The following is a 56,448-nucleotide window of genomic DNA, read 5'->3' as shown; positions in this document are numbered from 1 at the left end:
CTTCACCGACGACGACCAGGCTTATGTCGAGCGGATGGAAGCGCTGAGCAAGGAATTCGAGACCGCGCATCCCGACATCAAGTTGAACTTCGTCTCCTCGGGTTATGATGCCGTCGCCAAGCAGCTGCCGGTACAGCTTGCCATCGGCGAAGGTCCTGATATCGCCAAGATCACCGACTGGCAGCTCGCCCCCTATTACCTCGACATGCGCCCGCTGATGAAAGACCCGGACGGCTTCGCCAAGCTGCACGGCGACAGCCTGAACACGCTTCGTTTCCCGGGCGTCAACGATCCGAACTCGATCAACGGCTACGTCGCGTCGCAGACCTTCAATCTGCCCTTCGTCAACAAGACGCTCTTCGAACAGGCGAATGAACCGCTTCCGAAGCCGACCGCCACGCTGAAGGAGATCGTCGAAGCTTCCGCGCGCGTTGCCAAGGCGACCGGCGCCCAGATCCCCTTCACGATGGACCGCTCGGGCCACCGCTTCTCCGGCGCGGCCTTCTCCTACGGCTCGAACTACGTCAAGGACGGCAAGTTCTCCTTCCCCGACGATGCCGCCAAGCGCTACATCACCGATCTCTACAACTGGACGAAGGACGGCTCCTTCCCGAAGGAAATGTGGGGTGCTGCCGGCGGAACCCAGTACAAGAACATGGGCGACGAATTCGTCAACGGCAATGTCGTGACCTATCTCGCCGGCAACTGGATGGTCAATCCGTTCCAGAAGAAGATCGCCGACGCCTTCGACTGGACGGCGATCAGCGCACCCTGCGGCGATACCGGCTGCTACGCGATGCCGGGCGGCACCGCGATCGTCGGCTTCAAGCGCACCAAGCATCCTGAAGCCGTCGCCGCCTTCATCGAGTTCCTCGGCTCGGAAAAGATCCAGCGTGAAATCGCCGAAAACTACGTCATCCTGACCGGGGCCGACATCAAGGATCCGCAGTACAAGCTCGAGAGCAAGAACGCCAAGGAGGCCATGTCGGTCTTCCTCGCAGCCCGCAATAGCGCGCCGAAGGCAGCCCGCGATCTCGAACGCCTCAAGGGCTCGTCCGCCATCTATCAGCTCATCGTCCAGCGGATGAGCCAGCTGATCGTCGGCGAGCTTTCCCTCGAAGACACCTTCAAGGCGATGAGCGCCGACGTCGAAAAGGTCAACGTGGCGCTTGCCGCCAACAAGTAACCGGCCGCGCCTGTCTCCCACAGATTGCGCGCTGCATCAGCCACGACCTCGCAACAGGCCGTGGCTGATCGTTTTTTTGGCCCTTGTCCGGGCGGCCGACCCGCCACTTCGATCGGCAGCGGAAACTCAGGCCTGATAAGCGGCCGGATGATCCGCGGATACGCCGAGCAGCTTCATGATCGAAACCTTCACCTGCTGCGCCGCCTTGGAGAGGCCATCCTCCCGTTCGACCAGTTGGATGCAGCTCTCGGGAAGCTCGGGAAGACCGGCCTCCTTCTGCAGGACGGAGAAACCATAGGGCACGATTCCTTCGGCCATGACCGTTATCGCGGTGCCGGAGCTGACCGCACTCTTGATCGCCTCGCCGCTTCCCGTGGTCAGCACCTCGCGATAGGCATGGCCTTCCCGTTTCAGCGCCGCTTCCGCGGCCGCACGAAATGCGCAGCCTTCGGAATAGAACGCCATCGGCCACGGCTTTTTTCTGTCGACGACGTAATCCCCTGAGGAAACCCAGACCAGCTTCGGACGGCTCAGCAGCGTCGAGCGCTCCTTCTGATTTGGCAATGTGACGATCGCCAGGTCCAGTTTCCGCGACTCCAGCAATTTCTGAAGCCTGATGCTCATCGCGCATGTCACGTTCAGTTCGATACCAGGGAACGAACTGTCGATAACCCGCATGAGACGCGACAGGAACGGCTCGCCGTAATCCTCGGCGATGCCGAGGCTAACGCTTCCCGCCACTTTCCCGCTCCTCATCTTGTCGAAGAGAGCATCATGGTGATCGAGGATGATCTGCGCATGCGGCAGGAGTTCCTTGCCCGCAACGCTCAGTTCGACGAGATGATAGCTCCGGTTGAAGAGCTTTCGCCCGAGAATCTCCTCCAGGCTCTTGATGCGCAGCGACACGGTGGCCTGCGAGCATGCAAGCCGCTCGGCAGCGCGGGAAAAGTTCCTCTCGGTCGCGACCGATACGAACGACCGCAGCAGTCTCATATCGAGATCGATCATTATTAAGATATCCAATCATACCTATAGGTACTTCTCATTTTACCAATAGCAAAGCTGCGGTCTAGTCTCTTCCGAGGACATGCATCCGGGAGGATTAGATGAAAGTCGGCTTTATCGGGCTGGGAACCATGGGCAGCAATGCCGCGAAGAACATCATTCGCGCGGGGTTCGAGACTTGCGTCTTCGATCTCAGGCGCGAAGCGGCCGCCGACCATGTTGCGATGGGCGCCGCCTGGGTCGGCAGCCCGGGCGAGATGGTCAGCCGCGTCGATTGCGTGGTCTCGATGGTCTTCGGCCCGCCGCATCTGGATGCCGTTCTCAACGGACCGGAAGGGCTGCTCCGCGGCAATTGCCGGGGGAGGATCTGGATCGACATGACGACGTCGTCGCCGCGCTTCATGCGCGAACTGGTAAAGCCCTTCGTCGATGCCGGCGGCCGGCCCGTCGATGCACCCGTCACGGGGTCGGTCGACGCAGCGATCCGCGGCGACATGCCGATGTTCGTCGGCGGCGCGGATGCCGACGTCGAGGCCGCTCGTCCTGTGATCGAAGCCATGGGCGAGCTGAGAAAGGTCGGGCGGTACGGCAACGGCTACGTCGCCAAGCTGGTGAACAACCAGCTGTGGAAGGTTCACGCCGCGGCGATCGGCGAGGCAATGGTCTGCGCCAAGAAGGCGGGCCTCGAACCGGATGTCTGGTGGAACGTGATGAAGGGCGGCGCGGCCGACAGCTTCGTGATGCAGCACGATGTCCCGTCGATCTTTGCCGGCCATTACGATCCTTCATTCCCGCTCAAGCTCTGCCTCAAGGACCTTGGGCTGATCAAGGAATTGCTTGACGACACTAGCACGCGATCCGACCTCCTCGATGCCTGCCATGCGCGTTTCCGCGAGGCGGCCGAACGCTACGGACCTGATGCCGGCGAGATGACGGTGTGCAAGGTCGTCGAGGACGACGCCGGTATCGAGCTTCGCGTCAACGGCGATTGGGTGGCGCCATGGCTGGTCACGCACCAGGCCGCCGAATAGCCGCCGTTTCACGCGGCCGATCCATGGTCATGGCAGCAGACAAGAAGGCAGCCATCACTGTCCGACCATGCAGGAAATTGTCGGGTGGCGACATCCGATGGCTGCTCCTCCCCACCGGGAACCATAAAAACCAACGGAGTAAGGAACATGAAAACTATCGCTCTTGGTGCGGCCATCGCACTTCCGCTCGTCGCATTTGCTCCCGCCGCCATGGCGGATTGCGGTGAGGTATCCATCGCCAGCATGAACTGGCAGAGCGCGGAAGTGCTTTCGAACGTCGACAAGATCATTCTCAACGACGGGTATGGCTGCAGCGCCGACATCATCGTGGTCGACGCGGCATCCGGCATCACCTCGCAGGTGGAGAAGGGCAAGCCCGACATCATTCCGGAGGCCTGGGTCGATCTGTTTCCCGAGCTGGTCAAGGGACCGCTGGCCGAGGGCCGCGTCGTCGCCCTCGTGCCCTCGCTGACCGATGGCGGCCAGGCCGGGTGGTTCATTCCACGCTATATGCTCGACAAGAACCCGAACATCAACAAAATTGCCGAGATACTTGCTCATCCCGAAGCCTTCCCGTCGCAGGAGGATCCGTCCAAGGGGGCGATCTTCAATGGACCGACCGGTTGGGGCGGCACGATCGCCACGAACCAGCTTTCGAAAGCCTTCGACGTCAAGGGCAAGGGTTTCGAGGTCATCGACACCGGCTCCGCGGCTGCCCTCGACAGCTCCATGGCCAAGGCCTATGAGCGCAAGGAGCCCTGGCTCGGCTTCTATTGGGAGCCGACCTCGCTTCTCGGCATGTACGATATGGTGCCGGTGGATGTCGGCGTGCAGCATGATGCGGCCGAATGGAAGCGCTGCACCTCCGTCGATACATGTGCGGACCCCAAGCCGAACACCTTCCCGAAGGACAACGTCCTGACGCTCGCTTCGAAGTCCTTCATCGAGCGCACCGATCCGGCCGCCGTCGATTACCTGAAGGCGCGCAGCTGGAACAACAAGACCGTGAACGCGCTGATGGCGTGGATGACGGAGAACCAGGCGACCGGCGAAGACGGCGCGCGCCATTTCCTCTCCGAGCACCCGGAAATCTGGACGAAGTGGGTTTCGCCCGAGGCCGCGGAAAAGATCAAAGCCTCCCTCTGACGGAGGCTTCGAAAAGGGGCGGCTTTGCCCGCCCCTCAATACCAAACCTTTGCTGCCTGGAGATCTTCCGTGCCGACATTTCGCGCTGAAGGATACGACTACATCATTGTCGGTGCAGGAACGGCCGGCTGCACGCTTGCCAGCCGGCTCAGCGAGGACGAGAGCGCCTCGGTTCTCCTTCTGGAGGCCGGCCCTTCGGACCGCAGCTGGATCTTGCGAATGCCCGCCGGCCTTCGTTCGGCTTTCAAGCCGACCAGCACCTATAATTACTGGTTCAAGACGACCCCGCAGCGCCATCTCGACAATCGCGAGATCGACCAGCCGCGCGGCCGCGTCCTTGGCGGCTCGTCATCGATCAATGGCATGACGTTCCTGCGCGGCAATCCGCGCGACTTCGACGACTGGCGCGACGAGGACGGCTGCGAAGGCTGGTCGTTCGCCGATTGCCTTCCCTACTTCAAGCGGTTCGAGCGCCTCGAGGGTGCGCAAGGCCCCTTCCGCTCTGCCGAGGGCACGGTGCAGGTCAAGCGCCAGGAGCATCTCGACGCTTTGAACCAGGCCTTTCTCGAGGCGGGCAAGCAGGCCGGCCATGAAGAGGTCGCGGACTTCAACGGCTATCGCCAGGAAGGCGTCGGCCGCTTCGAGATGAGCGTCGGACAGGGCATTCGTTCGAGCTCCTCAACCTCCTATCTCCACGCGCAGCCGGCCCGGCGAAACCTGCATATCCACACCGGCTGCCAGGTTCTGAAAGTCCTGTTCAAGGGCAATCGGGCGATCGGCGTCCAGGTCCGCCGCGGATCGGAAACGGTCGATGTTTTCGCCGCGCAGGAGGTCGTCATGAGTTCGGGAGCCTTTGGCAGCCCCCAGATCCTGATGCTGTCGGGAGTCGGACCTGCGGACGATCTGAAAAGACTGGGGATCGAGCCCCTGATCGACGTTCCGATGCTGGGAGAGAATCTTCAGGATCATTTCGAAACCCACATCCAGGTCGAATGCGATCTCAAGTACAGCCTTAACCAGTATCTCCGGCTCGACAAGATGGTGCTGGCCGGCATCCAGTGGTTCGCGTTCAAGGGTGGCGTTGCGGCCGTCAACCAGTGTCACGTCGGCGCTTTCATGCGGAGCGACTGCAGCGTGACGCATCCGAACCTGCAGATCCATTTTTTCCCGGTCTTCTTCGGACCGAACTGGATCCCCGACCCCCGCGTCGGCGGCTATCGCCTCGGCGTCGGTCCGATGCGGCCGGAAAGCCGCGGTTCGCTGCGCCTTCGATCACCGGACCCGGCACAGCCGCCTCTGATCGATCCGAACTATCTGGCGACCGAACGGGACAGGAAGGAAACCCTCCAGGGCCTGAAGCTCGGCAGGGAGATCCTGGCCCAGCCGGCATTCGCACCCTACCGGAAGCGCGAGGATGCTCCGGGCGAACAAAGCAGGAGCGATGCAGAGCTGGAGGCGTTTATCCGGCAGGATGTAACGAGTTCGTTCCATCCCTGCGGAACCGCCCGGATGGGCCGGACAAGCGATTCCCGCTCGGTCGTCGATCTCGAACTTCGTCTCATTGGAGCGGAGGGTCTGCGTATCGTCGACGCCTCGATCATTCCTTCGATCCCGAGCGCTAACATCAACGCCACGACCTTCATGATCGCGGAAAAGGCATCCGACCTCATCCGGGGCCGAACGCCGCTGCCGGCAAATGAGGTCGCCTACTACAAAGCCCCAACGGAAGGACATCGTGACCATGCAGTCGGATCGTAATTTTCAAACGGATCGGATCCAGCGAGATCGCGCAACGCCGGAAATTAAGAGGAAGGTCGAATCCTGGACGGTATGGGAGGCGGATGCGAGGGAGCCCTTCGAGATCCATTATGACCGCGCGGTGTCGTTCTGCGTCAAGGAGGGGCGGGCGGAAATTGCCTTCACCGATGGCACGAGGCTCGCCGTCCAGAAAGACGATTTCGTGACGATCAAGCCTGACATCAAAGGTGTCTGGACCGTGCTGGAGCCGATCACCAACCTCTATGTGTACCATGACACCGGATCGCCGGCGTAATTCACGCGCCCTCGCGTTGAAACCTCTCCCGCTCATTTCGTTCCCAAGAGCGGCACTCGCCTGCCCGCAAGGGCAGGCTCTTTTCTCCACGTCTTCCAACAAGGTCACGACCGACTCTGAACATCGAAAAGGAGTGACAAATTGGAGCTCAAAGCCCAGCCGACAGCCTCGCACTTCATCGACGGCGAATATGTCGAGGATACCGACGGCACCGTCATCGAGAGCCTCTATCCCGCCACCGGCGAGGTGATCGCCCGGCTGCACGCGGCAACGCCTGCGATCGTCGAGAAGGCGATCGCGGCGGCCAAACGCGCCCAGCCGGAATGGGCGGCGATGAGCCCGATGGCGCGCGGGCGCATCCTCAAACGCGCCGCCGAGATCATGCGCGAGAGGAACCGCGAACTGTCCGAACTGGAAACGCTCGATACCGGCAAGCCGATCCAGGAGACGATCGTCGCCGATCCGACCTCCGGCGCCGACGCCCTCGAATTCTTCGGCGGCGTCGCACCGGCCGGCCTCAACGGTTCGCATATCCCGCTCGGCCAGGATTTTGCCTATACCAAGCGCGTGCCGCTCGGCGTCTGCGTCGGCATCGGTGCCTGGAACTATCCGCAGCAGATCGCCTGCTGGAAGGGCGCGCCGGCGCTGATCGCAGGCAACGCCATGGTGTTCAAGCCCTCGGAAAACACGCCGCTCGGCGCCCTGAAGATCGCCGAGATCCTGCACGAGGCGGGGCTGCCGAAGGGGCTCTTCAACGTCATCCAGGGCGACCGCGACACCGGGCCACTGCTCGTCAACCATCCCGATGTCGCCAAGGTGTCGCTGACCGGCTCGGTGCCGACCGGGCGCCGGGTGGCGGCGGCCGCCGCCGGCAGCCTCAAGCATGTGACGATGGAGCTCGGCGGCAAGTCGCCGCTCATCGTCTTCGACGATGCCGATCTCGATTCGGCGGTCGGCGGCGCCATGCTCGGCAATTTCTATTCCACCGGCCAGGTCTGCTCGAACGGCACCCGCGTCTTCGTGCAGAAGGGCATCAAGGCCGAGTTCCTCAAGCGGCTGAAGGCGCGCACCGAGGCGATGCTGATCGGCGACCCGCTGGATGAGGCGACGCAGATCGGCCCGATGGTTTCCTGGGCGCAGCGCGAGAAAGTGATTTCTTATATCGAGAAGGGCAAGGCCGAGGGCGCCACCCTGATTGCCGGCGGCGGCATTCCGAACAACGTCTCCGGCGAAGGCTATTATGTGCAGCCGACGGTCTTTGCCGACGTCACCGACGACATGACCATCGCCCGGGAAGAGATTTTCGGCCCCGTGATGTCGGTGCTCGATTTCGACGATGAGGACGAGGTCATCACCCGCGCCAATGCCAGCGAATTCGGCCTCTCCGGCGGCGTCTTCACCGCCGACCTCACCCGCGCCCACCGCGTCGTCGACCGGCTGGAGGCGGGCACGCTGTGGATCAACAGCTACAACCTCGCCCCGGTGGAAATCCCCTTCGGCGGCTCGAAACAATCCGGCTTCGGCCGCGAGAATTCGCTGGCCGCGCTGGAGCATTATTCGGAGCTGAAGACGGTCTATGTCGGCATGGGGCCGGTGGCGGCGCCTTATTGACAGGCCAGTCCCGGGCCGGAAACCGCTGCCCCGAGACAGCGAAATCACGGCCGTCGCCGAAAGAAATCACAAGTCCCGGCTGCTTTCGGCGACAAGATCTCGCAGCCAGACCGCTCCAGGGTCTTCATGGCTGCGGCGGTGCCAGACCATCCGGTAACCGAAGGTTCGAAGGACAAGCGGCGGCTCGACGAGTGCCAGGTTTCTGCCGATCGCAAGAGTGGATGCCACGCGGCGCGGCAGCATGACGATCAGGTTGGAGGTTGCGCAGACGAAGGCGGCGGTGGCGAAGTAAGGCAGCCTGAGTGCGATGCGCCGTTCGAGACCATGCTCCGCGAGCACCTCATCCACATGGCTTCTCGGCAGCCCGGGAACGCTGACCAAGGCGTGCGGATAGGCAACGAACTCCCGCAGATTCAGGCCCTCCTTCGATCCACCCCTATCCGCAAGCAGCGGATGGTCAGTGCGCATCAGGCAGACAAGCTTCTCCGTAAACAGCGAGCGGGTCATCAGCCCATCCGGCAAGGGATGGTCGGTGTAGAGAACAAGATCGAGATGCCCGTTTGCGAGTTGCATGAAAGTATCGTTCGAGAAGGGCATGATCTCGACGATCGCGTCCGGCGCCTCTCGTGCGACCATGGGCATTAACCCGGGCAGCATCACGATCGCGGCGTGATCGGTCATCGCGATGCGAAACGCACGCTGCGTCTTGCCGGGCTCGAACGTGGACGGCGCAACGAAGCTTTCTAGCTGTTGGAGCAGACTGACGAGCGGGTCGATCAAAGCCTCCGCGCGCGCCGTCGGCGCCATTTCGGATTTGCCCTTCAGCAAAAGCGTGTCGCCCAGCAGCATGCGAAGCCTCGCCAGCGCACGGCTGACAGCCGGCTGGCTCATATTGAGCCGCTTGGCGGTCAACGTCACGCTGCGCGTTTCCAGCAGGACGCGCAGCACGATGAGGTGGTTCAGGTCGAGATGGCGAAGATCCATTTTTTGAATAACCGATTTCCGCATCATTCATTAGACGCAAAATATAGCACTGACTATGCTTCCACCATGACTTGCGTGCCTGCGGCCGCAAGCAAAGCGAAACGAAAGAGATCAGCTTTGCCCAAGACATTTCGCCAATGGGTGCTCGCAAAACCGCTCGAAGGACCGCTGCAACCGGATCACTTCGCGTTGCGCGAAATATCCCTGCCCGAGCCCGCAGCGGGGCAGGCGCTTGTGCGCATCCTGCTCGCCAACATCCATTCCGCCACGCGCAAACGCATGGCTGCCGGCGGTACGAAAGTCGGCGCCACCGACCAGACCAATTTCGCTTGCGCCGTCGTCGTCAAGTCGCGCGATCCGGTCTTCCGGGAAGGCGATGTGATCCACTGTCAGGCCGGCTGGCAGGAATACCAGCTCGTTTCAAGTGCTGAGACCGCGATCGGCTATCCCCCGGTCAGCGAAATCGTAAAGGCGGCGAACGGCACGAACTCGCCGCTCCTCTATGCGTTCCGGCCTGCCCTCGTGAAGATGTGGTCGCCTTCCATCCTGATGGATGTGCTCGGCACATCAGGGCTGACGGCCTATTTCGGGCTGCGTGAATGCGGGCCGCTGATGCCGCGCGATCAGGTCGCCGTGGCAGGAACGAGCGGTTCGGTGGGGTCGATCGCGGCGCAGCTCGCAAAAATCGCCGGCTCCCGGGTCATCGGCTTCGCGGGCGGAGCAGACCGATGCCGCTGGGTGGTCGACACACTCGGGATCGATGGCTGCATCGATTACACGGCCGATGATCTTGATGCCGAGCTGCAAAGCCGCTTCCCTCAAGGCATCGACTTCTTCTCGGACGGCGTCGGCGGGCGCGTCGGCGAGGCCGCTCTCAAGCGGCTGAACACGAATGGCCGCATGTTCTCCTATGGCTCGGCGGCCTCACTCTACGGCGAAAGTCCGGCAACCGGCGCGCCGCCGCCTTCGATACGCCGAATGATGGGCATTTCGGAAGAGGTCGAAGAGATCTTGCGCCGGCGCAATATCAAGGCCGAAGCCTGGATGGTCACGGATTTCTTCCGTGAACGGCTGAAAGCGGAGGACGATCTTTCGCGACTGATGTTCGCGGGAAGGCTGAAGCCTGTCGCCAACCTCGTAGAGGGTTTCGAGATGCTGCCCGAGGCCATCGCCGGTCTTTACCGCGCCGGCCGGTCGGGGAAGCTGCAGGTCCAGTTCGGAACGCTTTGAAGTGATCTCCGGAGGCGTGAAACCGCCTCCGGAAAATATCGCATCGAGCCGTCTGGCTTTGATGATGATGCCGCCCCGCCGGACCTTGCCCGGCGGGGAGGATGACCGCCAGTTCCGGCGGTCAGGACGCCATGGCGTAGTAACGCGGCTCCGATCCCCGGCGGCTGCCCGTCTTGAAGCGGCGCAGCAGTTCGGCGAGGCTTTCGGTTTCCTGCGTCAAGCTCTGGGCGGCGGCCGTGGTCTCTTCCACCATCGCGGCGTTCTGCTGCGTGACCTTGTCCATCTGGTCGCCGGCGGCGGAGACTTCGCGCAGACTTGTCGCCTGTTCGCGGGCCGCGACGGCGATCTCGGCGACGGTCGCATTCATCGCGGTGACCTGCTCGACGATCTGTTCGAGCGAGACGCCGGATTCGCCGACCAGCTCGACGCCTGTCTTGACCTGCATCGAGGAGGTGGAGATCAGTTCCTTGATCTCCCTTGCCGCATTGGCCGAACGCTGGGCGAGCTCACGCACTTCCTGGGCGACGACGGCGAAGCCCTTGCCGGCTTCGCCGGCACGCGCGGCTTCGACGCCGGCATTCAGCGCCAGCAGGTTGGTCTGGAAGGCGATCTCGTCGATGACGCTGATGATGTTGCCGATCTTCGACGAGGAATTCTGGATCTCCGTCATCGCGGCGATGGCGCGGGAGACGATCTCGCCGCCCTTTTCCGCATTGGTGCGGGCCGTCGCCACCACGGCTTGGGCGCGGCTGGCGCCCTCCGCCGTTCCGTTGACGCCGCGGGTGACGTCACCCAGCGCCGCGACGGTTTCCTCCAGCGAAGCCGCCTGCTGCTCGGTGCGGCGGGCGAGGTCGTTGGAGGCGGTGGAGATTTCCGCAAGGCCGGAGCGGATGGTCGTGACCGCGCGGATGACAGAGTCGATCGCTTCTTCGAGGCTCGCGACGGAGCTGTTGAAGTGATCGCGGATCCTGACATAGCGGTGGTCGACTTCGCCGACGCGCACGGAGAGATCACCCTTCGAGAGCGCATCGAGACCCAGCGAAATCTGGCGGAAGGCATGCTCCATCACCTGCGCGTCGGAAAGCCGCTCGGCCTCCTGGCGCAGCCGCTCTTCCTCGGCGGCGAGGCGCGCGCGCTCGGCGTTGGCTTCGGCGATCAGCTTGGCGCGTCCGGTTTCCTGGAAGACCTTCAGTGAGCGCGCCATCGCGCCGAGTTCGTGACGGTGCTCGACGCCGGTGATGACGATGGCCTCGTCGCCGCGGGCAAGCCGCTCCATGGACTGCGCCATGCCGCGCACCGCCGAGGAAATCAGCCGGCCGACGAAATAGGAGAGCACGAGACCGATGACGATCAGCAGGCCGCTGATGACGAGCGTCGTGCTGGTCGCCGAAGCAACCGTCGCTTCCACCGAACCGTCGAGCGTCTTCTGCGCGCCGGTCACCGTCGCCTGCAGATCCCTGAACTCGCCGGCGATCTTCGGCGCGAGCACGTTAAGCTCAGTCTGCCGGATATTGCCGGAGGCCTGCAGCACATCCTTCATGTCGCCGAGACGGGCCGTGTAGTTCTGCATCAGCTGGCCGGCGCCCATCAGGCGCTTCTTCTGCAGCTCGTTCTTCGCTGCCTTGGCGGCGGCATCGTTGAGCGCCACCGCTTCGGCAAGCGCTGCCTGCGCCGTGTCATAGGCGGCGAAATCGTCGGAATGCACGAAGCGTTCGGAGAAATAAAGGCTGCGGTTCAGGGCCTCCAGCGTCTCCGCCGTCATGTGCAGCAGGGCGACATCGCTCTGGCGCCAGGCGCTGCGCATGACGTCGTTGAGCGCGATGCTGGTCCAGGGGCCGAATTCGGTGACCTTGGAGATCAGCAGGTCGCGGCGGGCCTGAAGGGAGACGATCTGCTCGAAAGCCTTGCCATAAGCGGCGATATCCTGGCGGATCGTCGCCAGACCCGATTGCAGATCCTTGTTGCCGGCAAAACGCGGATCGTCCGCCTCGAAGGCCTTCACGCCGGCGCGAAAACTGTCGACCACGGCCTGCGTCGGCGTGGTGCGGAAGGCTTCGGCCGACATCTGGATCTCGTGCAGCTGGTCGCTGTAGTCCGAGATGGCGAGGCTCTGGCCGGCCGTGGCGCGGTAGGAGGCGAAGATCGAAGCGAGCCCGTTCATGCCCGAGATCGCGCTGACGGTCAGCAAGCTCATCAGCAGGATCAGCGGCACGAAGCCTGCGGTGATCTGCGCGCGAATGCCGAATTTATTCCAGAAATGCAACATCATAGGCCTCTTATGCTCACTGGCTCTTCGGCAGGTATTGGGCAATGTTCTCAGGGGTCACGAGCTCGAAGGGAACGTTGTTTTCCCGCGGCACCTTCTCCTTCTTGACGAGCTTGACGGCGGCCTCGACGGCGGCTGCGCCCTGCCCGACGGCGCTCTGCAGAATGGTCACGTCGAGATCGCCGGCCACCATCGCGGCCAGCGCATCGTCGGTCGCATCGACACCGGCGACGACGACGTCTTTCATCGGCATGCCGGCCTTCTTCATGGCGCGGATCGCGCCGAGCGCCATCTCGTCATTGTTGGCGATGACGGCATCGAACTTGACGCCGGCCGAAAGCCATTCCTGCATCTGCTCATCGGCATAATCGCGCGACCAATAGGCCGCCTGCCGCTCGACGATCTCGAGCCCCTTGCACTCGGGCGTGGCGATGACGTCTGAAATATCCTGCGTGCGTGCGCGGGCGGCCGCGTGGAAGGCTTCGCCCATCAGTACGACGACGCGGCCCTTGCCCTTGAGCAGAGCGCAGACCTGCTTGGTCTCCAGCGTGCCGGATTCCTTTTCGTTGGAGGCGACCACCACCTGGTTTTCGGGAAGATCGAGCAGGTTGGAGGGGACGTTGTTGATGTAAACAAGCGGAATGCCGGCATCCGTCGCCATCTTGGTCATCTGCGGCCCGAGATCGCCGTCGGAAACGGCCAGGATGATCGCATCGACCTTGTCGGCAATGAGCTTCTGAACCTGCTTCTTCTGCAGCTCGTTGTCGCCCTTGGCGTTTTCGGTGACGAGCTTGAGGCCGGAGATCGTCTGGCCGTGATTGACGACGCCGTTCAGCAGCGCGGTCCTGAATTTGTCGAGATCGGACATCGAGACGCCGATCGTCTGCGCATTCGCGACAGTGACCGACATCGCCAAGGCGATGGATGCAAGCGTGGCCGTTTTCATGAATTCCCCTGCGCAATTCGGATGGAACTGCGTTATTTCAAATCATGGTTAAATTTTACTTTGCGCGCGGAAGAGAGAAGTAACGCGGGCAATCGGAATCTTGCGGCGGCACGCCGCCGGCTTGAAACAGGTGGAGCCGGATTTGAAGTGACGGCAGCAGGTCTTTGTTTTTAAATATCAGCGTCCGCCAAAGCCGGAGCCGACGGTGATGCCCTTGTAGATCACCCGCTGCAGCACGATCGCGAGAATGACGCCCGGCACCATGGATATTGTCGCGCCGGCCATGATGTAGTTCCAGGAGGTGCCCTGCTGGGTCTGGAACAGAGTGAGCCCCAGCGGCAGCGTGGCTTTGTCGAGGCCGCTGGTGGCGATCAGCGGCCAGAGGAAACTCTTCCACTGGGCGATGAACGTGAAGAGCGACAAGAGGCCGATGGCCGGCATGGCGAGCGGCACGATGACGGTGACCAGGATGCGCAGGCGCGACGCCCCGTCCATCATCGCCGCCTCGTCGAGATCCTTGGGAATGCCGAGGATGAACTGCCGCAGCAGGAAGGTGCCGAAAGACGAGAAGGCGACCGGCAGGATCATGCCGTGATAGGTGTTGATCCAGCCGAGCTTGCTGACGACGAGGAAGAGCGGGATGACCAGCATCACCTGCGGGATCATCAGCGTGCTCAGATAGGTGAGCAGCAGCCCTTCCCTTCCGGGAAACCGCAGGCGGGCAAAAGCATAGGCCGAGAGGCAGGAGACCACGAGTACGATCGCGGTCACGCCGCAGGCGACGATGAAGGAATTCATCAGGAAGGTACCGAAGGGCAGCGAAACCAGCGCCTCGACGAAATTGCCCCACTGATATTCCTCAGGCAGGATACGCACCGGCACGGCCAGCACTTCGGTATTGGAGCGCACCGCGTTCGACACCATCCAGAAGAAGGGAAAGAGGAAGAGCAGCGCAATCAGCGAAAGGCCGGCATAGCTGATGAAGGTGCCGATCCGCCGCAGGATGCGGTGCCGGTTTTGGGACACGGAATGCGGATGCCGGGAGGTCGCGTCAATCGTCATAATGCACCCATTTGCGCTGCATGTGGAACTGCAGGATGGTGAGGCCCATGATCATGACGAACATCACCCAGGCAAGCGCTGAGGCATAGCCCATCTGGAAATTGGTGAAGCCTTTCTGGTAGATGGCGAAGCCGAGGGTGGCCGTCGCCGAGCCCGGGCCGCCGCGCGTCATGGCGAAGATCTCGTCGAAAACCTGGAGCGAAGTGATGGCCGTCATGACGGTGGCGAAGAAGACCGTCGGCGAGATCAGCGGCAGGCGGATGCGCCAGAAGCGCCGCCAGGGCCCTGCGCCGTCGATCATCGCCGCTTCGAGATAATGCTTCGGCACCAGGTCGAGCGCGGCGTTGAACATCACGACGTTGTAGCCGACATTGGCCCAGAGGGTGACGAGCACCACCGCCTGCATCGCCCAGTTGGAGCTCAGCAGGAAATTCGGCAGGCCGAGGCCGAGCGACCGGATGATGCTGTCGGCGAGCCCGTCCGGCGTGAAGATCAGCAGCCACACCACGGAGGCTGCGATCGTCGGGGTGAAGGTGGGCAGGAAGAAGATCACCCGGAAGATCGCCTTGCCGCGCTTGAGGCTCGATATCCACACCGCAAGCACCAGCGAGACAATGATGTTCACCGCCAGATATTCGACGGCGAAAAACAGCGTGTTTCTCAATATGGTGTAGAAGGCGGGATCGACGGTGAAGAGCTTGATGTAATTCTGGAAGCCGACGAAAGACGGCGTCGAAATCAGCTGCCAGTTGGTGAAGGAGAGCGCCAGCGACGCCAGGATCGGCAGGGCCATGAAGATCATGAAGCCGAGGAAGCTCGGCAACAGGAACAGCATGGCCGTCTGCGTCTCGGGCTTCAGGAAGCGCCGTGGCTGACCGGACTGCAGGCTGATTTCGGCAACGGCGCTTTCCGACATATCTTCCTCCATGCGCGGCAATTCCTGCCGCGGCGGGCGCCTGCGCATCTCCAGGACGCGCGGGCTCTATTGCTGCGCGAGGCTCTGGATGGTCTCCATCGTCTGTTTGGCGTCGGCGCTGCCGGCGAAGGCCGGCGGGAAATACTGGTTGAACAGGTTTTCCACCGCCGCCCAGTTGTTGGTGATCACATAGGGGACGGAATGCGCCAGGGAATAATCGAGCGCCTCGCCGCCATTGGTGATGTCCTTGGCCGCCACCTTATACCAGGAGGATTGCGAGGCCGTTCGTGCCGGCAGCGCGCGGCCCTGTTCGGCGAGATATTGCAATGCCTCCGGACTGGTCAGCACCTGGATCGCCTTCCAGGCCGCATCCTTGTTCTTGCTGGTCGTGGCGATGCCGAAACCGGAGCCCGCCGTGACGGCTGTAAGCTCCCCGTCCGCGCGCGGCAGGGTGGTGAGGCCGATCTTGAACTTCGCCTTGTCCTTCATGCCGATGATCGACCAGGGACCATCGACATACATGGCGACATTGCCCGAATTGAACCGACCCTGGATGACCGTGCCGGCATCGGCGCTCGACGGCACCAGCGGCGCGACCTTGTCCTTGGCGGCAAAGCCGATCACCCGGTCGGCGGCGGCGACGGCGCTCGGATTGGTAAGGTCAAGCTCCCCGGAGTCATTGAGATACTTATCGCCCCAGGCCGAGGCCAGAACCGAATAGTTCTGCGGCGTGATGCCGAAGCCGTATTTGCCGTCCTTGGTGAGCTTCTTGGCGGCGTCGGTGAACTCCGCAAGCGTCCAGCCCGGCTTCGGCAGCGGAACGCCGGCGGCTTCCAGCGCATCCTGATTATAATAGATGACCCATGGACCGACGTCGTAAGGCAGGCCGTAGAGCTGCTTGTCGACGGACATGCCGCCGATGATCGAGGGCGTAAAGGCGCCGACATCGAACTTGTCGGCCGCGATCCGGTCGTTCAGAGGCTCGAGCAGCGAATAGAAATTCGGCATGCGCAGCGACTGCATGGAAACGATGTCGGCGAGCTGCCCCGACGCCGCCAGCACCGGCAGGCGGGTCCAATAATCGACCCAGCCGGTCGTCGTCAGCGTCACCTTGATGTCGGGATATTTGGCGGTCACCATGTCGGCCAGGTGCTGCCAGCCCTTGGTGTCGGCATCGGAACCGGTCCACATCTGCCAGGTCAGGTTGATCTGCTCGGCCGATGCCGTTGTGGCAAAGAGGCTGCCGCCGATTGCGGCAAGCAAAAGCGTTTTCTTCAGAACCTTCATGGGTTTCTCCTCCCTCCATGACGCAATGAACACGCGAGTGCGACCGAGTTCACGCCTTGAGGACGATCTCGATCACCGGGACGGTAACGTCGGGTCGCCGGACCGGCAGTTCGAGCGTGATCATGCCCTCCGGCACCATCACGCCGATATTGGAATCCACGTCTTTCGTCTGGCTGAGCCAGCGCACTTCGCTGGCGTCGTGCAGGAACTGCGCATAGGCGATCCTGTCGGCGAGGCCCTCGATATGAATGTGGCGGTAGGGCCAGTTGTAGACATGCAGATAGAGGCGGTTGCCGCGCTGCGTGTAGCGGCAGCCGGCCGGCACCGGAAATTCCGAGGGACCGGCGCCGTAGATCGAGCGTCCATTGACCTCCATCCAGTTCTGGTAGACCTCGAGCGCGGCGATGGCGCGGGCGTCGAAAGTGCCGCGGCCAGTCGGGCCGACGTTCATCAAGAGGTTGCCGCCGAGTGCGACGGAATCGATCAGCAGCTGGATGATCTGCTCCGGGCTCTTCCAGCTGTCCTCGTCGCGGTGATACCCCCAGGAGCCGCTGAAGGTGTGGCAGGCTTCCCAGAGCACACCTTGGCTGGCGATGGCGGGCGCCACGCGCGGCGTATACTGCTCCGGCGTCGTCACGTCGGGCAGCTTGCCCTGCGGCAGGTCGAGGCGGTTGTTGACGATGATTTCGGGCTGCAGCTCACGCACGAGTTCCAGCAGCCGTTCGCTCTCCCAGTCGGCGCGCCCCTTGCCGGGCAGGCCGCGATATTCGCGGCCGGGATAGCTGAAATCGAACCAGATGATGTCGATGCGGCCGAAGCCGGTCAGAAGCTCGCGCACCTGTTCGCGCATATAGGCGGCGTAATTGGCGATGTTGCGCCCTGAATTCAGCGCCTCGGCGTCGGGATGGTTGCGCAGGGGGTGATGGACGTCGATCGGAAAGTCGGGATGGTGCCAGTCGAGCAGCGAATAGTAGAAGCCGATCTTCAGCCCCTCGGCGCGGAAAGCCTCGACCAGCGGCGTCAGCAGATCCTTGCCGCAGGGCGTGTTCGGCGCCTTGTAATCGGTGACCTTGCTGTCCCACAGGCAGAAGCCTTCATGATGCTTGGTCGTCACCACGACATATTTCATGCCGGCGAGCCGGGCGCGGCGCGCCCACGCCTTGGGATCGTAGAGATCGGGGGCGAAATTCTCGAAATAGCGCTGGTAATGGTCGTCGTTCAGCTCTTCGCGGTTCTTCAACCACTCATGCCGCGCCCCGAGCGCATAAAGGCCCCAATGGATGAACATGCCAAGGCGATCATGGCTGAACCAGGCGTGCTTGCCCGCCCCTCCCGATACAGGATTTTCCCGCTGGCCTTCCGAACTTGTCACAGGTTTCTCCTCCCTGTTGTCCGGCCCGACATCATATCGAACCGGTTCGGTGACTGATCATCTTGCTTGATCCCATGCCTGTCAAGCCGAAATTCGAAAATCGTGAAACCCGTTGTATGGGCACACGTTCCGGCTAATCATGGAGGATAAGTTGCGCAGACGAAAGAAATCTGACAAAAGGAAAGCTTTAGAACCGGTTCGATAGACATGACGACCATACGAGATGTCGCGCGCCTGGCGGGGGTTTCGATCTCGACCGTCTCGCTTGCGCTCAACAGCCCGAAGCGGGTCGGCGCCGAGACGCTGAACCGCATCCAGCAGGCGATCAAATCGACCGGCTACCGCATCGATCCGGTGGCCCAGACGCTGGCGCGCGGGCGCAGCTCGCTCATCGGTTTCGTGTCCGCCAATCTCGGCAACATGTTCTTCGGCGACATCCGCCGCGAGATCGAGCACCAGGCGCTCGACCACGGCTATTTCGTCCTGATCGCCGACTCCTCCGGCAGGGCCGATCTCGAACGGGCGCTGTTGGAGCGGATGGAAGCCCAGAAGATTGCCGGCATAGCGCTGGCAACAAACGGCCACGGCGAGGAATACGCGGCCTTTCTGCGTGACTTCAAGACGCCGATCGTGATGTTCGACCAGAAGGTGGAGGGTGCCGAGCGCGATTTCGTCGGCTCCGACAATCCGCTGACGACGACCATCCTGACCGAGCACCTGCTGCAGCTCGGCCACCGGCGCATCGCCTTCATATCCGGCCCGGGCGGACTGCACACCGCCGACGAGCGCCTGAAGGGCTTCATGGATACGATGGCGGCGGCCGGCGTCGATGTCGATCCCTCGCTGGTCACCGAAGGCGGCTATACCAGGACGGGCGGCCACACACAGGCGATGCGCCTGCTCACCCGCCGCGACCGGCCGACCGCCATCATCGGCGCCAACAACATGATGGGGCTCGCGACGCTGCAGGTGATGCAGGAAATGGGTTTCCGCTGCCCTGAGGACGTGTCGCTGGCGATGGTCGACGACGTGCCCTGGAGCAACGTCATCACGCCGCGCATCACCATGGTGGTGCAGGATGCCCAGAAGCTCGGCGAACTGGCGGCGCAGCGGCTGCTGGCAAAAATCGCAAGCCCCGAAGCCGCCGCCGAGCCGCCGCGGGATTTCATTCTGACGCCGAGATTCGTGCGGGGGGAGTCGACCAGGCGGCTGTGAGGACTTGCCGCTCACCATTGAAAGATCCGAGAATTTGTCATACATGTGTGATGAATCGTAAATTTCGGAGTGCCGCCGGCATCCGGATGAAGGCCGATGCGGGGTGAAGGCGTGGCTATGCAGGGGAAGGATCGCGGCAGGGGCTCGGGGTCGCTGGTCTCACGGGTCGGCGAAAGCCTTCGGCAAGCCATTTTGAGCGGGCAATATGCGGCCGGCGACAAGCTTCCGAGTGAGCATGAACTGACCGAAACCCACAGCGTCAGCCGAACCGTGGTGCGCGAGGCGGTCGCCGCGCTGCGCTCCGACGGGCTGGTTGAGGTGCGCCAGGGTGCCGGAATTTTCGTGATCAGCCCCGACCCGGCGCTGTCGGGCCGGAAGGTCGACAAGGCGCGCGTCGCTTCCGATCTCGAAGTACTTGAAATCCGCACGCCCGTCGAAATCGAGGCAGCCGGACTTGCCGCGCTCCGCCGTTCACCGGCGCAGGAGGAGGCGATCTTCGAATGCCACCGGAAAATCCTCCATTGCATCGAGACAGACCAATCCATCCGCGAGGCGGATCTGGAACTGCATGTCGCCATCGCCGAGGCGACGAACAATCCGCTGTTCAAGCACTTCCTGGAATCCCAGGGCTCGGCGATCATCCCGCAATCGAGGCTCGTCCCGGAAACCCGAACCGCCGAGCAGACCGCCTACCGCAAGCTCATCCATCGCGAACATGAAGCGATCATCGTCGCGATCTCCGACAGGGACGATCAGGCGGCGCGCAACGCCATGCGCGAGCATCTGGTCGGCAGCCAGGCGCGATATCGCAACCTGCTGAAGGATCTGCGCAGCTTTACAAGCTAAGGACGGCGGGAAGCGCCGCAAGTTCATCCGGCCGCAGCAAGCGAATCAGCTGGCCGATTGCGTCATCACGTCTATTGTAGGGCTGCTGCGCGCCCTATCCGCATGCGGCATGGACGGGCAGTCCACCCGCCTTCGGCTGAAAGCTAGTTGAAAGCTTCGGCGTCATAGGAAAGGGCAGCATCGTGGAGGAGACACGGGTCAAAGGTGGCGAGACGACGATGCGGGTAAACCACTAGGAGGAGTTTTCCATGCGTTCTTCACGCAGCCTTTTTCACACCGCCGCTTTTTCCGCTCTCATGGCCGCAGCATCGCTGACCACCAGCGCCGCCCATGCGGCCGACAAGATCACCATCATGGTCGGCGGCTATGAGAAGCAGATCTATCTGCCGGCCAAGCTCGCCGAATCCCTCGGCTACTTCAAGGACGAGGGTCTCGATGTCGAGCTTCTGAACGAAGCCGCCGGCGTCGATGCCGAAAACCAGTTGCTGGCTGGCGCTGTCCAGGGTGTCGTCGGCTTCTACGACCACTGTGTGGATCTCCAGGCCAAGGGCAAGTTCGTCGAATCCATCGTCCAGTTCAGCCAGGCGCCGGGCGAGGTCGAGATGGTCTCGAGCAAACACCCGGAGATCAAGTCGCCGGCCGATTTCAAGGGCAAGAGCCTCGGCGTCACCGGTCTCGGCTCCTCGACGAATTTCCTGACCCTTTACATGGCCTCCAAGGCCGGCCTGAAGCCCGGCGATGTCGTCACCATTCCCGTCGGCGCCGGCGGCACCTTCATCGCCGCCATACAGCAGGATCAGATCCAGGCCGGCATGACGACGGAGCCGACGATCTCTCGCATGATCAAGACAGGCGAAGCGAGCGTTCTCGTCGACATGCGCACTGTTGAAGCGACCCGTCAGGCGCTCGGCGGCACCTATCCGGCCGCCTCGCTCTACATGGAAACCTCCTGGGTCGATGAGCACAAGGAAGAGGCGCAGAAGCTCGCCAACGCCTTCGTCAAGACGCTGAAATACATCAACACGCATTCGGCCGCCGAAATCGCCGACAAGATGCCGAAGGATTTCTACGTCGGCGACAAGGACGGCTACATCAAGGCTCTCGAAGAGGGCAAGGGCATGTTCACGGCCGATGGCGTCATGCCGGAAGACGGCCCGAAGACCGTGCTTGCCGTGCTCTCGGAGTTCTCCAAGAACGTCAAGGGCAAGCAGATCGACCTTTCCAAGACCTACACGACGGAATTCGTCAAGAACGTCCAGTAAGTCAGCCGCGCCGCTCCCGGCTCCCAAGCGGGAGCGGCCCCGTTCGATCATGGGCATTGCGTGCGCGCCCTCAAGCACGCCTCAGGTATCACCATGCAACAGGACAACAAACAGGTCCCGGCGATCGAGCTGATCAATGTCAGCCGCCGCTTCGTCTCGCCCACAGGCAAGTCGCTCACTGCGCTGCGCGATTTCAACATGACGGTTGCCCGCGGCGAGTTCGTCGCCGTCGTCGGCCCCACAGGATGCGGCAAGTCGACGACGCTCAACCTCGTGACGGGCCTTGCACGCCCCTCCGCCGGAGAAGTCCGCCTGATGGGCGGGCCGATCACCGGCATCGATCCGCGTGTCGGCTTCGCCTTCCAGACTGATGCGCTCTTTCCCTGGAAGAACGTCATCGACAACGTCATGGCCGGGCCGCTGTTTCGCGGCAAGTCGCGCGCCGAGGCGGAACAGAGCGCCCGCGACTGGCTGGCCCGCGTCGGCCTGTCGAAGTTTCTGCATCACTATCCGCATCAACTCTCCGGCGGCATGCGCAAACGCGTCTCGCTGGCGCAGACCTTCATCAACGAACCTGAGATCCTGCTGATGGACGAGCCTTTCTCGGCACTCGACGTGCAGACCCGGACCGTCATGCACGAGGAACTGCTGAAGCTCTGGGCGGAGCGCAAGGCATCGGTGGTCTTCGTCACCCACGATCTCGAAGAGGCCGTCGCGCTTGCCGACAAGGTCTATGTGCTGACCGCCGGCCCGGCCACGGTCAAGTCGGTCTATCCGATCGATCTTCCGCGCCCGCGCGTGGTGTCGGAGATCCGTTACGAGCAGAGCTTCATCGACTATTGCAAGACCATCTGGGAGGACCTGCGCGAAGAGGTCGAGACCAGCTACCGCCGCGCAAGCGAAGCGGCCTGAGGGGGAGGATATCATGGCAAACACGACTTTCGAGGCCGGTTCGGCCACCCTGTTTCGCCCGGGCACGTCGGATGCCGAGATCGAAGCCTCCGCAATGAAGGCGATACGCCGGCGCAACATGCTGGTGCGCTTCTGGCAGATCGCCATCCTGGTCTTCGTGATCGGCATGTGGGAACTCTCATCCAACATGAACTGGATCGATCCGTTCTTCTATTCGAGCCCGAGCGGCGTCCTTGAACGCCTCTACGAATGGGCAACCGAGGGCACCACCGAAGGGTCGCTCTGGTATAATCTCTGGGTGACGATGGAGGAGGCGCTGATCGGCTTCTTCGCCGGCTCGATCACCGGCGTCTTCGTAGGCATCGGCCTCGGCCGCAACCGCTTCCTGTCGGATATCTTCTCCGTCTACATCAAGGCAATCAACTCGATCCCCCGCGTGGTGCTTGCGCCGATCTTCATCATGATCATGGGCCTCGGCCTGCCGTCCAAGGTGGCGCTCGCCTTCATCATGGTGTTCTTCGTCGTCTTTGCCAACGCCTTCCAGGGCGTGCGCGAAGCCGACCGCAACATGATCGCCAATGCCCGCATCCTCGGAGCCTCGGACTGGCAGGTAACCCGCACGGTCGTCATTCCCTCGGCGATGAGCTGGATCTTCGCGAGCCTCCACGTCTCCTTCGGCTTTGCGATCATCGGCGCCATCGTCGGCGAATTCGTCGGCGCCCGCTTCGGCATCGGCCAGCTAATCTCGATCGCCAAGGGCACCTTCGACGCCGCCGGCATGTTCGCGGCAATCCTCCTCGTCATGGTCGTCACACTCGTTGCCGAATACATCATGACGCTGATCGAGAACCGCCTGGCGAAGTGGCGGCCGCAGCAGCACCTCGACGCGCAATAATCGGATCTGCTTCCTCCCAAGGCAGATCGAGGGAAGGCCGGGCGCGAAGCCCGGCCTTTTCTTTTGATCGCAAGGTCAGCGAACTTCCCTTTCGTCATGCTCGGGCTTGTCCCTCGGCACAAGGCCGAGGATGACGCCGGGTAGAGTGAGGAGTGCCATCAAGCCAGTTCCTGGGCGTCAGATCCAGCGCTTTTTATGGAGGCGCCTCGCCTAAGCAAGCGGCAGCCGCACCGTCACGATGAGCCCGCCGCCCTTTGCATCGCCGAGCGATACCGAACCTCCGGCCCCTTCGACGACCTCGCGGACGATCGCAAGACCGAGGCCGCTTCCCTCGCTTTCGGTTCCCATGATCCGGTAGAAGCGCTCGAAGACCTGTTCGCGCTCGCCTTCGGGAATGCCCGGACCGCTGTCCTCCACGGTCACGACCGCGCTTCCGTCCGCCTGCCTGACAGAGACAGTCACCCGTCCATCCGCACCGCTGTAGCGGATGGCGTTGTCGATGAGGTTGACCAGCAATTCGCGCAGCATGGTGCCGTCGCCCTCGACGGTGACGGGGCCGTCCGCTTCCAGGCCGACATCGATGTTGCGTTTCAGCGCCTCTTCGGCATGCGCTTCCAATATTTCGCGGGCGGCCTTGCTGAGATCGGTTACGTCGCTGCGCGGGCGCCGGCTCCCGGGCTCGGCCCGCGACAAGGTCAGGAGCTGACCGGCGAGGCGCGAAATCTGTCTGGTGCTGGTGCGAAGCGCGGCAAGCGCCTCGTCGCGGCGCGCCACATCGCCTTCGCGGGCCGCCACGCTCGCCTGCGTCGAAATCAGCGCCAGCGGCGTTCTGAGCTGATGCGCCGCATTCGATACGAACCGCCGCTGTGCGGCCATCTGGTTCTGCACGCGCTCCATATGGTCGTTCAGCGCGTGGACGAGCGGGCGCAACTCGCTCTGCACCATCTCCGGCGGCAACGGATCGAGACGGTTGCGGCCGCGCTCCCGCACCGCGTCCCGCAGCCTCAGAGCCGGCGCAAGGCCGCGCTGCAGCCCGAGTATGGTCACCAGGCTTGCAAGAAAGACCAGCACGAACTGCTTCGAAAAATCCGAAAGCCACAGCTGCCTTCGCATCGCATACTGGCTGTTATGCGTCACCGCGACGGTCACGGAGATCGTGCCGTCATCGGGAAGCCCGACGACGGGATGGTCGAGCATCAGGACGCGCACGTCGGCACCGTGGAAGGCGCGATCCTCGCCGACGCGCTGGGCCGTCGGCAGCGGCAGGTCGGGAAAGCCGCTGACCAGATTGCCCCACGCGGTGATCACCTGGTAAAAGACGCGGTCGCCGAACCCCGTATCGAACATCTCGAGCGCTGCGGGCGGCACATCGACCTGGACATTGCCTCCCTCGTCGACGCGCACCGCCTCGGCAATGACGCGGGCCGAAGCCAGGAGCGTGCGGTCCGTCACCAGTTTCGCCGTCGCGTCGGCCGACCAGAAGCTGTCGTAGAGATTGAAGGCGATCGCGCCGAACAGCGTCAGCAGCACCAGGGAAAGCAACTGCACCCTGAGGCTCTGGCTGAGCCGGCCGATGGCGGCGACGCTCTTGCTGAAGGCGCTACTGAACATGTCTGAGGAGATAGCCGAGGCCGCGCAACGTCGCGATCTGCACGGAGCTGGCCTCGAGCTTCTTTCGAAGCCGGTGGACATAGATTTCGATGGCGCTCGGATCCGCCTCGTCGTCGAAACCGAAAACGCTTTCGGAAAGGGCGGCCTTCGAGACCGTGTTGCCCACCTTCATGACCAGCTGCTCGAGAACGGCATATTCGCGCGGCGTCAATTGCAGCGGCTCGCCCTCGATGAAGAACTGCCGCGTGCCGCCGGAAAAACGCAGGTTGCCGACGGTGATCTCCGACGATGCCCGGTCCTGCCCGCGGCGCACCACCGCGCGGATCCTGGCTTCAAGTTCGGCGATTTCAAAGGGCTTGGCGAGATAATCGTCGGCGCCGCTGTCGAGCCCCGCCACGCGGCCGTCCAGGCTCGCATTGGCGGTCAGGATGATGATCGGGAGCTTGTTGCCCGATTGTCTCAGCCGCTTCAGGAGCGTCAATCCGTCAAGCTTCGGCAGCGAAAGATCGAGGATCATCGCCGAATATTCCGCCACCTTGAGCAGATGTTCCGCGTCTTCGCCGTCATGGGCAACGTCGATCGTATATTGCGCCTGCCGCAGGGCCTTGCCCAGCCAGGCCGCCAGATCCTTGTTGTCCTCCACCACAAGCAGTCGCATCCGATCCCCTTAGCACGTGCGGAGGGGCTCGCGGAAGCGGGCGCATGGGTGGCCGACAACATTCGCTATCGCCCGCCGCTCGCGGTAACGGACCGCTCTCCACCATGAATGGCGCGAAGTGTCCGCTATTTGTCCGGCGCATGCATTTTCCTCTGTCCAGGGATCGCCGAATATGGTGTTCATGATCAACATCCACGGAGCAAGAAATGTCCGGCCATGATACCGTCCTTCTCGTCATCGACGCTCAGGAGTCCTTCCGTCAGCGCGATTATTGGGATGAAAGCCTCGCATCCGCCTATATCGATCGTCAGCAGGCGCTGATCGACGGCGCGGCGGCGCGCGGGATACCCGTCATTCAAATCTTCCATGTCGATGGAAGCGGGCCGTTTTCGGAAAGCTCGGGCTTCGTCAGGACGCTCGCCCCGCTCAGGATTGCCCCCGGCGCGACTTTCAGGAAGAGCCGTCACAGCGCTCTCGTCGACTCCGGACTCTACGTCTGGCTGACCGAGAATGGCGTGCGTCGCATCATCGTCTCAGGCATCCGCACCGAACAATGCTGCGAGACCACGACCCGCCACGCATCGGATCTCGGCTACCAGGTCGATTATGTCGGCGAAGCGACGCTGACCTTTCCGATGACCGACGCGGCGGGACGCACATGGAGCGCCGGTGAAATCCGCGGCCGCACGGAACTGGTCCTGTCGGGCCGTTTCGCCAGGATCGCCACCGTCGAACAGGCGCTGGCGGGGCGTGCTGAGCAGCTCGCCGCATGACGGACGTCGCGCAGCCCTTCGATATCTCCGTCTTCGTCGTCGTGCCGCCGCGCGTGCTGCTGCTCGACGTCGCCGGCCCGATCGAAGTGCTGCGCAAGGCGAATCTCGAACAGCGGGCGGTGCGCTTCAGCGTCGCCTATATCGGCCCGTCGGCAACGGTCGGCAGCTCGATCGGCCTTGCCGTCACCGGCGTCGCCGCCCTGCCGGAGCACCTGCCCGATCAGGCGCTCGTCGTCATCGCCGGAAGCGCCGACGCGCCGATGGAGAACAACCGTCCCTGGGACGAGCAGGAGCGCGCCGCGCAGGCCGCCATCGTCGCGTGGCTGAAGCGCGCCATCCGTCCGGGGATTCGATTGGTCTCGATCTGCTCCGGCGCCCTGCTCGCCGCCGAGGCCGGGATGCTCGACGGCCGCGAATGCACCACGCATCACGGCTGCATGGAGGATCTCGCGAGGCTCGCGCCCACCGCCCGCATCCGGGACAACCGGCTCTATGTCGAGGACGGCGAGCGTCTGACGAGCGCCGGCATCACCGCCGGCATAGACCTCATGCTGCATATCGTCGCCGAAGCGGCGGGGCATGCCTGCGCGCTAGCGGTGGCGCGATATCTCGTCGTCTATCTCAGGCGCGGCGGCTCGGACCCGCAGCTTTCGCCCTGGCTCGAAGGCCGTAACCATATCCACCCTGTCATTCATCGTGCACAGGACGCGGTGGCCGCCGACCCCACTCGTGACTGGTCGGTCGCCTCGCTGGCGCGCCTCAGCGGCGCCAGCCCGCGGAACCTCTCGCGGCTGTTCAACGAGCAGACCGGCATGAGCGTCACGGATTTCGTCAACCGCATGCGCGTGGCTCTCGCCCGCGAGATGCTCGCTGGCTCGCGGCTGGATATGGAAGCCGTGGCAATGCGCGCCGGCTTTGGCTCTGCCCGGCAGTTGCGCCGCGCGTGGAACCGGCTGCATGAGAGCCCGCCGAGCGCGGCGCGGCCGAGGCCGGCATTGGGTTCATAGAGGAAGAGAAAGAGCGGCGTGACCGGCCTGATCTTCGGCAGCGACGGCCGCAGCGCCGAGCGCCTCCGTCCCCCAGATTTCAATCTGCGTCAGCGCCGGAAAAGGCGAGCTGTCCTCGGCCTTGATAAGCCCGTGCAGTTCCACCCATTCGACGGTGCAAGGCTCTATCTGAAAACGCTGCGCGGCACCGGATTTCACCAGCGGAAATGCGGCGGTTTCACCGTTCGAAAAGGTGACGCTTGCCTGCTCCCACCAGGAATCATGCGGGAAATCAGCCCTGATGTAGAAGACGATCTCGTCGATCCGAACGGGCCGGCCGAATTCCACCGTCAGCGCGGCCTTGGGATCGCGATTGATGCCCCAGCTCGTATAGGGCCAGAATCCGTGGTTGTCGTTGGCTTTTTCGCCGTCGATGGCGTTGCGCGCGGCAAAGACCGCTTCGCCGCGGGTTTCCACATTGGCGCGGGCATGCGGAAAGAGCGCCCGGTTGGCGTGATCGTCCCAGGGGTTCAAAGCGAGATTGCGCCGTTGGGCGCGTTCGTCGGGCCGCGCGCTGCGCACCGAAAGTCGGTGGATATCGCCCTTGAAGGCGTTCGGCGAATAGGACTTGCGCTTGTCGCCGAAGGGCACGGCGAGCGAATAGGCGCTTTCCCTGATATAGACCAAAGCGGGAGGGATTGCGCTATCGAGCGCGAGGAAGACATGGCCGGGCTCGGAAGCCTCGACGACGACGCAGTCGCCGTCGCGATAGTTCTGGCGATAGACGAGAAAAGTCTCGTCCCGCCCGGTGGCGCTTGCCAGCACGAACCCATCGGCATCCACGATCTTCAGCGTCAATTCCATGTTCGGCCTCCTCGGAGCATGATGCCGAAAACTGTAAGCGGTTTTCGGACAACATCATGCTCTAACTTTTCAATTTATCTGCAATCTCAGGCACTTGCCGGCGAACGGCAGGCGCAGCCGATAGAGCTTCTCCGGCCAGGCCGATCTCAGCCTGGCGTCATTCACCTCGATCTCGTCGACTTCGATTTCGCCAGCGCCGTCGACAAAGATGCTGCCGAGATCGGCGAGATCGATCCTGTTCTCGGTGATAACAGGCGTGACGCACGCCATCAGCGACAGGACCGCCGGCTGGTCGCCGTCATGGGCATCGACGATCTCGACATGGCGCCCACGCAGCAGGGAGACCGTGCGCCGATAGCTGCGCAGTTGCGCTTCCTCAGGATAGGCGCCTGAAATTTCGAGCGATATGCGCGCGCGCGCCTCGCCGAATTCGACCTCGACGTCGCTAGCGCCGAAGGCGTCGCCGGCGGATTGCATGACGCCGGAGAAAGTCGGCAGGTTGTGATAGGCCGACTGCATCGTCCAGATCTCGTAGCGCCGCGGCGAAAAGGTCTTGGCGGTATAGGTCTCGACGCCGACATCGATCAGGAAAGGACGTCCGTTCTTGTAGAGCGTCACGCTGCCGACATCGTTGTGATTGTGGCCTTCGCCATTGTTGCCGCCCTTGACCGCGAGCGAAAACTGCCCGTCGCGGGCGACGAACAGGCCGATGCCGGGATAGAAGATATCCCGCCCGGACACCGGATTCGGCTCGGTCTTTGGAATTGCCGGCCCGGTCAGCAGTTCCTGCACGCGATACCAGAGGTTCCATTCCGCCGGCAGGTGCGGGCTCTCGGCTGCCGCCCGGTCGGCTGCCGCGAAGGCGGCCAGCATCTCGGAACCAACAGCCTTGCCGAACAGATATTCGCGCGCGCTGCAGGGTTCGACCACCGCGGAGGAATCCGCGAAGTTGATATAATGGCGGCCGGCCACATGCATGTGGGCGATATATTCGGCCATGTTGCGGATCTTCGGCTGCCGCCAGATCCTGTCGAACAGGCTGGGCGCAACGCTGTCGAGCACGGTCAGCGCGCCGTGCAGGCAGAGTGCGGCATGGCGGTAATAGACCACGCCTTCCTCGCAGGCGCCGTCCTCGGCGTAGTCCTTCAGAAAGGCATCGAGGCTGCCGAGCGCCTTTTCGGTGACGGCGCGGCGCGCCGGCTGATCGGTCTTCAGCGAAAAGGCGGTCAGCAGAACGTTCTGGGTGATCCAGGCGGTCCAGTTGTTCATCCGCTCCGCGCCGTTGCCCATCCACCAGAAATGCCGGCCGAGATAGGGCGTCAGGATGCGGGCCTCGATCTCGCGCTTCACACGCGCCGCGATCTCCGGGCTGATGCTGTCGAGCGCATCGCCGAGCAAGGCGACGATCGTTGCCAGAAGGGCTGCCGTTTCGGCGGCGAAGAGATCGACGACCGGCTGCGAACTGTCGGGAAGCGGCAGACGCGGGCCGCCGCGCCCATAGGCATTATGCGCCGGAAGCTGCCAGCCGCTCTCCTCGGCGATCAGGAAGATGCCGTCGACGATGCCGGGGAGGAACCGCCCGCTCCCTTCGACGAGTTCGCCCAGCACCAGATCGTTGAGCATCCGCCGCCGCGTGAAATAAAGCGCCTCGAAACGCGAGCGATTGCCGGTCGTCGTATATTCCCGGTAATCCGAAGCCGTGATCAGAGGCCATGTTCGCGCAAGCGTGGCCTCGGCGTCGTGCACGACCACGTCCCGCACCGCCTGCGGTAACGCGTTCCATCTCTCGCGGTCGGAGTAGACGGCTTCCGGGGTGAAATCGCCGAGGACGTGCGGCAACGCGCCTGAAATCTCGCTGAACATGTCCCTCCCCACACCGGAAAAAGCATCGATGGGCCTCTGCCTCCATTTCCACCTATCATATGTTTTCGGCGCTCGCCATAAAATTTGTATGATCTATTCAGAACTTGTTTGACCAATACCGGAGATGTGCTATGTCCTTGGCAGGAGGAAGAACAGGCGGCACCCGTCCGCCCGAACGGCTCTGCATTTAGGTTAGAAAAGCCCGGAAGCCGCCAGCGGAATGCCCGACCAGGAGGAAGCATCGGTGTCCATATCGAATTCGGTCATCGCCAGGGATAGCGCCCCGGCAGCTCCGCGCCGGAAGGTCACGGCGCTCTCCAAGCGCCAGCGCAAGATTCGCAGCGCGCTCGTCGCCTATTCCTTCATCGCGCCGAATTTCATCGGTTTCGCCGTCTTCACGCTCGGTCCGATCCTCTTCGCCTTCGCGCTCGCCTTCATGCACTGGGACGGCTCGAATGCGATCACATTCGCGGGGCTCGACAATTTCTGGCGGCTGTTCGACGACAAGGCCTTCGTCGCGGCCTTTTGGAACACGATCATCTATACGGTCGCCTCGGTGCCGGCGACGCTGCTCTGCGCACTCGGCCTCGCCGTCCTCCTCAACCAGAAGATCGCGGGGCGTAATTTCTTCCGCACGGCGATGTTCTTTCCCTATGTCGCCTCGCTGGTCGCCGTCGCCGTCGTCTGGAACATGATCTTCAATCCCGAGATGGGACCGGTGAACATGATCCTCTACACGCTCGGCCTTGACCCGAAGAACATGCCTGGATGGGCGGCCGACCGCCACTGGGCGATGGTGACGGTGATCCTTTTCGGCATCTGGAAGAACATGGGCTATTACATGGTCATCTATCTGGCCGGCCTGCAGGGGATCAATGCCGAGCTCTATGAAGCTGCCGATCTCGACGGCGCCAATTCCTGGCAGAAATTCATCCACGTCACCGTGCCGCAGCTCGGGCCGACGACCTTCTTCGTCACCGTCATGCTGACGATCCAGTCCTTCAAGGTCTTCGATCAGATCTTCATGATCACCCAGGGCGGCCCCGGCACATCGACGCTCGTCCTCGTCTACCACATCTACAACGAGGCCTTCATTTCCTGGGATCTCGGCTATTCCAGCATGATTTCGCTTGTACTGTTCTTCCTGGTGCTCGCGGTCACGGTCTTCCAGTTCCACCGCCAGAGGGAGGACGAAGCATGAGGATCGCCGGACGCAAGATCACCGTCAAAACCGTCCTCCTCTATGCGATCGTCATCACGGTGACTGTGGTGATGCTGATGCCCTTCGCCTGGATGCTCTCGGCGTCGCTGAAGCTCAGCCGTGACGTCTTCGCCTTCCCGATCGAGTGGATACCGTCGCAGCCGCAATGGCATAACTACGTCGATATCTGGACCAAGATCCCGCTTGCGCTCTTCATCTACAACACCTCGAAGCTGACGATCATCGTCACGCTGCTGCAGCTTCTGACGTCGAGCTTTGCCGCCTACGCCTTCGCCAAGCTGAACTTCCCCTACAAGAACACGCTGTTCCTCGGCTATATCGCCACCATCGCCATGCCCTGGCAGGTTTATATGGTGCCGCAATTCCTACTGATGCGCGAGTTCGGCCTCAACAACACGCATCTTGCGCTGATCTGCCTGCAGGCCTTCACCGCCTTCGGCGTTTTCCTGATGCGGCAATTCTACATGTCGATCCCGACCGAGCTTTGCGAGGCGGCGCGCATCGACGGCATGAACGAATATCAGATCTGGGCGCGCATCATGCTGCCGCTCTCCAAGCCCGCCCTCTCGACGCTGACGATCTTCACCTTCGTCAGCACCTGGAACGATTTCCTCGGGCCGATGATCTATCTCACCAAGACCGAGCTGAAGACCGTCCAGATCGGCCTGCGCATGTTCATCTCGCAATATTCGGCCGAGTACGGGCTGATCATGGCGGCCTCCGTCGTCGCCCTCGTGCCCGTTCTCGTCGTCTTCCTCGCTCTGCAGCGCTTCTTTGTCGAAGGCATCGCCTCGACGGGACTGAAGGGTTAAAGCCATGAATGCCGTTTCAACAGTCGCCCCGCAGCCGATCACCGACAAGGAAGTGAACGCCGCGCTCGATCTCGCCGTCGCGCAGGTCAGGCGCAACCTTCCCACATTCACCTATGCCGCGCAGAACCATTCGAGCGTCAACAACTTCTATCCCGCCGTTGCCAACGACCAATGGACGGCGGGCTTCTGGCCCGGCGAACTATGGCTCGCCTTCGAGCATAGCGGCGATCCGGTGTTCCGGCATGCCGCGCAGATCCAAGTCCAGTCCTTCCTGCATCGGATCGTCAACCGCATCGAGACCGATCACCACGACATGGGCTTTCTCTATTCGCCCTCCTGCATCGCCGCCTGGAAACTCGTTGGGGACGAGGACGGCCGCAAGGCGGCGATCCTGGCCGCTGACCAGTTGATCGAGCGCTTCCAGCCGATCGGCCAGTTCATCCAGGCCTGGGGCCACAAGGGCAAGGCGGAGGAATACCGCTACATCATCGATTGCCTGCTGAACCTGCCGCTTCTCTATTGGGCCAGCAGCGAGACGGGCGATCCGAAATACCGTGAGATCGCGCTCACCCATGCCCGCACCACGCTCGCCAATTCGGTGCGGCCTGACGATTCCACCTATCACACCTTCTACATGGACCCGGTCACCGGCGCGCCGGTGCGCGGCGCCACCAAACAGGGCTACAAGGATGATAGCGCTTGGGCGCGCGGCCAGGCCTGGGGCATCGCCGGCATGGCGATCTCCTACCGCTACGAGCGGATCGAGGAATATCGCCAGACCTTCGACCGGCTGCTCGCCTTCTATCTCAATCGGCTGCCGGCCGACATGGTGCCCTATTGGGATCTCGTCTTTTCCGATGGCGACGGCGAGCCGCGCGACAGTTCTTCGGCCTCGATCACCGCCTGCGGCCTGCTTGAAATGGCCGACCTCGTCGAGGCGCAAGCCGCCGAGCACTACCGCATGCTGGCGCGGCGCATGATGAAGAGCCTCGCCGACCACTATGCGGTCAAGGACCCCACCGTTTCCAACGGCCTGGTGCTGCACGCCACCTATTCGAAAAAGTCGCCCTTCAACACCTGCCGCGGCGAGGGCGTCGATGAGTGCGTCTCCTGGGGAGATTATTATTACATGGAAGCTTTGACGCGTCTTTCGCGCCGCTGGTCTTCCTATTGGTGACGTCAGGAGAACCCAATGGCCAGCATTTCGCTTAAAGAGCTGAACAAATCCTACGGCGCGCTCACCGTCGTCCACGATATCGATCTGGAAATTGCCGATAAGGAATTCATCATCCTGGTCGGGCCCTCCGGTTGCGGCAAATCGACGACGCTCAGGATGATCGCCGGCCTCGAGGAGATCTCCGGCGGAGAACTCAAGATCGGCGGCGACGTCATGAACGACGTCCCCTCCAAGGATCGGGATATCGCCATGGTCTTCCAGAACTATGCGCTCTACCCGCATATGACCGTCTACAAGAACATGGCCTTCGGCCTGCAGCTGCGCAAAGTCTCGCGTGATTTCATCGACAAGCAGGTGCAGGACGCCGCCAAGATCCTCGACATTACCCATCTCCTGAACCGCAAGCCGAAAGCGCTTTCGGGCGGCCAACGCCAGCGCGTCGCGCTCGGTCGCGCCATGGTGCGCAACCCTGCCGTCTTCCTGCTCGACGAGCCGCTGTCCAATCTCGACGCCAAACTGCGCGGCACGATGCGCTCGGAAATCACCAAGTTGCACAAGCGCCTCAACGCCACCTTCATCTACGTCACCCACGACCAGGTGGAAGCCATGACGATGGCCGACCGGATCGTCGTCATGAAGGACGGCCACATCCAGCAGGTCGACACACCGCAGAACCTCTACGACCGCCCCGTCAACATGTTCGTCGCCGGCTTCATCGGTGCGCCGCAGATGAACATGCTGCCGTCGACCATTCAGCGCCGGGGCGACGGTTACGTCGCCATTTTCGACGGCCGGGAGCTGCCGCTGCCCGCCCATTTCGACAGGAGCAGGATCGCGCCCTATGAGGGCCGCGAGCTGGTGCTCGGCATCCGCCCGGAGAACTTCCACGAACTGCCGCCGGCCGACATCCCGCCCGAAAATCTGGCGCCGGTTAAGGCAGTGGTCGAGCTTGCCGAACCCATGGGCTCGGAGGTGCATCTGAACATGGTCGCCGGCGGCCGCAATCTCATCGCCCGTGTGTCGCCGCGCTTCCGGCCCGATATCGGCGAGGAGGCAAGCCTCGTCGCCGATATGAGCAATGCGCAGCTGTTCGACAAGGAAACGGAACGCTCGATTCTTTACTGAGGCGCCTGCGGGAGACGGCCATGCAGTGGTTGCGGGATATGTGGACGAAGGAGGGGCCGGGCATTCCGAAGGATGCGCCTGCGAAGACCGGCCTTGCCCTGTTCGCAGACATCCTCGCCCGCGAGTGGTGGGAGATGGTCAAGCTCAACATCCTGTTCATCCTGGCCTCGCTCTTCGTGGTGACGCTGCCGGCAGCACTCGCCGCCATGGCCCGCGTCTCGGTGGCCTTCGTCGAAGATCGCAACACCTATCTGCTCAGGGACTTCTTGGAAGCATTCCGGCAATATTTCTGGCGCGCCACCGCCTGGGGCCTGGCCTCGGCAGGCGTGCTTGCGATCGGCGTCCATGCGACTGCCACCTATGCAGCCGGCGCGCGTGGCAATCTGATGCTCGCCGCACCGCTGGCGATCGCGCTTGTTGCCACCGCCTTCGTCGCCGTGCTCGCCTGCCATCTCATCGTGTTGATGGTAATGCGCGACCTGCCGGCGCTGCGGCTCCTTCGCCTCGCAGCGCTCGCCTCTGTCGCCCGCCCGCTTCCGGCACTTGCAGCGCTTGGCTTCAACGCAGCGCTGTGGCTGGCGCATATCCTCTTCTATCCGATCTCCGTGTTCATGCCGGCGACCTTCAATTTCTCGCTCGGAATGTTCGCCGTCGCATTCGCCGTCCATCATGCGGCGGAGATTGTTCTGGACTTACCGACGCACTGCAAATCGCATGCAAGAGACGCTTCATAAATAACTGATCCAGGGAAGGAGAACAGGAATGTATTTGGATAAATTCGGGAGGACGGTGAAACTTGCCGTGGCAGGTTTCACTCTGGCCGCGACGACGGCAGGCGCAGCGCTTGCTGAGGACGCCGTGACGCTGAAATGGGCTTTGTGGGACTGGGACAAAACAGCCTATTACAAGCCGCTGATCGAGGCCTATCAGGCCAAGCATCCGAACGTGAAGTTCGAGCCGATGGATCTCGGCTCGCAGGATTATCAGCAGATGATCTCGACGCAGCTGACCGGCGGCTCGAAGGACATCGACATCGTCACCATCAAGGACGTGCCGGGCTATACCAATCTGGTGCGCGCCGGCAACATCGCCGATCTCAGTGGCTTCGTGAAGGACCAGAAGATCGATCCGGCGCCCTATGGCGGCCTGATCGAGGAGCTGACCATCGACGGCAAGATCTATTCGCTGCCGTTCCGCTCCGACTTCTGGATCGTCTATTACAACAAGGACATCTTCGACAAGGCAGGCGTCCCCTACCCCACCAACGACATGACCTGGGCGCAGTTCGACGCAACCGCCGAGAAGCTCGCAGGCGGCATGGGCACCAACAAGACCTATGGCGCGCTGCTGCACACCTGGCGTTCGACCGTCCAGCTGCCCGGCATCCTCGACGGAAAACACACACTGGTCGGTGGCGACTACGCCTTCCTGAAGCCCTGGTACGAGCGCGCGCTCACCCTGCAGAAGGATGGCGCCATCCCCTCCTATGCCTTCCTGAAGACCTCGAACACGCATTACTCGGCGCTCTTCTTCAACGGCACGATCGGCATGCTGCCGATGGGCACATGGTTCGTCGGCACCCAGATCGCCAAGGTCAAATCGGGTGAATCGAAGAGCAAGAACTGGGGCATCGTGAAGTTCCCGCATCCCGATGGCGTGCCGGCCGGCACCACGGCCGCGCAGATCTCGGGCCTGGCGGTCAATGCCAATTCCACGCACAAGGAGGCCGCGCTCGATTTCATCAAGTTCGTCACCGGCCCCGAGGGCGCGGCCGTCGTCGCTTCGACAGGCACTTTCCCGGCGCTGAAGACCGCCGACGTCAGCGCCAAGATCGCATCGACGCCCGGCTTCCCGCAGGATGAGGCCAGCAAGGAAGCGCTGATCCCGGCCAAAGCCTACCTGGAAATGGCCGTCAACCCGAACGCCGCCAAGATCGAGGTCGTGCTCAACCGCGCCCATGACGCGATCATGACCGACAACACCTCCGTCGACGACGGGCTGAAGGAAATGACCGAAGGCGTGAAGGCCATCAAGTAGGTCTCGCAAAACACCGGCGGCCGCTGACCAGCACTGGCCCGCGGCCGATCCTGTTTCAGAAAAATCAGAGCCAAAAATGATCTACGATCCCAGCCGGGCCAATCCGCTTTCCGGCAATCCCCTGAAGACGCGCGACGATTTGGCAAAGGCCGTCATCGACCTTTTCGAGCCGCTCCTGCCCTATTTCTCCGAAGGCGGCGCCCGCGTTCGTCTCGGCGCTACCGGCGCGATCTTCGACCGGGCGGCGGCGGATCTGGAAGGTTTTGCGCGGCCGCTCTGGGGCATCGTTCCCCTTGCCGCCGGCGGCCGCCACTTCCCGCATTGGGATCTCTACCGGCGCGGGCTCGCGAATGGCACCAACCCCGCCCATCCCGAATATTGGGGCGATCTCGCCGACCGCAACCAGCGGCTCGTCGAACTCGCCGCCGTCGGCTTCGCGCTGGCGCTCGTGCCCGAGCATATCTGGGAGCCGTTGAGCGACAGCGATAAGCAGACGGTCGCCGCCTATCTCAGCGCGGCGCGGGACCTGGAATTCATCGACAACAACTGGAAATTCTTCCGCGTCCTCATCGATCTCGGGCTGGAACGCGTCGGTGTTCCGTTCGACCACGGCAAAACTGTCGCCTATCTCGAGGAAGCGGAGGCCTTCGATCTCGGCGAAGGCTGGTATCGCGATGGGCCGGTCAGGCGGGTCGATCACTACATCCCCTTCGCCATGCATTTCTACGGCCTGATCTATGCCGTGCTGGCGCGCGGCGACGAAGCGCGCAAGGAGCGTTTCCGCGCTCGCGCCGAAATCTTCGCCCGGGATATCCGCCACTGGTTCGGCCCCGATGGCGCCGCCCTGGCCTTCGGCCGCAGCCAGACCTACCGCTTTGCCGCCGGCGGCTTCTGGGGCGCGCTTGCCTTTGCCGGCCTCGAAGCGCTGCCCTGGGCCGAGATCAAGGGCTATTACATGCGCCATATCCGCTGGTGGTCGGCGCTGCCGATCGCCGACCGTGACGGCGTTCTCTCCGTTGGCTACGGCTATCCGAACCTCCTGATGAGCGAGAGCTACAACTCCCCCGGCTCGCCTTATTGGGCGCTCAAATTCTTCCTGCCGCTCGCCCTTCCCGAAAGCCATCCGTTCTGGAGCGCCGAAGAAGCGCCGCAACCGCAATTCCCGCAGCCGGTTCCACTGAAGCCGGCCGGGATGGTGGCCATGCATACGCCGGGAAATGTCGTCGTGCTCTCCTCCGGCCAGCAGCACGACAAGATGCGCGGCGCCAACGAGAAATATTCGAAATTCGTCTATTCCACCCGCTACGCCTTCAACATCGAGGCCGACGACCGCAATTTTGCGGCCGCAAGCTTCGACGGCATGCTCGGCCTCTCCGACGACGGCGTGCATTTCCGCATGCGGGAAACGATGGAAGAGGCGCTGATATCGGCCGACCGGCTCTATTCGCGCTGGCGCCCCTGGAACGACGTCATCATCGAGACCTGGCTCATTCCCGCAAACCCCTGGCACATCCGTATCCACCGCATCGCCACGCCCCGGGCGCTGAGCACCATCGAAGGCGGCTTCGCGATCGAGCGCGCCGATTTCAACGCCGATCGCTCCGAACAGGGTGAAGGCCGGGCCGTCTGGTACGGCCAGACGGATGTCAGCGCCATCGTCGACCTATCGCCGAAGCCCAGGGCCGGCCACGCAATGAGCCCGATCCCGAACACCAACCTGATCCACGCCAAGACCCTACTGCCACAGCTGCGCGGCGAAATCGGCCCCGGCACCACCGTGCTCGTGACCGCGGCAATGGCGCTGCCCAGCGGCGAGGATTGCGCAGAGGCGCTACGCGATCTGCCGGTATGTCCCGATCTTGAAGAGGTGGAGCGAGATATCCGCGAAAAAGGCATGCGCGTGCCGGCATTCGCGCTGCAGCTCTAGCTTCGGCCCAGCGTTCTATGATGCAGCTGGCGTTGCGAGTTGGTTAGGGTTGACCAACTCAGTGCCTGAGGCCTATCATCAGTCTCGCGCTTCACCCAAAGCACTGTCAGCTCGAAGATAGACAAAACCACGGAGAAGCCGCAATGGCGGTCACAGTCAAAGTCGCCGAAGCGAAGACTCATCTGTCCGAACTTTTAGCCAAGGTCGAAGCCGGCGAAGAAGTCATTATCTCCCGCGGCAACAAGCCCGTTGCCCGGCTTTCGCGTATTCGCCGCGAAAACGATATTGACGCTTTGATCTCCGAGATCAAAGCGCAGCGCGCCGGCCGTCAGTTTACGACGCAGGAAGAAATTCGCGAGTGGCGGGATGAAGGCCGCCGCTACTGATGGCCTTTGTCCTTGATGCTTCGATCGCTGCAGCCTGGTTTCTTCCCGACGAGCAGCACGATGCGGCCGACCGGCTGATGTCAGATCTCAGCACGACGGTCGGGTTGGTGCCGACGTTGTTCTGGTTCGAAACCCGCAATCTGTTTCTGATGGCCGAACGGCGGGGACGGCTTCGATCCGGCGAAGCTCTCCTGCTGATGACGCAGCTGCGCAGGCTCTCGCTGGAAGATGCAGGATCGGGAGGCGACAGCTCGATCCTTGCTTTGGCGAGCCGCTACGGGCTGACGGGATATGACGCGAGTTACGTCGCCTTGGCAAAAACACAGAACCTGCCTCTGGCGACGGCCGATCGAAAGATGGCGGACGCCGCACGCAGCGAAGGTATCACAATCCTCGGACCACTCGAGCGGCGTGAGAGCTAGCTACGATCAGTCAGCTCCAAATGATACGCCGTAGCGATCCGTTGCGCCAACTCCGCCATTTGATCGTCGGGTATCTGGAGAACGCCATGCTCCGCCATCAACGCGTGGTATTGCTGCTCTTCAAGGGGCACGCCGAAAGGCAAGGGAACGACGTGAAAATGCAAGTGGCTGTTGGCTTGCTGACTGCCAAGCGAAAGCACATAAATTCGCTCGGCGTTGAACACGCTTTTGAGGGCACGAGACAAAATGTACACCTTCTCCTGTAGCCGAAGATATTCATCTGTCGACATGTCCTGCGCCAAATCCTCCCGATGCTCCCTCGGGCAGACGAGGCAATAACCCGGAAGGGTCGGATATTTGCTGAGGAAGATGATGGTTTCCTCGTCCTCGAAAATACGATGATGAAAGAAAGCGGGGTCGTTCCCGACCAGGCCGCAGATAAAGCACGGCCTTGTTGCAATATCCTGTACATAGGCTTCGAGATCGAAGGGTTGGCGGTCGATCATTTTGAACCTCTGCAATCTCACGTGCAGTCAATGAGATTACCGATCACAGCCGAAAAGTGAAAGCCGCGCCGGAAAGAGCTGCCTTGCCCGACCTACCGGGCACCAGCAACGCGCAGTTCATCCGATATCTCCGCGCCGATCGGAAGGCGCAGCGTGAAGGTCGTGCCGTTGCCGCGGCTGCTTGCCACCGCGATCGTGCCGCCGTGCAGTTCGATGATCTGTTTGACGAGGTTGAGGCCGATGCCGGTGCCGGCGATGCCGGTGGAGCTTCTGGCGCGGAAATAGCGCTGGAACATCTTCGGCAGGTCGTCGGCATCGATGCCGATGCCTTCGTCGCGCACCCCGATGCAGACGCTTTCGCCTTCCTGCCAGCCTGTCACATGGACGTTCGGAGCATCGGGCGCGTATTTCACGGCGTTCGAGAAGAGGTTGCTGAAGACCTGGTCCAGCGCGGGCTGATCGCCGAAGACGATCGGGGGAAGGCGATCGAGGTCGAGCAGGAAACGATGCGAGCGCCGGATGCCCTCCTGGCGGGCGCTGCAGGTTTCGATGATCTCGGCAATCGAGCAGGGCTTATGCACGATGGTGATGCGGCCATGATCCAGCCGCCCGGCGGCGAGAATGCTTTCCATCAGTTCGAGCATCCGCGACACCGAGCTTCGGATCTGCTCCGCCTTTTCCGCAAGGAACTCGGGCGTCGCCGCCTCCTTGCGCCGGATCAGCCGCTGCGCAGCGCCGTCGATGACCGCAAGCGGCGTGCGGAATTCATGCGATGCCATCGACACGAACTGGCGCTGCAACTCGTTGATCTGCTTTTCCTGTTCGAGCATCCGTTCGAGTTCCTCGGTCTGCCGCGCCAGTTCGACGGTGCGCGATCGCACCATCTCTTCGAGCGTGTCCCGGTGCTGCAGCAATGCCTTTTCGGCAAGCTTGGCTTCGGTGACGTCGACGACGGCCGCCAGCGATGCGGCGCTGCCCTTGTAGTTCAGGCAGGTGGAATAGACGGTGACGTCGATCGCCGTGCCGTCTTTCCTGAGATGCCGGGAGCAGCGGGTCGAGGCGACGGCCGGATCCTCCGTGTCGAAGACGGCAGTCTCCGGCCGCCTTGCATCTTCCGGCGCCTGGATGTCGAGCAGCGTCATCGTCAGGAACTGGTCCAGGCGATAACCGTAATGGTCTATGGCGGCCTGGTTCACGTGCAGGAATTTCAGGGTGTCCCGATCATACACCCACATCGGCATCGGGTTGCCTTCGAAAAGCAGCCTGAACGAGGCCTCCTGCATCTTGAGATCGGTGATATCGACGCGGATGCCGACGCTCCCGCCGTCGGAAACGCGGCGCTCCTCGATCCTTATCCATCGGTTTCCGGGCAGGCGCTGCTCATGCTTGCTGCTGGGCTCGGTATGATAGGCCAGCCGCTCCGTGAGCCACTCTTCCTCGCGTCCGATTGCTTCCGGATATTGGCCGCATTCGATGCCGGCGCGCAGGCGGTCTTCGAAACGCATTCCCTTGAGAAGCTTGTCGCCGCTTTCCTCGTAGAGCTGTTCATATCTGCGGTTCCACAACACGAAGCGGTCTTCGGCGTCGAATAGGACGAGCCCTTCCGGCACAACTTCGAAAGCCGCGAGAAGCCGGGCATGCGCCGCCCGCGCTTCCTGCTCGGCGCGCTCCGCCTGGGCGTGCGCCTGCGCAAGGGCTTTTTCGGCGCGCCAAGCCTGGGTGATATCCTCGTGGGTCGATACCCAGCCGCCATCGCGCGTGCGCTGATGATAGCCGCGGATAATCTGGCCGGACTTGAGCTCCTTGATCCAGTCCTGCGGGGTATCGCCCATATTGGTCGCCTCGGCCCAAGCGAGATATTCCGAGGTCGATGCAAAGGGAACGGCGCCGACTTCATGCCGGAGGTTCAAGATGTCTTCGAGCGACTGTCCCGGATGGATGACGGATGGATCCAGGCCGTAGACTTCCGCGTAGCGGCTGTTCGAAAGCAGCAGCCGGCCGCCTTCATCGAACAGGCATACGCCCTGCCCCATGCTGGCAAGGGCCGTATCGAGCTGCTCGTTGCGCTCCTGCAGCCGCGCCTGAGCCGTGCCGAGCTCGATATGTCTCTTGATGCGGGCGACGAGTTCGGGGGTGGAGACGAGATTGGAAACGCAATCCACCGCGCCGACAGCAAGTGCTGCAATCGCAGTCTCCTCATCCTGCGGCGAGACGAGGATGATCACCGGGATATCGCGCGTGGCGGCGTTCTCCTTGAGACGCCGGCAGTCGTCCAGACCGCCTCCCTCCGGTGATGTTGCGTCCAGCAGGATAAGCTCAGGCAGGGGCCGCTTGCCGGCGCGCTCATGAAGCTCGTTGCGATCGAGAAGGCTGATCACGATGCCGTGTTGATTCAGGCTATCGCCGAGACCATGCCGGCTCGACAATGCGCCGCCCGTTGCAAAGATTGTGTGCAGCTCGCCGGACAAGACAATCCTCCGTTTGCCCATAGAAACGCGACTATAGGTCGTGCCGGTTAATAAGCGCCTTACCGTTGGTCGTTGTCGCCCAGTGTGGATGGTGCTCCTGGCCGGCAAGCGGAGGAACCCTCCATTCGCCGATGCGTTCATCCAAGCACCGGCCTCAGGAGGTCTCATGTCCGCCGACCCTGCCGTTTCAACCGCCGATCTCGAACCTCGCAAGGGCAGTCCCAGCCCAAGGCTCGACGAAGCTGCGTTCAAACGGCGTTTCCTCAACCAGTTCAAGGACCCGGCCTACGGCGATTTGCAGGCCGAGCTTTCGAAGCTCGCTTCGGCGGCCTGGGAAGCTTACGCACATTCGAGAAAGAGCCCAAAGACACGGAAAGCCGGACCGGGTTTCGCGGACCCTGATTACGATCTGGCCGAGGACTGGCTGGCGGCCCGCGATGCCATTCATGCCGCGCAGGAACGGAACGAAGATCCAAACGGTCCCATCCGCATTCTTCTCATCAATGGCTCCACCCGCAGCGAGCACACCTGTCCGGGAGAACTTTCGAAAAGCTACCGCATGGTGGAGATCGCACGGGCGGTGCTGGAGCAGCAGCCGCGCGTGAAGGTCGAGGTCCTCGATCTCAGCCGGGTGGCCTCCGAATATGGCCGGCAAATCCATCCGTGCAAGGCCTGCTTCTCCACCTCGGCCGCACTCTGTCATTGGCCCTGCAGCTGCTATCCCAATTATTCGCTCGGCCAGATTCACGATTGGATGAACGAGATCTATCCGATGTGGGTCGAGGCGCACGGCATCATGATCATCACACCGGTGCACTGGTACCAGGCGCCATCCGCCCTGAAGCTGATGATCGACCGGCTCGTCTGCGCCGATGGCGGCAATCCCGATCCGACAAGCACCCATGGCAAGCATGCCAAAGAGGCCAAGGAGCTCGAAATGAAAGGCTGGCCCTATCCCCGTCATCTGGCGGGCCGCATGTTTTCCGTCATCGTTCATGGCGACACGGAAGGTACGGAAAACACCCGCAGAAGCCTTTCGGACTGGCTGAAGTCCATGGATCTCGTTCCAGCCGGCGCGCTTGCCGAAATCGATCGGTATATCGGCTATTGGGAGCCCTATGCGACGAGCCATGCCGCATATGAAAAAGACCAACCTATGCAGGAGGAGGTTCGCAACGCCGCTCGAACGCTTTATGAGGCCGTTGCGGCCAAGCGCAGGGGGCATCAGGTTTCCGCGGGAGAGGAGTTGCAGCCGCCGCGCCAGAAGTAGTGATATCAGCACAGCGCCACCGCCCCTGCCTCTGGCGGCCGGCGGACTACCCTGCGTTCCCCATCTCTCTGAGGATATCGAGCCCGCGCTGATATTTCTCGGTTTTCTTGCCCGCCTGCTCGGCCTGTTGCAGGTTGTCTTCGAGGTCGGCCTTCTTGACCGGCAAGGCAAGCGGGTTTGATGCCGCGCGCCTGACGAAGTCGTCATCCGGCTCGTCCGGCCGCTGCGTCAAGGCATCGACGGCGGAGAGAACCGCCGGTGGGAAGCCTTCTTCCTTCAGCCTGTCGAGCGTCCAGCCGCTGCCTTTCTCGACGACGTCGTGGAGATAAGCGACTGTTTTCGCTTCATCGCCGGAAACGAGAAATGCCACCCGCTGGCAGTGTTCGAAGTAGGGCTTATCGGTCTTGTCCGCCTGCCCTTCATGAGCCTCCATAGCGATCTGCATGGCGTGATCGAGATGCTGCATGGCGATCAAGGCCCTTCGGTCTTCCTGACCTCCCGCGCGGAAGGCTTTGCGCCCGTCGTGATCTCGACATCGGGCACGGGCGCCGCGGCAAACTGGCCAGGCGCCGTTCGCGGCGGGTCGAAATCGCCGCTCTCACCTGCGGCCTGAAGCAGGGCAGCGTCGTCGCGGTCGTCTTCGTCGATCAGGTCCTGCAGCGTCTCATGCTCGTCCTCGCCGGCCAGTTCATCGCAGGCCTGCAACCAATGGCGCAGGTCCGCGCCCTCCGGGCGGCCTTCGGCCTCCCAGATCTCATAGGCGCGCTGGCGTATCTGCTCGTGCTTGTCTATGGCCATGATCTCCTCCGGGGTTAAGCGGATCGAGGCGCTAGGCTGCCATTTCGCGGCAGCTTTCGGCGCAGCTTCGGCAGGCATCGACGCATTCCTGCATGTCGCCCACCCTTTCGCAGTCGGCTGCGCATTCCGAGCAGATTTCCGCGCATTCGCGGCATGTGTGCCGATGATGATCCGTGCCGATCAGCATGAAATGCGCCGATGTGCGGCAGATTTCGGCGCAAGCCATCATCAATCTGAAATGCGCGGGTTCGGTATGCCTGCCGCCGGCTTCGAGACAATGGTTCATCGCCGTTTGAAGACAAACGCTGTAGCAGCGCAGGCAATTATCGATGCATGTCTGCATTTGCGCGTCGAGCCGATGCATTCTTCATCCTCCTCTTTGAAACGCGGTTGAGGGAGCCGCCCGAAGGCGGCGGTCTTCAGGGCGTATTGATGGTCGGCAGAAAATCTTCCACCTGCTTGCGCTCGTCCTTGGAGAGCGTCTCGACCCGTTCCTGCCAGAACCGCTCGGCCTCCGGCGGGTCTTCCTTCCAATGGCGGACGGTGGTGATGTTGTCGTCGATCTTGGAGCGGCGGTTGCCGCCGAGGCGAAGATATTCCTTCGCAAGTCTCAGGCTCTGGGTTTCCCAGCCGCTGTCGGCGTCTGCCGGCAAGCTCGTGTTGCGCAGGGCGGCGTCCAGCGCCTTTTTGCGGTCGCTGTCGGCCTGTGCCGTATCCGCTGAGCGCGCATCATCAGTGCCGCTTTCGGGCAGCCCGGTCGAATTGGAAGTCATGTCACGTCCTCCTTCCGTCATGCAAGGCGCGCAGGCTCGCCCCGCGATCCAATAACCGCCGGGGGCAGCGAGAGTTCCGGATGATGCGATTCATTTGGAAGGAGACGGCCGCCCGGGCAGGCGGCCGGCAATCAATGAACGGCCATGCTCACCATGCGATAGGGGTGCACGGCCTCGAACTGCAGGATCATCGCGGTCGCCTGCTGCAAGACGAGCTCGGCATTCTCAGGATCGTCACGGGCAAGTTCGTCGGCATTGATGCGGATCGCCTCGGCCATGTTGGTGGAAACGGCGGCGAAGTGACTATTGCCTTCGACCAGGGCCTCACGCGCCGTATCCTCCAGCGTGCGGGCAATATCGACGAAGACTTCTTCGCGCTCCTCGATACTGAGGTCTTTGATTATGTTGGTTTTCTCTTCCATTTCAGCCACTCCAAAAAGACGTGGGACACAACCGAGCTCATCAAGCCTCGATCACCGAAGAGCTGGGAGTGCCAAGGTGCGGATTCAAGCCTCGGTACGCTTGAACGCGCCTTCGAAACCCGAGCGCGACGACCATCGCCTGCATTTCGAACGCAGGAGTTGATCTTCGGTTCCCTCAGGCGCTGCTCCCCTGGACGTTGATCCGATGGGCGCTGGCAGTCTCCGACGGAGAGTGCTAAATTTTTCCGCCATCCTCTTGAAATCGAAATGCCGTCGAACCAGATCATTTACGCGAAACGCGCCCGCATACGAGGCGCACCCGCCGGACTGATCATCCGGTTCGGCCAGGGGAACCGCCATTACCGTTTGTGCATGGAGGAAGGCATGTCGCTCCGACCGCTTCACGATCGCATTCTCGTCCGCCGCGTCGATTCCGAGGAGAAGACCAAAGGCGGCATCATCATTCCCGATACTGCCAAGGAAAAGCCGCAGGAAGGCGAAGTCATCGCCGCCGGCCCCGGCGCGCGCAACGATGCCGGCCAGATCCAGCCGCTCGACGTCAAGGCCGGGGACCGCATCCTGTTCGGCAAATGGTCCGGCACCGAGATCAAAATCGCAGGCGAAGACCTGCTGATCATGAAGGAAAGCGACGTGATGGGCATCATCGAAGCCCAGAGCGAAGGGAAGCAGGCCGCCTGAAACGGCTGCGCGCATGTGAAGCCAGCTGCCTATGAAGGAGTGAGGACATGGCTGCTAAAGAAGTCAAATTCAGCACGGAAGCCCGCGACAAGATGCTGCGCGGCGTCGACATTCTCGCCGATGCGGTCAAGGTCACGCTCGGCCCGAAGGGCCGCAACGTCGTGATCGACAAGTCCTTCGGCGCGCCGCGCATCACCAAGGACGGCGTTTCGGTCGCCAAGGAAATCGAACTCGAAGACAAGTTCGAGAATATGGGCGCCCAGATGGTCCGCGAAGTCGCTTCGAAGACCAGCGACATCGCCGGCGACGGCACCACGACCGCAACCGTTCTTGCCCAGGCGATCGTTCGCGAAGGCGCCAAGGCCGTTGCCGCCGGCATGAACCCGATGGACCTGAAGCGCGGCATCGACCTTGCCGTCAGCGCCATCGTCGCAGAACTGAAGACCAATGCCCGCAAAATCTCCAACAACTCAGAAATCGCCCAGGTCGGCACGATCTCGGCCAATGGCGACGCCGAGATCGGCCATTATCTTGCACAGGCCATGGAAAAAGTCGGCAATGACGGCGTCATCACCGTGGAAGAAGCCAAGACCGCTGAAACCGAGCTCGAAGTCGTCGAAGGCATGCAGTTCGACCGCGGCTACCTCAGCCCCTACTTCGTCACCAATGCCGACAAGATGCGGACCGAGTTCGAAGATCCCTATATCCTCATCCATGAGAAGAAGCTCTCGAACCTGCAGCCGATGCTTCCAGTTCTCGAAGCCGTCGTTCAATCCGCCAAACCGCTCCTGATCATCGCCGAAGACGTTGAAGGCGAAGCGCTTGCAACGCTCGTCGTCAACAAGCTGCGCGGCGGCCTGAAGATCGCTGCCGTCAAGGCGCCTGGTTTCGGTGACCGCCGCAAAGCCATGCTCGAAGACATCGCGATCCTCACCGCCGGCACGGTCATCTCCGAGGACCTCGGCATCAAGCTTGAGAGCGTGACTCTCGATATGCTCGGCCGGGCGAAAAAGATCTCGATTGAGAAGGAAAACACGACCATCGTCGATGGCGCCGGTTCGAAATCCGACATTTCAGGCCGCATCGCCCAGATCAAGGCCCAGATCGAAGAAACCACCTCCGACTACGACCGCGAGAAGCTGCAGGAACGCCTTGCCAAGCTCGCCGGCGGCGTTGCCGTCATCCGCGTCGGCGGCTCGACCGAGGTCGAGGTGAAGGAGAAGAAGGATCGCGTCGACGATGCGCTTCATGCGACGCGGGCGGCGGTCGAGGAAGGCATTCTGCCGGGTGGCGGCGTGGCGCTGCTGCGCGCCGTCAAAGCGCTCGGCAATATCCAGACCGCCAATGACGACCAGCGCGTCGGCATCGACATCGTTCGCCGCGCCGTCGAAACGCCGGTTCGCCAGATCGCCGAAAATGCCGGAGCGGAAGGCTCCATCATCGTCGGCAAACTGCGCGAGAAGAGCGAGTTCTCCTACGGCTGGAACGCTCAGACAGGGGAATATGGCGACCTCTACGCGCAAGGCGTCATCGACCCGGCCAAGGTCGTCCGCACCGCGCTGCAGGATGCGTCCTCCATCGCCGGCCTTCTCGTCACCACCGAAGCCATGGTCGCCGAGAAGCCCAAGAAGGACGCCGCTCCCGCCATGCCCGGCGGCGGCGGCATGGATTTCTAAAACAATCGCGGCCCGCCCGCACCGCCGGACGGGCCTTTTCCGAGGGAATGAAGATGGTTCAAACGATCGTAAACCGGTCGCAGGTTCCACTGGATTCCTGCGACCTCGAAACCTGCCAGCGCGTCTTCGACACGATCAGCGCCGATTATCGGGTGGCAAAGGACAGCGACGAGGCCGGACGGATGGCGAGCATCATCATCGAGCTCTACCGGCAGGGCGTGCGCGACCCCAATCACCTGCGGTCGATGGTCGAAGCGGCCCGAGGCCTGTTCGAACCCGTGAAAGGCGGCGAACCGAAGGCCTGACCCCGCAACCGGATCCGCGGCGATATTTCAGCGCCGCGACCGCCCGGGCGCGTTTCCCCGAAGAACGGTCATCTCCTCATGCTGCACTTCGTTTTCGGCGTTCAGCACCGCGCGCCAAAGCCTGTTGCCGAGGCGTAGCGACACCCGCTTCGTGCCTTCGTGTTCAGCGGTGCCGATTTCCACGGAGCTGACGAGGGAGCCATGGCGCATGTGGCGGCGAAGATCGGTCAGCGACAGGCCGAACCGCTGCGCGAGCTCGGATGAATCGAGGATGAAATCCCCGTTCGGATCGCGTTCGATCATCATCGGCTTATTCTCCAATCATTCCGAGATCAGGCCACGGCCGGGATCGGCACGCTGTCATTCGGCAGCAGCCGCGCCACGGCGCTCAGAAGATCCGTCTGCGATATGAGGCCGAGGATGCGGTAATTGTCATCGACGATGATGACGGCATGCGTGCGCCCGTCCGTCAACACGGGGAGCAGCGACAGGGCCGCATCCGCCGGCCTCGCCACCGCCGGCCTCGAGATGGCGCCCGAGATCGTATCGGTGCTCGCCGACAATTCCCGCAGGCCGATAGTGCCGATGAGGCGGCCTTCGGGATCTTTCACCGGCAGCGTCCGGATATTGTGCTTCAGCAGAAGCTGGCGCGCAGCCTCCGGTTCCGCGGCTTCGCCGACCGCGATCACATCGCGCGACATGATGTCGGCGCAGCTGATCCTCGCATTCGACCGGATCGTGGCCTGCAGCTCGACCTGCTGCAACAGGCGGCTCAAGTCGGCGCGATCGATATCGAAGGTTTCATCGAGCGCTTCCAGCGCCGCGTCGACATCCTCCTCGCGGAAGCCGACCCGCACGGCAGACGGCAGGTCGATTGTCTGATGCGTATTCTCCGCGGGTTTCGGCACCACATGCGGATAGTTCCGCCGGGAAAGCTTGTGGAACAGCAGGCCGAGGCCAACGAGAATGCAGGAGTTCAGGGCGACCGGCACGAAGGGGAAAAGGAAACCCCAGCCGGCAACGACGGGGCCGCCGAGGACGGCCGTCAGCGCCGCCGCGCCTCCAGGCGGATGCAGGCAGCGCGTGAAGGACATCGCGCCGATGGCGAGCGACACGCCCACACCGGTCGCGATGATCGGATCGCGGATGAAATAAGCGGCGATAATGCCCATCATGGCGGAGATGGTGTTGCCGCCGATGATCGACCAGGGCTGCGCCAGCGGGCTTGCCGGCACGGCGAAAAGAAGCACGGCCGACGCCCCCATCGGCGCTACGATCAGCGGAAGGTGCGGGCCTTGACCAAAGAGATAGCCGCTGATGACGCCGGTAAACCCGATCGCCAGCAAAGCGCCGAGGCAGGCGATCAATCGCTCGCGCAAGGTCGCGCCGGCAAGGATCGGCGAGAACAGGCGGAAGCGACGGAAACGGCTCGGTCCCACCTTCGGGGAAACGGGATACTGCATGACAAGACCAATTGCGTGAGGGATATCGGCGGCTGAAGGAGGCGGGCGGGCTAGTTCATTGCCAGTCTGGGATCTCTGCCCTTCGTCGCACCGAGAACTTCGTGGAAGGCATGGAAGGCGCTGGGGCAGTCGCCCTTGCGGTAGACAAGCAGCGTTTCGACAGGGCCAAGCGGATGGGTCTGGACGGCCGTCGGCCAATGCATCAGATCCAGAACGGATTTCGGCATGACGCCGGCCGTATTGCCGGTCGCAACGCTTGCCAGAATGGCGTGGTAGGAGCCGAGTTCGCGGGTCGGCAAGGCAGCGGATTTGCGCGCCCAGCTCTCGGCGATCCTGCGATAGGTGCAGCCGGGCTCCAGAGCGGCGAGCGAAGCGACGCGCAGATCGGCGGCGGATTTGATCGAGGGATGACCAGACGGCAGCACGATCAGCAGATCCTCGACGAAGACGGGCTCCGTCGCCAGCGTCTTCAGCTCGGCATCGAAATCCTGTTCTTCCGCGCGCATCGTCTTGGGCGGCCGGGCGATCAGCGCACAATCCAGACCATCTGATATGACGGCGCGGGCAAGATCGCGGGAGGCGCCCATGGTCAGCTGCAGCGACACATCGGGCCACATCTGGTTGAACTGTGTCAGCGCCGCCGGCAGCCTGCTTGCCGCCGTGCTCTCCATCGTGCCGACCCGCAAAATCCCCGAAGGGGCGAGCGGCCGCACGGCCTGGCGCGCTTCGAGCGCAAGCGCCATCAGCCTGTTGGCATAGGCGAGGAAGGTCTCGCCCTCCCGCGTCAGCGTCATCTTCTTGCCGTCACGGCTGAAGAGGGACGCGCCGAGATCTTCCTCCAATTGCTGGATGCGCGTCGTCACATTGGACGGCACCCGCCCGACGGCCTTGGCGGCTTTCGTAACGCTGCGATCGCTGGCGACGGCGAGGAATATTTCGATCGACGAAAGGTCCAATGAAAATCTCGTTTTCGAAATTATGGGAACAGATAATTCTCTATATAAAAATCATTGCCGCTGCTCAAGTCGCATTACGATATAAATTGACCACCCAGGCTAAATGGGAAACGGCTGCCGAAAAAACGAACGCGACGCCACGGAAATAGCCATCCGAAGCCGGATATGCCCCCTGCCGAACGGCGAATAGAGGGTTTCAGGCTGGCACGGGGTTTGCATCTGCAATTTTATCTGCAGATCGATCGGCGCCGGCCCATGTTGCACCTTGTCCTGACCTGTCTTCTCCTGAGCGTGGCTTCCGGCTTGAGCATGCGGCGTTTTCTCCTGCCCTATTTCCCGGGCGGCGAACTTGCCGAGAAGTCCGCGCCGGTAACGATCGTCGCAAGCGCCGTCTTCCTGGCGGCAATGGCCTTCACGGTTTCCGACCAGGATCTCTGGGCAAAATTCGTCATCCTGATGCTCGGCCTTCTGCTGGCGGCGATGTTCGACGATGCACGACCCAGGCTGACCATCGCGCTCTCCGCCGTCAGTCTCGCCGCCTATCTCGGGCTGCGCTCGATCGCCTGATAGCCCCTCGGCTTCACCCCGAATGGAATCTCACGGCTCGCCCGCCGGGCATCCTTGTGCAACCGCAAACGCTGCGGTGGCAGCTACGAAATATTTCAAGCAGTGCGCGATAATGATTTCAATTAAAGAATGATCTTGAATTATAATTCTCGATTATCGAATATGAAGAGCCGGTACCGGAGACCGGAGACAAGAAACTCCTTCGATGGGCGACGATCATGGAGAGCGATCCCGCAAGAAAGATCTGGTCGGAATGGTATGCATGGCATCCGGTCCTGCCGATCGACGATACAGTCTTCTGGCTCGAAACCGTCTACCGGCGGGAAAGCCCTGAGGGCTTCTGGCAATATCGCTCGTTCCGCAACGAATGCGAACGCCGGCGGGCTTCGGCCGATATTCCTCTCTGTCCCGGCGCTTAACGCCTGACGCCCAATCTGGATGAGCGCCTGCGCCGTCAGGATGCGAGCGCGATCGATGGCCTGCGGCCCTCGGTAGCGGCGGTCTGGAAGTGGGAAATCCTCTCGTTCAGCACTTCCACCTGATGCCGGAGCCGGTGAATTTCGGCGGTGTTTTCCTCGACCATAGCGGCATTGTGCTGGGTGATGTGCTCGACATCGCGAACGGCGTTGTTCACCTCGTCGATGCCCTTGTATTGCGTGGTCGTGGCAGAGGAGATGACCTGCACCAGCCCGTTGATCGAGGTGAAATGCTCCATGATGGCGGAAAGCGCCTCGCCAGTCTCTTCGACCAGCGTGACGCCGGCGCCGACCTGGGACGCGCTGTTGGAGATCAGATCCTTGATCTCGCGGGCAGCCTTGGCGCAGCGCTGCGCAAGCTCGCGCACTTCCTGGGCAACGACCGCGAAGCCTCGGCCGGCTTCACCGGCGCGGGCGGCTTCGACGCCGGCATTGAGCGCAAGAAGATTGGTCTGGAAGGCGATCTCGTCGATCACGCCGATGATGCTGGTGACCTTCTCGGAAGAGCGGTTGATGGCGCCCATGGCATCGACGGCCTTGGCGACAACGGCTGCAGAATGTTCCGCCTGGCGGTGAGCCTCGGCGACCGAAAGCGAGGTCTGGCGCGCATTCTCGGCGGTCGTGCGCACGCTGGCGGTCAGCTCGCCGAGCACGCGTGAGCTCTGCTCGAGGGCGGCAGCCTGCTGTTCCGTGCGGCGGGCGAGATCGTCGGCGGCTCCCGACAGATTGGTGCTGCCCTCGGCGATCTCATAGGTGGAGTTGCGAACCTCGGCGAGCGTCAGGCGCAGGGCGTCAATGGCGTGATTATAGGTGCGGGCCATGGCGACGTATTCGGCAGCGAGATCCTCGCTCATCTCAGCGGCGAGGTTGCCGTTGGCGAGCTTGCCGAGCATGTCAGAGAGCGCGTTCAGAGCCTCGCTCTGTTCCGCCTCGATGCGCGCCTGCTCGGCGGCACGGCGGGCCTGCTCCAGTTCGTCGCGCGCCCTGCTTGCCTCGGCGACCTCTTCCAATCTGGTCTTTTCGAGCGCCTGGTCGCGGAAGACGGTGACCGAGCGGATCATGTCGCCGATCTCGTCGCCGCGCTTGCCGTCGCCGATCGGAACGTTCAGATCGCCGTCAGCAAGCCGCATCATCGTCTGGGTGATGCGCTTCAGCGGTCCGCGCAGCGTTTCGATCAGCATCAGGGCGCCGATGATCGCAAGCACGGTGCCCGCAATCATGGCAGCGAGCGACATCGTGGCCGAGCGCTGGCTGATTTCCTTGCCGCTCTCCTGCGCCGTGCTGACGAATTGTTCGAGCGTGTGACTTGCGGCCGCCACCAGCTCGGTCGCCGCCTCCTTGTTGTTCTGCCACTGGTCCGCGATCGATATCAGCGCCGACGTGCTCTTTTCGATCAGGGCAAGGGAAGGCTCGATCTTCTTGGCAAGATCCTTCAAGGCGGCATTCTTGCCGCTCAGGGGTTCGAGCTTGGCAGCGCTTTCACGCAGCGCCTTCAGATCGACAAGAACCGCATCCCGCGACTCCGCATCGACGCGCCTGTTCAGTTCGCTCAAGTGCAGGCGCAGATCGTCGATCGATTTGAAAGCGGTGTTGACGATCGCCACCATCGAGCGAAGCGTCGCGATGCTCGCATCCATGCCGACGAAGCGCTCGATTGCGGTGTCCGCATTGCCGGAGGCAAGTTTTGTGAACTGCTCCTCGAAACGCTGCAGGTCCTGATCGACGGGCGCGTAGCCTTCAAGCGACAGATTGGCGCTGTCCTTCGCCATGGCGGCGAGCGTCTCCAGTACCGGCTTCAGCGAGGCGATCTGGCTTTTTGCCTTATCGGAGGCGAGCGCTTCGCTCTCGCCGAGCTCCTTGACGAGCGGCGGCAGAAGGCTGCCGATGGCCTGGGCAAGTTTCTGAGGCTCGGCGGCACCCGCGGTCGCCTTGCGCAATTTCGTGATACGCGCCGCGAGGTTCTTATAGGCCGAGGCATCGAGAAGAAGCGCCCGGACGAAGGCCTCCTTTCCGTTTGCCTGATCCTGAAGAACGTCGAGCTGCTTGCGGGCGGTCTGGCTTTCCCTGAAAAGCTGCGCCACCGCCTCGTCGATCGCCTGTTCGGTATTCGCCCGTTCTTGGGATACCGCCCACAGTGCGTCGGCGCTGCCCTGCATCTTGCCGCCGAGTTCGCGCACGGCGGAGATCTGCTGCTTCTGCGACGGATCGATCAACATGGCATCGAGGGTCGCCGCGCCCTTCTGCTGATCGGCGATGCTGGCGATCAGCCGATCGCGGGTAGCCGATGCCGGCAGATCGGTAAAGGCGGTCAACGAAGAGCGCAGCTGCTGGAAACTGGAAAGCGTATCGATCGTCTGCCGCGTCAGCGTCATCTGGCCATTCAGCGTGCCGGCGGTGAAGTAACCGAAGAGACCGATGCCCGCGATGAGAACGATCAGAGGGACCACGAAGACCAGGACCTTCGTCACGATCCGCATACGCTGCAACAGACGATCAATCAACGACATGAAATGGTGGCCCCCGCCCAGGAAATTCGGCTCTCAACTCCGGCGCCCCACCATGCGACAGCACGCCTGCGCGCAATTGACCATCGCCCTCAATTGGCGGTGGCCGCGCCCGAGACCATCACGATAGGCAGAACTCTTAAAAAAATAGTCAATGGTGTCGAGTTTGTTCGCGAGGATGACCGAAGGCATATCTTTTCTGCTTCTGCCTCCGATTTGCTGGCAACCTCGCCTTTTCCTCGACGTCATCCTCGGCCTTGTGCCGAGGACGTGCTGCCCTATCAACGGAAGCAGATGCTCGGGACAAGCCCGAGCATGACGAAAGAGGGCTCTGTCAGCGGCCTTGAGGGCGCATCTCTGCGCCCTCGCATTTCACTCAGCCGATCGCCATCAGGCTTGCATTGCCGCCGGCAGCGGCCGTGTTGATCGAGGTCGAAACCTCTTCCAGCAGCCAGTTGAGGCAATAGGCTTCGGGATCGCCCGTCAGCTCCTCGGTCGTCGCAGCCTGGACCAGCAGCAGCGGGCCGGGCAGCGCGGCGATCTTTTTGTTGACGGCAAGAACCCTGTCGCGATCGCCCTCGACGAGCGCACCGGAGAACGGCCCGTCCTTTGCCCAATCCGATGTCCAGGAAAGCCGGCTGGCGACAGCCGCCGGCAGGTCCGCCAGCGCCGATTTCGACAGGGAACCGGCATCGACTGCGACTTGATTGCCGGTCGCAAGAGCGGCGGCAACCTGGCGATAGAGCCCGCTTTCGGTCTGCGGCACGAGCAGGATGCGGCCACGGGGATGAAGCGCATAGAGATTGCGCTCCCCGACCGGACCGGTAAGCTCGCGCTCGAGCCCGAGGGCCGAGCGGCTCGCATAACCGCGCGCCGCTTCCCCTTCTGCCGTCAGACCCTTCTTGTCGAGCCAGACGATGTAATCGCGAAGGGCGAGGTCGGTATGAACCGAATCCTGCTGCGGCGGCACCGGCGCGCGCTGCACGAGACGACCGATATAGAGCGGACCGCCGGCCTTCGGACCGGTTCCCGACAGGCCGCGCCCGCCGAATGGCTGGACGCCGACGACGGCGCCGATGATGTTGCGGTTGACGTAGAGGTTGCCGGCCTTGATGCGGCTCGTCACATGCGCGATCGTCTCATCGAGGCGGGTGTGAAGGCCGAAGGTGAGGCCGTAACCCGATGCGTTGATGTCGTCGATCAGGCGATCGAGCCCGTTCCGCTTGAAGCGGACGACGTGCAGCACCGGGCCGAAAACCTCCTGCGTCAGATCCGACAGCGACTTGATTTCGATGATCGTCGGCGGAACGAAGGTGCCGGCGGCGGCGCTTGCCGGCAGCGGCAGCTGATCCACTTTGCGGCCCGCGCCGCGCATCTTCTCGATATGCTCGTCGATCTCTGCCTTCGCACCATCATTGATGACGGGGCCGACATCGATGCTCAGCCGGTCGGTGCGGCCGATCGTCAGTTCTCGGAAGGCGCCCTTTAGCATGTTGAGCGTCCGGTCGGCCACATCGTCCTGCAGGCAGAGAACGCGCAACGCCGAGCAGCGCTGGCCGGCGCTGTCGAAGGCCGAGGTGATGACGTCGGCCACCACCTGCTCAGCGAGAGCCGAGGAGTCGACGATCATGCCGTTCTGGCCGCCCGTTTCGGCAATCAGCGGGATCGGCTTTCCGGTGGAAGACAGCCGCTCTGCAAGCTGCGCCTGGATCATCCGGGCGACTTCGGTCGAACCGGTAAACATCACGCCCGCCGTCTGCTCGGCACCGACCATGCCGGCCCCGAGACGGCCGCTGCCGGGCACGAACTGCAGGGCGCCGACCGGCACGCCGGCCTCATGAAGGATCTTCACGCTTTCCGAAGCAATGATCGGCGTAACGCCGGCGGGCTTCGCCAGCACGGGATTGCCGGCGACGAGGGCTGCGGCCACCTGCCCGGTGAAAATCGCCAGCGGGAAATTCCACGGGCTGATGCAGACGATGGGGCCGAGGGGCGCATGAGAGGGGCCGAGGGTCTTGCGCGCCTGTTCGGCGTAATAGCGCAGGAAGTCGATCGCCTCGCGCACTTCGCCGATGGCATTGGCCGCCGATTTGCCGGCCTCGCGCATGATGATGCCCATCAGCGTCTTGATGCGGGCCTGCATGATGTCGGCGGCCCGCTCCAGGCAAGCCGCACGCTCGGCCGGCGGTACGGCCGCCCATTGCGGCGCATAGTCGGCGGCCATCGCAACAATGCGGGCAGCCTCCTCGACCTTCAGCTCGGTGACCGTGCCGACGACATCTCTGTGATCGGCAGGATTGGGGACGTCGCGTGTCACCCCATCGGTGGAGCCGTCGGCGAGGATCGGCAGCGCATGCCACGGGCTCGCTGCCGTGGAGGCGAGCGCCTGCGCCAGATCCGTCAGCGTGTCCTCGTTCGAGAGATCGAGCCCGTCCGAATTGGCGCGGGCATTGCCGTAAAGCGCCTTGGGCGCGGCG

53 protein-coding genes (2 of these 53 running past the window's edge) are annotated in these 56,448 nt (G+C 62.6%); 29 read left to right on the top strand and 24 right to left on the bottom strand.

The window, feature by feature from the left end:
• Positions 1-1,186, top strand: partial view of an ABC transporter substrate-binding protein gene (locus tag ATY77_RS01550; protein WP_088685775.1) — the 3' portion only. The gene continues 101 nt to the left of window position 1, outside the view; only the last 1,186 of its 1,287 coding nucleotides appear in the window; its start codon lies off the left edge, out of view; its stop codon occupies positions 1,184-1,186.
• A gap of 126 nt (positions 1,187-1,312) precedes the next feature.
• Here ATY77_RS01550 and ATY77_RS01545 read toward each other — a convergent pair whose 3' ends face one another.
• Positions 1,313-2,194, bottom strand: coding sequence for a LysR family transcriptional regulator (locus ATY77_RS01545; protein ID WP_088685774.1), 882 nt, complete (start codon positions 2,192-2,194; stop codon positions 1,313-1,315).
• A 98-nt stretch (positions 2,195-2,292) separates the two neighbouring features.
• On the opposite strand from ATY77_RS01545, the gene ATY77_RS01540 reads away from it, so the two are divergent.
• The 5 genes from ATY77_RS01540 to betB all read left to right on the top strand — a co-directional run bounded on the left by ATY77_RS01540 (position 2,293) and on the right by betB (position 8,032).
• Entirely contained in the window at positions 2,293-3,222 is a 930-nt protein-coding gene (locus tag ATY77_RS01540; protein WP_088685773.1) for an NAD(P)-dependent oxidoreductase, read from the top strand.
• A gap of 147 nt (positions 3,223-3,369) precedes the next feature.
• Entirely contained in the window at positions 3,370-4,368 is a 999-nt protein-coding gene (locus ATY77_RS01535) for a glycine betaine ABC transporter substrate-binding protein (RefSeq protein ID WP_088685772.1), read from the top strand.
• 69 nt (positions 4,369-4,437) lie between these two features.
• Positions 4,438-6,126: a choline dehydrogenase gene (locus ATY77_RS01530; RefSeq protein WP_088685771.1), complete on the top strand. Its 1,689-nt coding sequence runs from the start codon at positions 4,438-4,440 to the stop codon at positions 6,124-6,126.
• Positions 6,110-6,421 carry a cupin domain-containing protein gene (locus ATY77_RS01525; RefSeq protein ID WP_190237561.1) on the top strand — a complete coding sequence of 104 codons (312 nt, stop codon included), beginning with the start codon at positions 6,110-6,112 and terminating at the stop codon, positions 6,419-6,421. The genes ATY77_RS01530 and ATY77_RS01525 overlap by 17 nt, the downstream gene beginning before the upstream one ends.
• A gap of 141 nt (positions 6,422-6,562) precedes the next feature.
• Positions 6,563-8,032, top strand: coding sequence for a betaine-aldehyde dehydrogenase (gene betB, locus ATY77_RS01520; RefSeq protein ID WP_088685769.1), 1,470 nt, complete (start codon positions 6,563-6,565; stop codon positions 8,030-8,032).
• A gap of 66 nt (positions 8,033-8,098) precedes the next feature.
• On the opposite strand, the gene ATY77_RS01515 is transcribed toward betB, so the two are convergent.
• On the bottom strand, positions 8,099-9,016 hold the full coding sequence (locus tag ATY77_RS01515; RefSeq protein WP_190237560.1) for a LysR family transcriptional regulator: 918 nt from the start codon (positions 9,014-9,016) through the stop codon (positions 8,099-8,101).
• Positions 9,017-9,133: 117 nt separating this feature from the next.
• Between ATY77_RS01515 and ATY77_RS01510 the strand changes: the two genes are divergently transcribed.
• Entirely contained in the window at positions 9,134-10,246 is a 1,113-nt protein-coding gene (locus tag ATY77_RS01510) for an NADP-dependent oxidoreductase (protein ID WP_190237559.1), read from the top strand.
• 121 nt (positions 10,247-10,367) lie between these two features.
• On the opposite strand, the gene ATY77_RS01505 is transcribed toward ATY77_RS01510, so the two are convergent.
• The 6 genes from ATY77_RS01505 to ATY77_RS01480 form a co-directional block, all read right to left on the bottom strand.
• A complete protein-coding gene (locus ATY77_RS01505; RefSeq protein WP_088686232.1) occupies positions 10,368-12,512 on the bottom strand; it encodes a methyl-accepting chemotaxis protein in 2,145 nt (714 codons plus the stop codon).
• Between the two features lie 16 nt (positions 12,513-12,528).
• Entirely contained in the window at positions 12,529-13,458 is a 930-nt protein-coding gene (locus ATY77_RS01500) for a substrate-binding domain-containing protein (RefSeq protein ID WP_088685767.1), read from the bottom strand.
• Positions 13,459-13,635: 177 nt separating this feature from the next.
• Positions 13,636-14,520, bottom strand: a complete 885-nt coding sequence (locus ATY77_RS01495; protein ID WP_088675667.1) for a carbohydrate ABC transporter permease — start codon at positions 14,518-14,520, stop codon at positions 13,636-13,638.
• Positions 14,510-15,484 (bottom strand): sugar ABC transporter permease, encoded by a 975-nt coding sequence (locus ATY77_RS01490; RefSeq protein WP_190237558.1) that lies wholly within the window; start codon positions 15,482-15,484, stop codon positions 14,510-14,512. The genes ATY77_RS01495 and ATY77_RS01490 overlap by 11 nt, the downstream gene beginning before the upstream one ends.
• An 18-nt stretch (positions 15,485-15,502) precedes the next feature.
• On the bottom strand, positions 15,503-16,723 hold the full coding sequence (locus ATY77_RS01485; protein WP_088685766.1) for a sugar ABC transporter substrate-binding protein: 1,221 nt from the start codon (positions 16,721-16,723) through the stop codon (positions 15,503-15,505).
• A gap of 49 nt (positions 16,724-16,772) precedes the next feature.
• Positions 16,773-18,095 carry an alpha-L-fucosidase gene (locus tag ATY77_RS01480; RefSeq protein ID WP_088685765.1) on the bottom strand — a complete coding sequence of 441 codons (1,323 nt, stop codon included), beginning with the start codon at positions 18,093-18,095 and terminating at the stop codon, positions 16,773-16,775.
• Between the two features lie 207 nt (positions 18,096-18,302).
• Here ATY77_RS01480 and ATY77_RS01475 point away from each other — a divergent pair, with 207 nt between their 5' ends.
• From ATY77_RS01475 to ATY77_RS01455, 5 genes are all read left to right on the top strand, one after another.
• Entirely contained in the window at positions 18,303-19,310 is a 1,008-nt protein-coding gene (locus ATY77_RS01475) for a LacI family DNA-binding transcriptional regulator (protein WP_088685764.1), read from the top strand.
• A 117-nt stretch (positions 19,311-19,427) separates the two neighbouring features.
• Positions 19,428-20,156 carry a FadR/GntR family transcriptional regulator gene (locus tag ATY77_RS01470; RefSeq protein WP_088675663.1) on the top strand — a complete coding sequence of 243 codons (729 nt, stop codon included), beginning with the start codon at positions 19,428-19,430 and terminating at the stop codon, positions 20,154-20,156.
• Between the two features lie 248 nt (positions 20,157-20,404).
• Positions 20,405-21,418, top strand: coding sequence for an ABC transporter substrate-binding protein (locus ATY77_RS01465; RefSeq protein WP_088685763.1), 1,014 nt, complete (start codon positions 20,405-20,407; stop codon positions 21,416-21,418).
• A 93-nt stretch (positions 21,419-21,511) separates the two neighbouring features.
• The gene (locus tag ATY77_RS01460; RefSeq protein WP_088686230.1) at positions 21,512-22,330 is read left to right on the top strand and encodes an ABC transporter ATP-binding protein; all 819 of its coding nucleotides are present in this window, start codon (positions 21,512-21,514) and stop codon (positions 22,328-22,330) included.
• A 13-nt stretch (positions 22,331-22,343) separates the two neighbouring features.
• Positions 22,344-23,225: an ABC transporter permease gene (locus tag ATY77_RS01455; protein ID WP_088685762.1), complete on the top strand. Its 882-nt coding sequence runs from the start codon at positions 22,344-22,346 to the stop codon at positions 23,223-23,225.
• Positions 23,226-23,435: 210 nt separating this feature from the next.
• Here ATY77_RS01455 and ATY77_RS01450 read toward each other — a convergent pair whose 3' ends face one another.
• Together ATY77_RS01450 and ATY77_RS01445 are read right to left on the bottom strand one after the other, a co-directional pair.
• Positions 23,436-24,836 (bottom strand): sensor histidine kinase, encoded by a 1,401-nt coding sequence (locus ATY77_RS01450; RefSeq protein WP_088685761.1) that lies wholly within the window; start codon positions 24,834-24,836, stop codon positions 23,436-23,438.
• The gene (locus ATY77_RS01445) at positions 24,826-25,494 is read right to left on the bottom strand and encodes a response regulator (RefSeq protein WP_088685760.1); all 669 of its coding nucleotides are present in this window, start codon (positions 25,492-25,494) and stop codon (positions 24,826-24,828) included. Before ATY77_RS01445 ends, ATY77_RS01450 begins: the two co-directional genes overlap by 11 nt.
• A gap of 206 nt (positions 25,495-25,700) precedes the next feature.
• Between ATY77_RS01445 and ATY77_RS01440 the strand changes: the two genes are divergently transcribed.
• On the top strand, positions 25,701-26,267 hold the full coding sequence (locus ATY77_RS01440) for an isochorismatase family protein (protein ID WP_088685759.1): 567 nt from the start codon (positions 25,701-25,703) through the stop codon (positions 26,265-26,267).
• Positions 26,264-27,274 carry a helix-turn-helix domain-containing protein gene (locus tag ATY77_RS01435; RefSeq protein WP_088685758.1) on the top strand — a complete coding sequence of 337 codons (1,011 nt, stop codon included), beginning with the start codon at positions 26,264-26,266 and terminating at the stop codon, positions 27,272-27,274. The genes ATY77_RS01440 and ATY77_RS01435 overlap by 4 nt, the downstream gene beginning before the upstream one ends.
• On the opposite strand, the gene ATY77_RS01430 is transcribed toward ATY77_RS01435, so the two are convergent.
• Both ATY77_RS01430 and ATY77_RS01425 read right to left on the bottom strand, forming a co-directional pair.
• Positions 27,269-28,117 carry a carbohydrate-binding protein gene (locus ATY77_RS01430; protein WP_088685757.1) on the bottom strand — a complete coding sequence of 283 codons (849 nt, stop codon included), beginning with the start codon at positions 28,115-28,117 and terminating at the stop codon, positions 27,269-27,271. The two genes, ATY77_RS01435 and ATY77_RS01430, sit on opposite strands and share 6 nt — an antisense overlap.
• A 69-nt stretch (positions 28,118-28,186) precedes the next feature.
• Positions 28,187-29,980, bottom strand: a complete 1,794-nt coding sequence (locus ATY77_RS01425) for a heparinase II/III family protein (protein WP_088685756.1) — start codon at positions 29,978-29,980, stop codon at positions 28,187-28,189.
• Positions 29,981-30,200: 220 nt separating this feature from the next.
• On the opposite strand from ATY77_RS01425, the gene ATY77_RS01420 reads away from it, so the two are divergent.
• The 9 genes from ATY77_RS01420 (at position 30,201) to ATY77_RS01380 (ending at position 39,088) form a co-directional block, all read left to right on the top strand.
• On the top strand, positions 30,201-31,181 hold the full coding sequence (locus ATY77_RS01420) for a sugar ABC transporter permease (RefSeq protein ID WP_245314268.1): 981 nt from the start codon (positions 30,201-30,203) through the stop codon (positions 31,179-31,181).
• Complete coding sequence (locus ATY77_RS01415; protein ID WP_088685755.1) at positions 31,178-32,014, top strand: carbohydrate ABC transporter permease; 837 nt, start codon at positions 31,178-31,180, stop codon at positions 32,012-32,014. The genes ATY77_RS01420 and ATY77_RS01415 overlap by 4 nt, the downstream gene beginning before the upstream one ends.
• Before the next feature lie 4 nt (positions 32,015-32,018).
• Positions 32,019-33,191 (top strand): glycoside hydrolase family 88 protein, encoded by a 1,173-nt coding sequence (locus ATY77_RS01410; RefSeq protein ID WP_088685754.1) that lies wholly within the window; start codon positions 32,019-32,021, stop codon positions 33,189-33,191.
• A 15-nt stretch (positions 33,192-33,206) separates the two neighbouring features.
• Positions 33,207-34,316 (top strand): sn-glycerol-3-phosphate ABC transporter ATP-binding protein UgpC, encoded by a 1,110-nt coding sequence (ugpC, locus tag ATY77_RS01405; RefSeq protein WP_088685753.1) that lies wholly within the window; start codon positions 33,207-33,209, stop codon positions 34,314-34,316.
• Between the two features lie 20 nt (positions 34,317-34,336).
• Positions 34,337-35,050, top strand: a complete 714-nt coding sequence (locus ATY77_RS01400) for a YesL family protein (RefSeq protein WP_088685752.1) — start codon at positions 34,337-34,339, stop codon at positions 35,048-35,050.
• Positions 35,051-35,078: 28 nt separating this feature from the next.
• On the top strand, positions 35,079-36,353 hold the full coding sequence (locus ATY77_RS01395; RefSeq protein WP_088685751.1) for a sugar ABC transporter substrate-binding protein: 1,275 nt from the start codon (positions 35,079-35,081) through the stop codon (positions 36,351-36,353).
• A gap of 76 nt (positions 36,354-36,429) precedes the next feature.
• Entirely contained in the window at positions 36,430-38,280 is a 1,851-nt protein-coding gene (locus ATY77_RS01390) for a DUF2264 domain-containing protein (protein WP_088685750.1), read from the top strand.
• A gap of 143 nt (positions 38,281-38,423) precedes the next feature.
• A complete protein-coding gene (locus ATY77_RS01385) occupies positions 38,424-38,666 on the top strand; it encodes a type II toxin-antitoxin system prevent-host-death family antitoxin (protein ID WP_088685749.1) in 243 nt (80 codons plus the stop codon).
• A complete protein-coding gene (locus ATY77_RS01380) occupies positions 38,666-39,088 on the top strand; it encodes a type II toxin-antitoxin system VapC family toxin (protein WP_088685748.1) in 423 nt (140 codons plus the stop codon). The genes ATY77_RS01385 and ATY77_RS01380 overlap by 1 nt, the downstream gene beginning before the upstream one ends.
• On the opposite strand, the gene ATY77_RS01375 is transcribed toward ATY77_RS01380, so the two are convergent.
• Both ATY77_RS01375 and ATY77_RS01370 read right to left on the bottom strand, forming a co-directional pair.
• The gene (locus ATY77_RS01375) at positions 39,085-39,594 is read right to left on the bottom strand and encodes an HIT family protein (RefSeq protein WP_088685747.1); all 510 of its coding nucleotides are present in this window, start codon (positions 39,592-39,594) and stop codon (positions 39,085-39,087) included. The genes ATY77_RS01380 and ATY77_RS01375 overlap by 4 nt on opposite strands.
• Positions 39,595-39,686: 92 nt before the next feature.
• On the bottom strand, positions 39,687-42,083 hold the full coding sequence (locus ATY77_RS01370) for a PAS-domain containing protein (RefSeq protein WP_088685746.1): 2,397 nt from the start codon (positions 42,081-42,083) through the stop codon (positions 39,687-39,689).
• Positions 42,084-42,228: 145 nt separating this feature from the next.
• Between ATY77_RS01370 and ATY77_RS01365 the strand changes: the two genes are divergently transcribed.
• Entirely contained in the window at positions 42,229-43,332 is a 1,104-nt protein-coding gene (locus ATY77_RS01365; RefSeq protein ID WP_088685745.1) for a flavodoxin family protein, read from the top strand.
• A gap of 46 nt (positions 43,333-43,378) precedes the next feature.
• Here the strand turns inward: ATY77_RS01365 and ATY77_RS01360 are convergent, their stop codons facing one another.
• From ATY77_RS01360 to ATY77_RS01340, 5 genes are all read right to left on the bottom strand, one after another.
• Positions 43,379-43,798 (bottom strand): HD domain-containing protein, encoded by a 420-nt coding sequence (locus ATY77_RS01360; protein ID WP_088686228.1) that lies wholly within the window; start codon positions 43,796-43,798, stop codon positions 43,379-43,381.
• A 5-nt stretch (positions 43,799-43,803) separates the two neighbouring features.
• Complete coding sequence (locus ATY77_RS01355; RefSeq protein WP_088675646.1) at positions 43,804-44,130, bottom strand: DUF2934 domain-containing protein; 327 nt, start codon at positions 44,128-44,130, stop codon at positions 43,804-43,806.
• Between the two features lie 31 nt (positions 44,131-44,161).
• The gene (locus ATY77_RS01350) at positions 44,162-44,494 is read right to left on the bottom strand and encodes a four-helix bundle copper-binding protein (RefSeq protein WP_088685744.1); all 333 of its coding nucleotides are present in this window, start codon (positions 44,492-44,494) and stop codon (positions 44,162-44,164) included.
• Positions 44,495-44,549: 55 nt separating this feature from the next.
• Positions 44,550-44,903, bottom strand: a complete 354-nt coding sequence (locus ATY77_RS01345) for a hypothetical protein (protein ID WP_088685743.1) — start codon at positions 44,901-44,903, stop codon at positions 44,550-44,552.
• A 131-nt stretch (positions 44,904-45,034) separates the two neighbouring features.
• Complete coding sequence (locus ATY77_RS01340; protein ID WP_088675643.1) at positions 45,035-45,325, bottom strand: hypothetical protein; 291 nt, start codon at positions 45,323-45,325, stop codon at positions 45,035-45,037.
• A gap of 384 nt (positions 45,326-45,709) precedes the next feature.
• Between ATY77_RS01340 and ATY77_RS01335 the strand changes: the two genes are divergently transcribed.
• The 3 genes from ATY77_RS01335 to ATY77_RS01325 are packed head-to-tail and all read left to right on the top strand — an operon-like array spanning position 45,710 to position 48,005.
• A complete protein-coding gene (locus ATY77_RS01335) occupies positions 45,710-46,024 on the top strand; it encodes a co-chaperone GroES (protein ID WP_088686227.1) in 315 nt (104 codons plus the stop codon).
• Positions 46,025-46,071: 47 nt separating this feature from the next.
• The gene (gene groL, locus ATY77_RS01330) at positions 46,072-47,700 is read left to right on the top strand and encodes a chaperonin GroEL (protein ID WP_088685742.1); all 1,629 of its coding nucleotides are present in this window, start codon (positions 46,072-46,074) and stop codon (positions 47,698-47,700) included.
• Between the two features lie 53 nt (positions 47,701-47,753).
• Positions 47,754-48,005, top strand: coding sequence for a hypothetical protein (locus ATY77_RS01325; protein ID WP_088686226.1), 252 nt, complete (start codon positions 47,754-47,756; stop codon positions 48,003-48,005).
• Positions 48,006-48,032: 27 nt separating this feature from the next.
• Here ATY77_RS01325 and ATY77_RS01320 read toward each other — a convergent pair whose 3' ends face one another.
• Genes ATY77_RS01320 through ATY77_RS01310 form a run of 3 tightly spaced genes read right to left on the bottom strand, consistent with a single transcriptional unit; the run spans position 48,033 to position 50,424 of the window.
• Complete coding sequence (locus tag ATY77_RS01320) at positions 48,033-48,311, bottom strand: DUF6522 family protein (protein WP_088685741.1); 279 nt, start codon at positions 48,309-48,311, stop codon at positions 48,033-48,035.
• Positions 48,312-48,337: 26 nt separating this feature from the next.
• Positions 48,338-49,468 (bottom strand): HPP family protein, encoded by a 1,131-nt coding sequence (locus tag ATY77_RS01315; protein ID WP_088685740.1) that lies wholly within the window; start codon positions 49,466-49,468, stop codon positions 48,338-48,340.
• A 50-nt stretch (positions 49,469-49,518) separates the two neighbouring features.
• Positions 49,519-50,424 (bottom strand): LysR substrate-binding domain-containing protein, encoded by a 906-nt coding sequence (locus ATY77_RS01310; protein ID WP_088685739.1) that lies wholly within the window; start codon positions 50,422-50,424, stop codon positions 49,519-49,521.
• A 255-nt stretch (positions 50,425-50,679) separates the two neighbouring features.
• Between ATY77_RS01310 and ATY77_RS01305 the strand changes: the two genes are divergently transcribed.
• Both ATY77_RS01305 and ATY77_RS01300 read left to right on the top strand, forming a co-directional pair.
• Positions 50,680-50,991, top strand: coding sequence for a hypothetical protein (locus ATY77_RS01305; protein ID WP_088686225.1), 312 nt, complete (start codon positions 50,680-50,682; stop codon positions 50,989-50,991).
• A 218-nt stretch (positions 50,992-51,209) separates the two neighbouring features.
• Complete coding sequence (locus ATY77_RS01300) at positions 51,210-51,410, top strand: hypothetical protein (RefSeq protein WP_088685738.1); 201 nt, start codon at positions 51,210-51,212, stop codon at positions 51,408-51,410.
• Positions 51,411-51,445: 35 nt separating this feature from the next.
• Here ATY77_RS01300 and ATY77_RS01295 read toward each other — a convergent pair whose 3' ends face one another.
• The gene (locus ATY77_RS01295) at positions 51,446-53,974 is read right to left on the bottom strand and encodes a methyl-accepting chemotaxis protein (protein ID WP_088685737.1); all 2,529 of its coding nucleotides are present in this window, start codon (positions 53,972-53,974) and stop codon (positions 51,446-51,448) included.
• A gap of 373 nt (positions 53,975-54,347) precedes the next feature.
• Positions 54,348-56,448, bottom strand: the 3' portion of a protein-coding gene (gene putA / locus ATY77_RS01290) for a trifunctional transcriptional regulator/proline dehydrogenase/L-glutamate gamma-semialdehyde dehydrogenase (protein WP_088685736.1). Its footprint extends 1,607 nt past the window's final position; only the last 2,101 of its 3,708 coding nucleotides appear in the window; its start codon lies off the right edge, out of view — the gene reads right to left on this strand; the stop codon is at positions 54,348-54,350.

Source organism: Rhizobium sp. R634, assembly GCF_002211305.1.
GTDB lineage: Bacteria > Pseudomonadota > Alphaproteobacteria > Rhizobiales > Rhizobiaceae > Rhizobium.
This window is presented reverse-complemented; position numbering and strand designations above follow the sequence as displayed.

What these genes read in the sequence shown, in the direction of transcription:
- ATY77_RS01545 (WP_088685774.1), bottom strand. Translation starts at nt 2,194, where the DNA reads ATGATCGATCTCGATATGAGACTGCTGCGGTCGTTCGTATCGGTCGCG.
- ATY77_RS01540 (WP_088685773.1), top strand. Translation starts at nt 2,293, where the DNA reads ATGAAAGTCGGCTTTATCGGGCTGGGAACCATGGGCAGCAATGCCGCG.
- ATY77_RS01535 (WP_088685772.1), top strand. Translation starts at nt 3,370, where the DNA reads ATGAAAACTATCGCTCTTGGTGCGGCCATCGCACTTCCGCTCGTCGCA.
- ATY77_RS01525 (WP_190237561.1), top strand. Translation starts at nt 6,110, where the DNA reads ATGCAGTCGGATCGTAATTTTCAAACGGATCGGATCCAGCGAGATCGC.
- ATY77_RS01515 (WP_190237560.1), bottom strand. Translation starts at nt 9,016, where the DNA reads ATGGATCTTCGCCATCTCGACCTGAACCACCTCATCGTGCTGCGCGTC.
- ATY77_RS01505 (WP_088686232.1), bottom strand. Translation starts at nt 12,512, where the DNA reads ATGTTGCATTTCTGGAATAAATTCGGCATTCGCGCGCAGATCACCGCA.
- ATY77_RS01500 (WP_088685767.1), bottom strand. Translation starts at nt 13,458, where the DNA reads ATGAAAACGGCCACGCTTGCATCCATCGCCTTGGCGATGTCGGTCACT.
- ATY77_RS01495 (WP_088675667.1), bottom strand. Translation starts at nt 14,520, where the DNA reads ATGACGATTGACGCGACCTCCCGGCATCCGCATTCCGTGTCCCAAAAC.
- ATY77_RS01490 (WP_190237558.1), bottom strand. Translation starts at nt 15,484, where the DNA reads ATGCGCAGGCGCCCGCCGCGGCAGGAATTGCCGCGCATGGAGGAAGAT.
- ATY77_RS01485 (WP_088685766.1), bottom strand. Translation starts at nt 16,723, where the DNA reads ATGAAGGTTCTGAAGAAAACGCTTTTGCTTGCCGCAATCGGCGGCAGC.
- ATY77_RS01475 (WP_088685764.1), top strand. Translation starts at nt 18,303, where the DNA reads ATGACGACCATACGAGATGTCGCGCGCCTGGCGGGGGTTTCGATCTCG.
- ATY77_RS01470 (WP_088675663.1), top strand. Translation starts at nt 19,428, where the DNA reads ATGCAGGGGAAGGATCGCGGCAGGGGCTCGGGGTCGCTGGTCTCACGG.
- ATY77_RS01465 (WP_088685763.1), top strand. Translation starts at nt 20,405, where the DNA reads ATGCGTTCTTCACGCAGCCTTTTTCACACCGCCGCTTTTTCCGCTCTC.
- ATY77_RS01460 (WP_088686230.1), top strand. Translation starts at nt 21,512, where the DNA reads ATGCAACAGGACAACAAACAGGTCCCGGCGATCGAGCTGATCAATGTC.
- ATY77_RS01455 (WP_088685762.1), top strand. Translation starts at nt 22,344, where the DNA reads ATGGCAAACACGACTTTCGAGGCCGGTTCGGCCACCCTGTTTCGCCCG.
- ATY77_RS01450 (WP_088685761.1), bottom strand. Translation starts at nt 24,836, where the DNA reads ATGTTCAGTAGCGCCTTCAGCAAGAGCGTCGCCGCCATCGGCCGGCTC.
- ATY77_RS01445 (WP_088685760.1), bottom strand. Translation starts at nt 25,494, where the DNA reads ATGCGACTGCTTGTGGTGGAGGACAACAAGGATCTGGCGGCCTGGCTG.
- ATY77_RS01440 (WP_088685759.1), top strand. Translation starts at nt 25,701, where the DNA reads ATGTCCGGCCATGATACCGTCCTTCTCGTCATCGACGCTCAGGAGTCC.
- ATY77_RS01435 (WP_088685758.1), top strand. Translation starts at nt 26,264, where the DNA reads ATGACGGACGTCGCGCAGCCCTTCGATATCTCCGTCTTCGTCGTCGTG.
- ATY77_RS01430 (WP_088685757.1), bottom strand. Translation starts at nt 28,117, where the DNA reads ATGGAATTGACGCTGAAGATCGTGGATGCCGATGGGTTCGTGCTGGCA.
- ATY77_RS01425 (WP_088685756.1), bottom strand. Translation starts at nt 29,980, where the DNA reads ATGTTCAGCGAGATTTCAGGCGCGTTGCCGCACGTCCTCGGCGATTTC.
- ATY77_RS01420 (WP_245314268.1), top strand. Translation starts at nt 30,201, where the DNA reads ATGCCCGACCAGGAGGAAGCATCGGTGTCCATATCGAATTCGGTCATC.
- ATY77_RS01415 (WP_088685755.1), top strand. Translation starts at nt 31,178, where the DNA reads ATGAGGATCGCCGGACGCAAGATCACCGTCAAAACCGTCCTCCTCTAT.
- ATY77_RS01410 (WP_088685754.1), top strand. Translation starts at nt 32,019, where the DNA reads ATGAATGCCGTTTCAACAGTCGCCCCGCAGCCGATCACCGACAAGGAA.
- ugpC (WP_088685753.1), top strand. Translation starts at nt 33,207, where the DNA reads ATGGCCAGCATTTCGCTTAAAGAGCTGAACAAATCCTACGGCGCGCTC.
- ATY77_RS01400 (WP_088685752.1), top strand. Translation starts at nt 34,337, where the DNA reads ATGCAGTGGTTGCGGGATATGTGGACGAAGGAGGGGCCGGGCATTCCG.
- ATY77_RS01395 (WP_088685751.1), top strand. Translation starts at nt 35,079, where the DNA reads ATGTATTTGGATAAATTCGGGAGGACGGTGAAACTTGCCGTGGCAGGT.
- ATY77_RS01390 (WP_088685750.1), top strand. Translation starts at nt 36,430, where the DNA reads ATGATCTACGATCCCAGCCGGGCCAATCCGCTTTCCGGCAATCCCCTG.
- ATY77_RS01385 (WP_088685749.1), top strand. Translation starts at nt 38,424, where the DNA reads ATGGCGGTCACAGTCAAAGTCGCCGAAGCGAAGACTCATCTGTCCGAA.
- ATY77_RS01380 (WP_088685748.1), top strand. Translation starts at nt 38,666, where the DNA reads ATGGCCTTTGTCCTTGATGCTTCGATCGCTGCAGCCTGGTTTCTTCCC.
- ATY77_RS01375 (WP_088685747.1), bottom strand. Translation starts at nt 39,594, where the DNA reads ATGATCGACCGCCAACCCTTCGATCTCGAAGCCTATGTACAGGATATT.
- ATY77_RS01370 (WP_088685746.1), bottom strand. Translation starts at nt 42,083, where the DNA reads ATGGGCAAACGGAGGATTGTCTTGTCCGGCGAGCTGCACACAATCTTT.
- ATY77_RS01365 (WP_088685745.1), top strand. Translation starts at nt 42,229, where the DNA reads ATGTCCGCCGACCCTGCCGTTTCAACCGCCGATCTCGAACCTCGCAAG.
- ATY77_RS01360 (WP_088686228.1), bottom strand. Translation starts at nt 43,798, where the DNA reads ATGCAGCATCTCGATCACGCCATGCAGATCGCTATGGAGGCTCATGAA.
- ATY77_RS01355 (WP_088675646.1), bottom strand. Translation starts at nt 44,130, where the DNA reads ATGGCCATAGACAAGCACGAGCAGATACGCCAGCGCGCCTATGAGATC.
- ATY77_RS01350 (WP_088685744.1), bottom strand. Translation starts at nt 44,494, where the DNA reads ATGCATCGGCTCGACGCGCAAATGCAGACATGCATCGATAATTGCCTG.
- ATY77_RS01345 (WP_088685743.1), bottom strand. Translation starts at nt 44,903, where the DNA reads ATGACTTCCAATTCGACCGGGCTGCCCGAAAGCGGCACTGATGATGCG.
- ATY77_RS01340 (WP_088675643.1), bottom strand. Translation starts at nt 45,325, where the DNA reads ATGGAAGAGAAAACCAACATAATCAAAGACCTCAGTATCGAGGAGCGC.
- ATY77_RS01335 (WP_088686227.1), top strand. Translation starts at nt 45,710, where the DNA reads ATGTCGCTCCGACCGCTTCACGATCGCATTCTCGTCCGCCGCGTCGAT.
- groL (WP_088685742.1), top strand. Translation starts at nt 46,072, where the DNA reads ATGGCTGCTAAAGAAGTCAAATTCAGCACGGAAGCCCGCGACAAGATG.
- ATY77_RS01325 (WP_088686226.1), top strand. Translation starts at nt 47,754, where the DNA reads ATGGTTCAAACGATCGTAAACCGGTCGCAGGTTCCACTGGATTCCTGC.
- ATY77_RS01320 (WP_088685741.1), bottom strand. Translation starts at nt 48,311, where the DNA reads ATGATGATCGAACGCGATCCGAACGGGGATTTCATCCTCGATTCATCC.
- ATY77_RS01315 (WP_088685740.1), bottom strand. Translation starts at nt 49,468, where the DNA reads ATGCAGTATCCCGTTTCCCCGAAGGTGGGACCGAGCCGTTTCCGTCGC.
- ATY77_RS01305 (WP_088686225.1), top strand. Translation starts at nt 50,680, where the DNA reads ATGTTGCACCTTGTCCTGACCTGTCTTCTCCTGAGCGTGGCTTCCGGC.
- ATY77_RS01300 (WP_088685738.1), top strand. Translation starts at nt 51,210, where the DNA reads ATGGAGAGCGATCCCGCAAGAAAGATCTGGTCGGAATGGTATGCATGG.
- ATY77_RS01295 (WP_088685737.1), bottom strand. Translation starts at nt 53,974, where the DNA reads ATGTCGTTGATTGATCGTCTGTTGCAGCGTATGCGGATCGTGACGAAG.